This is a genomic window from Actinosynnema sp. ALI-1.44 (assembly GCF_001984155.1).
GTDB lineage: Bacteria > Actinomycetota > Actinomycetes > Mycobacteriales > Pseudonocardiaceae > Kibdelosporangium.
This window is the reverse complement of record NZ_MTQO01000020.1, coordinates 1-57,671: the sequence shown is the minus strand read 5'-3', so window position 1 is coordinate 57,671 and position 57,671 is coordinate 1. Positions and strand designations below refer to the sequence as shown.

Genomic DNA, 57,671 nt, shown 5'->3' with positions numbered 1-57,671 from the left:
TTGGGCCCTGGTCGGCGAGTGGGCGAGCGCGGGGCAGGCGGCTCGCACGCAAGTGCGACCCAGCCCCGCCGAGTTCGCGCGCAAGCACGGGGGGTTTGCGGCCGGGCGCCAGGGCAGAGCAACCCGCAACGGTTCGCGAGCATGCGCTATGCAGGCGGCGTGCGCGCAAGCGCAGGGTTTGCGGCTCGCGCGCAAGCGCAGGGGTGGGCTTCGGGGGTGTCTCCTGCCCGTCGGCCTGGGCGAAGCCAACCACGGGCTGTCAAGAGGTCGGCCTACCCGAAGAGCCCCAGCGACAGCCATACCGATCCTCTTGATAGACCGTGGTTCCCTGGGGCAGGTCGACGGGCAGGAGGCGCCCTCGCCTCGGATACACACAACAGGATCATGGCTTTGGGCAGGGAGTACACCCATCCCATCTCCTGCTTGGAGGTCTGCCACCCGGCGAGGGGCTATCTTTCCCCCGCAGGATCTCCAGTGTTGACCAGGAGTAGGCGTGGTCACCAGACCCGCAATGGAGATCCCGGGTTTGAAAGACGAAAAGACGAAAAGACAAAGACGAAAAGACAAAGACGAAAAGACAAAGACGAAAAGACAAAGACGGGGTCCCTCGCCGGGAGGCAGACCTCTGAGCAGGAGGTCTTCGCGTCGTGTTGCTCCCGGCGCATGCTTTTATGACCCGGGGTTTCAGGGCGCGGGTGTCCCCTGCCCGTCGACCTGCCCCAGGGAACCACGGTCTATCAAGAGGATCGGTACCGCTGTCGCTGGCGCTGGTTGTCGTGGGCCGACCTCTGGACAGACCGTGGTTGGCTTCGCCCAGGCCGACGGGCAGGAGACACCCCCGAAGCACCACTCTGCGCTAGCGCGCAAGCCACAAACTTCTGCGCTGGCGCGCAGGGCCGCAAACCCCCGGCGCTGGCGCGCAGGGCCGCCTGCCCTGCGCTGGCGTGCGAGCCTGGCAGTGGTTGAGTCGCGCTGGCCAATCCTGTCTGCGGTTGCATCCTCGCGGCCCATGCTGGGGGCTTGATCATCGTTCCGGCTATGGCTGCACGCCGGTTCGTTGTGCTGACCTGCGATGTTCTACGTTGGTCGAATGGTCACAGTTGTTGGCATCGGCGCAGAAGGTTGGGACGGTCTCACCGCCGTGGCTCGGCGAGCCTTGAGCCAGGCTGAGGTGGTGCTGGGCGGCAAGCGCCAGCTCGATCTCCTACCCGAGGTGGTCACGGCTGAGCGGGTGGCTTGGCCGTCGCCGATGATGCCTGCTGTTCCCGGTTTGCTGGCGAAGTACCAGGACCGGGTCCTCTGTGTTCTGGCCAGTGGGGATCCGATGTTCTACGGCATCGGCTCCAAGCTCGGTCCGGTCCGTGTCCTGACGCATCCGTCGTCTGTGCAGCTCGCCTGCGCGCGTCTGGGCTGGGCGCAGCAGGATATCGAGGTCATCAGTGTCGTCGGTCGCCCTGTCGAGCTGGTCAACGCCCAGGTGCATCCGGCGAGGCGACTCATCGTCTTGAGTGCCGACGGTGGTACGCCTGGGAAAGTCGCTGCGTTGCTGACCAAGCGGGGTTACGGCGCCAGCGTGATGACTGTGCTCGAAGAGTTGGGTGGCGAGGGGGAGAACCAGGTCACGGGGACCGCTGACCAGTGGCAAGGCCCTTCTCGGCCGTTGAACGTCATCGCCATCGAGTGTCGGGGCGACGAGGTGTTGTCCGCTGTGCCGGGGCTGCCTGATGAGGCCTACGAAAGCGACGGCCAGCTCACCAAGCGTGAGGTCCGTGCGGTCACGTTGTCACGGCTGATGCCTGTTCCCGGGCAGCTGCTGTGGGATGTCGGTGGGGGCGCGGGCAGCATTGCGATCGAGTGGTCACGGGTGCATCCGTCGTGCCGGGCGATCGCCGTCGAGCGTGACCCCACTCGGGCTGGGCGGATTGGGCGTAATGCGCGGGAGCTGGGTGTTCCTGGGGTTGAGGTGGTGGTCGCGCAGGCGCCGGTCGACGGGTTGGCGACGCCGGACGCGGTCTTCATCGGCGGTGGTCTGACAGCCGACGGCATGGTCGAGTGGGCACTCGCTGCGCTGCGCCCCGGCGGGCGGTTGGTGGTGAACGCCGTCACTGTGGAATCCGAGGCCGTCGTGGCACGATGGCACGCCCGGCTCGGCGGCGACCTGGTCCGGATCTCGGTCAGCCGGGGCTCCCCGGTCGGCGGGTTCACCGGCTGGCGCCCGCTGATGCCGGTCACCATCTGGACCGTCAGCAAGGAGATCGACGCGTGACCGTGCACTTCATCGGCGCAGGACCGGGTGCGGCGGACCTGATCACTGTGCGGGGGCAGCGACTGATCGCGTCATCGCCCGTGTGCCTCTACGCGGGCGCGCTCGTGCCGGTCGAGTTGTTGGAGATGTGCCCGGCCGGTGCGAGGCTTGTGGACACCGCCAACCTGAATCTGGACGAGATCACTGCCGAGCTGGTTGACGCGCACGCTGGTGGGCTGGACGTCTCGCGCCTCCACTCGGGTGATCCGTCGGTGTACAGCGCGATGGCCGAACAGATGCGCAGGCTTGATGCCGCCGGTGTTCCCTATGACGTGACGCCTGGTGTCCCCGCTTTCGCCGCCGCGGCGGCGGCCTTGAAGCGTGAGCTGACTGTCCCTGGGCTCGCCCAAACGGTTGTCCTTACACGGACCGCCGCGCGTGCAACGCCGATGCCGCCCGGAGAGGACCTGGCCGCCCTTGGCCGCGCTCGGTCCACAATGGTTCTGCACCTCGCTGTGCAACGGATCGACGAGGTCGTCGCGGACCTCCTGCCCAGCTACGGTCCTGACTGCCCGGTCGCGGTCGTCGCCTACGCCAGCCGCGCGGACGAGGTCATCCTGCGCGGAACACTCACCGACATCGCCGCGCAGGTCCACGACGCGGGGATCAAGCGGACCGCTGTGATCATCGTCGGGCAGGTGCTGTCCGCGACCGAGTTCATCGACAGCCACCTCTACTCCGTCAACCGCACGCGGTGAACGTCCTCATTCTTGGGGGCACGGGCGAAGCGCGCAGCCTGGCGGGCGAACTGCCCGGCCACACAGTCATCTCGTCGTTGGCGGGTCGTGTGCGGTCACCGAAGCTGCCGCAAGGCGCGGTCCGGATCGGTGGTTTCGGTGGCCGACCTGGGCTGCGAAAATGGCTGTCGGACAACGAGATCGACGCTGTCGTCGACGCGACCCACCCATTCGCCGCCACGATGACCGCGTCTGCGGCGGCCGTCACCAGAGACCTAGGCATCCCGTACGTCGTGCTTCGCCGCCCCGGCTGGCGGCAAGGTCCAGCAGATGACTGGCGGTGGGTGGGAAGTGTCGCCGAAGCTGCGGAAAACCTGCCCGCGGAACGGGTGTTCCTCACGACCGGTCGTGAGGAACTCGCCGCCTTCGCCCACCTGGATCACCACTGGTTCCTGGCCCGCTCGGTCGAACCCCCGCGACCGCCCACGCCTCCCAGGCTCACAGTCGTACTCGACCGTGGACCGTTCACAGTGGAGGGTGAACTCGCCCTGATGCGGGAGCATCGGGTCCAGGTTCTCGTCACCAAGGACAGCGGCGGCGAGATGACCGCGGCCAAACTGGCCGCGGCGCGGGAACTGGGGATTCCCGTGGTCGTCGTCTCTCGCCCGCCGCTGCCCGACGGTGTCCACGTGGTGTCCGGTGTGGAGGACGCGGTCAGCTGGGTGCGGGGTATCGCCGGGGAGTGAACACCTTGCCGTTGTCCGTCAGCCGGGTCTGCGACGAGCCGACGAGCAGCAGGCAGCGCATGTCTACTGTGGACGCGTCGAGGTCGGCGAGCCGGACGATCCCGATCGACTCGGTCGGATAGCCGACATCACGGCCGATCACCACCGGTGTGTCCGGGGACCGGTGCTCCAGCACCAGGTCCCGTGCGGCCTCGACCTGCCATGTCCGGGTACGCGACGCCGGGTTGTAGATCGCGAGCACCAGGTCAGCCTTGGCCGCCGCGGACAGCCGCGCCGCGATCGTGCCCCACGGCTTGAGCCTGTCGGACAACGAAAGCACGCAGTAGTCATGGCCAAGCGGCGCCCCGACCCGGCTGGCGACGGCGTTGGCCGCGGTCAGGCCGGGCAGGATCCGCACCGGAACGTCCGCGTACTCCTCGGCGACCTCCAGCACCGCGCTGGCCATCGCGAACACGCCCGGATCGCCGGACGACACGACCGCCACACGCGCCCCGCCACGGGCCAGGTCGAGCGCGAACGCCGCCCGCTCGGCCTCGACGCGGTTGTCCGACAAGTGCCGCCGTTGACGTGGATTCGGTGGCACACGGTCGATGTACGGACCGTAGCCGACCAGATCCGTGGCCGTGGCCAACGCGTCCTGCGCCTCCGGCGTCAGCCACTCGCGCCCCGCCGGGCCGAGACCCACCACCACGACCTCGCCCGAACGTGGCGTCGTCGCCGCCGTGGGAGTGACAGCAGCCGCCCGGCTGGACAGCAAGGCCACCGAGAAGTACGGCACTGTGGACGGATCGACCGCGGCAAGCGGCTCGACGCGCTGTTTGTCGGTGGTCGCGCGTTCGACGTACCAGGCTTCGTCCAGTCGTCCGGCTTCCTGCAACGCCTGACGTACCTTCGGGAAGGTCCGGCCGAGTTTCATGACCACGGCGGAGTCGGTGTTCGCGAGCTTGTCCGCGAGCACCTCGGCGGGCAAAGTCCCCGGCAGGACCGTGAGGATCTCGTCCCGCTCGACAAGCGGCCTGCCCAGTTCCGCCGACGCCGCGCTGACCGACGTCACGCCCGGCACGACCTGGGCCTGATACCGGTGTGCGAGTCGCTTGTGCAGGTGCATGTACGAGCCGTAGAAGAACGGGTCCCCTTCGGCCAGAACGACGACGTCACGCCCGGCGTCCAGGTGTGCGGCCAGCCGGGCCGCGCACTCCTCGTAGAAGTCGTCGAGCGCGCCCTGGTAACCGCCGGGGTGATCCGTGGTCTCGGTGGTGATCGGGTACATCAACGGCTCTTCGATCTGGCCGTCGCGCATGTAGTGCTGGGCGATCGACCGGGCCACGCTGCGGCCGTGCCGAGCGCTGTGGAACGCGATCACCTCGGCGGACTCGATCAGCCGCGCCGCCTTGACGGTGATCAGCTCCGGATCGCCGGGGCCCAGCCCGACACCCCACAACCGGCCTGTTGGCGTGTTCACTCTTCCTCGCTCGCGATCGCGTTCAAGGCCGCCGCGGTGACGGCGCTGCCGCCGCGTCGACCGTGGACAACCAGATACTCCAGTCCCAACCCGTTGTCGGCCAACGCCTGCTTCGACTCGGCCGCGCCGACGAAGCCGACCGGGATGCCCAGCACAGCCGCGGGCATCGGTGCGCCGTCGGCGATCATGTCGAGCAAGTGGAACAGCGCGGTCGGCGCGTTCCCGATCGCCACAACGGAATCACCGAGCCGGTCGCGCAGCAGTTCGAAACCGGCGACGCTGCGCGTGTTGCCCATCCGTGCGGCGAGATCCGGCACGCGGGGGTCACTCAGCATGCACACGACCTCGTTGTCGGCAGGCAGACGTTTGCGCGTCACACCGGCCGCGACCATCTGCGCGTCGCACAGGATCGGTGCGCCTGCCCGCAACGCGGCTCGTGCCTTGGCGATCGCGTTGGGGGAGTGGGCGATGTCGGTGACCAGGTCCACCATGCCGCAGGCATGGATCATCCGGACCGCCACCTTGGCCACGTCCGCGGGCAGTCCGCTCAGGTCTGCCTCGGCGCGGATGGTCGCGAAGGACTGGCGGTAGATCTCCGCGCCGTCCCGCACGTACTCGGTCACTCGCTCCTCCGGTATCCGTCGCCCGTCGCGATCATTTCCACCACTTTCCCCGCGGGTTTCCCACATCGACGCGCACATCCCGACCAGTGCACGGGAATCCTGTCCTTGCGTGTGCCCACCCACGCCGCCGCGTCGGCGCGCACATCGGCCAGGGATTTCGCGCAGCCCGGCCGTCCGGCGCATGCTGTCACGCCGTGCCATGGGGAATCTGGGTCTGTGATGAGGGCGATATCGGTGTCGACAGCGGGGAGCACAACACTGCGCCACGGTGTGAGCCGAATCCACGGGACAAGATCACACAACCGCCGCGCTTGCTCCTCGGACAGGCGGCCCAACGGTACGGCGGCGACGGTCACGTCGCCGATCCGGCCGATCGGCCTGGCGGAGACCGGTCCAACCTGGATGCGTTCCGCACCTGGTGTGCCGAGTGCGGCGGTGATCCGTTCGATTCCCTGCGGCACTTCGGCCAACCGCCACGCGTCGCCCCGGATCGCCTGGAACTCCAGCGCCGCCTTGATGACGGCGTCGACAGGGTCGCTGACCCGCAGCCCGGTGTCGCAACCGCCCAGCAACAGGGCGTTGCCGTGCAGGCCGACGTCACCACCCAGGCCGCTGACGTCGCCGCGGCCGTCGTCCACAGTGATCAGGAAGCGGCCGGGCAACTCGGCGAGCTCCGGCCTCGCGCACAGCGCACGGTCGATCGCTTCGACAAGGTGTTGATCATCACCTAACGGTGACGCGATGATGTTGCGCACACGCTCGTGCGTCTGGGACGGGAGCAGCCCTGCTTCGCGGAGCCGGACCGCCAGGTCGATCTCGGCGCCTTCGGCCAGGGCCCGGATCTGGATGTTGGCGCGTGAGGTGAGCTCCAAGCCGCCGTCACCCAGGTCAGCCGATGCCTCGGCCAATGTCCTGAGCTGGGCGTTCGTCAACGTCCCGCCGGGTACCCGGACCCTGGCCAGACCACCGTCCGCCGCCTGGTGCACGGCGATCGCGCCGGGACATGCGTCCGGTCGCCGGCGGTCTTGAGGGGTGGGCACTCGCCGGATGCTACGCGAGCGAATCAGCCAGGCGTGCCACGTTCCTTGGCGGCCCGGGTCAGGTGGCAGCCTGTGCTGATGCTCAGGGTCGTGTTGGCCGCCGTGCCGAAGAGGAGTTCCGCGCCGTAGTCGTTGCCGAATGTCACTTCGTGGTCGTTCGGCCTGTCGACTACCGCTCCGTGCAGTTCGAAACCTTGCCGCGCCGCTGCCGTCTCCACGATTTTCACCGCGTCCGCCCATTTCGCGTCCGGCAGGTTGCCGGGGGAGTGGCCGGAGCTGTACCTGCGCACGTTTCCGCCGATGTTGGGGAAGTCGCCACATCCTGAGCCGGTGATCGGCTCGTCTTTGGGGATCCAGGGGGCGATGCCGATCCTGGAGACCAGTTCGGTGCGGATGTCCTCGAGCAGTTTCAGGTAGTCCGCTTCGACCTGCTCGATGTCCGGGCGCTTCATCAGCTCCGCGAACTGCTCGTCCTTCGTCATCGAACCGCCTTTCGAGTCACACGCGCCGACGAGCAGCAGGACCGTGCAGAGGAGGAAACCCACGAGTCGCATCAGTACGTCCCCGGGATGGGCCAGGAGAGGATGTCGCCCGCGCCCTTGCCGTCGTCGCGGACGGCTCGTTCCGGCATTCCGCCGACCACCACGCTCAGGTTGTACTGGCTGGTGCTCTTGTCCGCCATGTACGCGCTGTGGCCGGTGGATTCGCTCAGGTGGCGGCCGTCGGGCAGCGTTGTCTCCTTGGCGGACGCGTGGTTCATGCCGTCCATGTGGCTGGGGTCTATTCCGAAGTAGCCGAAGTCGCCGACTGGGTCGTTGCGGGCCTCGATGTAGTAGGAGCCGCCGGTCGGCACGTTGATCTTGTCGACGTTGTTGGTGCCGAGTCCGGGTGAGCCGTAGAACACGGCGTTGTCGACGCCTGTGTTCTGTTGCAGCGCGATTCCTGTGGTGGTTGAGCCGTAGGAGTGCCCAAGTGCGGTCATGTGCGGGTCGGTGGCTCGGGACGCGTCGATTCCGTTGAGGAACGGCGCGAGTTTCTTGGCGCCTTCCTGAGCCGAGTGGTCGTCGAGCACGGTGTTGTCGTCGAACAACACGCCGTGTGCGCTCAGTTGCGGCGCCTGGTACCCGATCCACGTCACCGTGGCGACCTTACCGCCGTCGCCGTAACGCGCCAGTTCCTCCTCGCTGCGGTGCCGCAGGTCGGACATGGACTGGTCGTAGCCTTCCATGCTCCCGTTCACCGTCGAGGTCAGGCCGGGGGTGAACACCGCGACGTGGTCCGCTGTGTCGATGTTGCCGTTGGCGATCGCCGCTTCCGCACGCTCATTCGACATGTTCAGCAGCAGCAACTGCCGTTCGCCCGGTTGGGCGAGGGTGCTCTCGATCTTGTCCAACGACTCCAGCTTCGCCTTCACCTGGTCGAGTTCCGCGTCCGCGTTGGTGAACAGGCCACCGAACCAGTTGTCGTCGAGATCCGCTTCCAGCTCGCGTTTGCGGGCTTCCAGCTTCGCGCGCTCGTCGTCGATGCGGTTGCGGTTCGCCTCGTCGCGGGCCGAACCCGGCACGCCGTCCAGGTTGCCGACCCAGTCCGGGTGGTCGGCGATGATCCGTTTCCGCTCCGCCTCCGACAGCGAGTCCCACCAGCCCGCGTTGTCCCAGGGTGTGCCGTTCTTCGGCGGCTCGATCGTGGACAGGCCGCCCTGCTTCGCGCCCGCTGTCGCCGCGGCCTGGAGGGTGGTCGCGCCCTGGTCGTCGACCTCGCCTTTCTCGGCGCGGCTCAGGATGGCCGCCAGGTCGTTGTCGACGTCCGTTCCCCGGCGGACCGCCTGCTCGACCCGGTCGGCCAGCTCGGTCTGGACCCGTTGGCGTTCACGGAAGTACTCGTCGATGTGCGCGGGGTCATGTGCTGTGTCCGGCGCGTTGTCGACGATGCTGCCGTCGTCTTTGATGACGAAGTGGTTGCGCTGGGCGATGTCCTCGGTCTCCCGGACCGCGTGGCCCAGGGCTTCCACCGCGTCCGCCGCCTCGCCCATCGCCCTGCGGACCGCCGCAACGCCCGCGACCAGGCGTTCCATCCGGTTGTTGAGATCCTCCCGCTTGGTTCTGGCGGCGTCCGCGCCCTTCCCGCTCCAGCCCTGCGGTGTGCCGGACGCCGCGAGCTCGTCGCTCAGGCCCAGCAGCTCGTCACAGCGCTTGTTCAGGTCCCCGACCGTGGTGTCGAGCGGGCCCGACTGCCATTTGCGGATGTCTCCGTACGCGACCACGCCTCACCCCACACCTTGGAAGTCGGCCGCGGCTGCCTCTTCGTTGGCGGCGTAGTGGTCGGCCGCCGTCGACAGGTTCTCGCCGTACGCCTTGGCATCCGTGCTCCACGACTTCACCAGGCCGTCCCACGCCGTCGCGAGCGTCGCCGCTGCCGGGCCGGATCTGCTGCCCGGCATGGCCGGGCCCACGTCGTCGAGGGCGGCGCCCAGCTGCACCTTGCCCGACTGCTCGGCCGCGTCACCCGCCGCGGCGGACGCCTTCCTCAGCGAGTCGATCACGACGTCGTAGCCCACCAGTCGCCTCCCGGTGTTCTCTCGTGTGCGGGCATGAGAGGTTCGCCGCCGGTGTCCGGTTCCGCCGCCGGACGAGGCGTGACCTGTCTGTGATGTGCAGTGACGTTCCGCACGTTCGAACCAGCCGTCCGGGCGTCTTGGCGGGACCCGGTGACCAGGTAGGGTCGGCTCGAACGACGACGTAGTGGGGAAGCCGGTGCGAGTCCGGCGCGGTCCCGCCACTGTCACCGGGCCCGTCTGACGGGCACGGGAGCCAGACACCCCTGCGCCGTCGATACCTGCGTCACGGGGCGAGGACCCCGGGGGAGTGGAGTGAGCCGCGTGATCCTGCTGCTGTCGACGTCCGACACCGACTTGTTGTCCGCACGGGCCAGCGGCGCCGAGTTCCGCCTCGGCAACCCGGCCCGCCTGACTGTCGACGATCTCCCCGCCTTGGTCGACGGCGTCGACCTGGTCGTGGTGCGCATCCTCGGCGGACGCCGGGCGTGGGAGGAAGGCCTGGACGCGTTGCTGGCCGGGCCCCGGCCGGTGGTCGTGCTCGGTGGTGAGCAGGCGCCGGACGCCGAGCTGATGGAGCTCTCCACCGTGCCCGCCGGTGTCTGCGCGGAAGCGCACGCCTACCTGGCCCAGGGCGGCCCCGCCAACCTCACGGAGCTGTTCGGGTTCCTGTCCGACACGATGCTGCTGACCGGAATCGGCTTCGCCCCGCCGGTGGACGCGCCCACTTGGGGGCTGCTGGAGCGCGAGTCGGCCGGGCAGGGCCCGGTCGTGGCCGTCCTGTACTACCGGGCGCACCACATGGCCGGGAACACCGCGTTCGTCCACGCGTTGTGCGACGCCGTCGAAGCCGCGGGTGCGCAGGCGATGCCCGTGTTCTGTTCGTCCCTGCGCACCGCCGAGCCGGAACTGCTGGAGACGCTCGGCAAGGCCGACGCGCTCGTGGTGACGGTGCTCGCGGCCGGTGGGACGAAACCGGCCGCGGCGTCCGCCGGTGGTGACGACGAGGCGTGGGACGTCGGCGCTCTCGCCGCGTTGGACGTGCCGATCCTGCAGGGCCTGTGCCTGACCAGCAGCCGCGCGTCCTGGGACGAGAACGACGACGGGCTGTCCCCGCTCGACACCGCCACCCAGGTGGCGATCCCGGAGTTCGACGGACGGATCATCACAGTCCCGTTCTCCTTCAAGGAGATCGACGAGGACGGCCTGACCGTGTACGTCGCCGACCCGGAGCGAGCCGCGCGTGTCGCGGGCATCGCCGTCCGGCACGCGTCGCTGCGGCACATCCCGCCCGCCGAACGGCGGATCGTCGTGATGCTGTCGGCGTACCCGACCAAGCACTCACGGATCGGCAACGCGGTCGGCCTGGACACCCCGGCGAGCGTGGTACGGCTGCTGGCCGCGTTGAAGGAACGCGGTTACGACGTCGGTGAGCTGCCGGGCGTCGAGGCGCAGGACGGTGACGCGTTGATCCACGCGCTGATCGCGGCGGGCGGCCAGGACGCGGACTGGTTGACCGAGGAGCAGTTGTCCGGCAACCCGATCAGGATCTCGGCCGCTCGTTACCGCGAGTCCTACGCGAAGCTGCCGCAGGACACCAGGGAAGCGATCGAGGAGCACTGGGGCCAGGCGCCCGGTGAGCTGTTCGTCGACCGGTCGGCCGACCCGGACGGCGAGATCGTGCTGGCCGCGTTGCGCGCCAACAACATCGTCGTGATGGTCCAGCCGCCGCGCGGGTTCGGCGAGAACCCGATCGCGATCTACCACGACCCGGACCTGCCGCCGAGCCACCACTACCTGGCCGCGTACCGCTGGCTGGCCGAGGAGTTCGGCGCGCACGCGATGGTGCACGTCGGCAAGCACGGCAACCTGGAGTGGCTGCCCGGCAAGACCGTCGGCATGTCGGCGGGCTGCGGCCCGGACGCGGCGCTGGGCGACATCCCGTTGATCTACCCGTTCCTGGTCAACGACCCGGGTGAGGGAACGCAGGCCAAACGCCGGACGCACGCGACCCTGGTCGACCACCTGGTGCCCCCGATGTCCCGTGCCGACAGCTACGGCGACATCGCCCGTCTGGAGCAACTGCTCGACGAGCACGCGAACATCGCCGCGATGGACCCGGCGAAGCTGCCCGCGATCCGCGCCCAGATCTGGACGCTGATCCAGGCCGCCAAGCTCGACCACGACCTGGGCCTGGACGACCGCCCGCACGACGCGGAGTTCGACGACTTCCTGCTGCACGTCGACGGCTGGTTGTGCGAGGTCAAGGACGTGCAGATCCGCGACGGCCTGCACGTGCTCGGCGTCGCCCCGGAAGGCGAGGCACGGGTCAACCTCGTGCTGGCGATGCTGCAGGCCCGGCAGATGTGGGGTGGCCAGGCGGACGCGTTGCCCGGTCTGCGCGAAGCTCTTGGCCTGTCGGAGAAGGACAACGACCGCACCGCGACCGACACCGTCGAGGCGACAGCCCGTGCCCTGGTGGAGGGCATGGAGAACGCCTCGTGGTCGGCGGACGCGGCGTCGGCTGTCGTGTCCGGGGTGCTCGGCCGCGCGGACGAGACCGTCGAGAAGATCATGACCTTCGCCGCGACCGAGGTCGTCCCGCGGCTGGCACGTACCACCGACGAGCTCGACCACGTCCTGCACGCGCTGGACGGCGGGTACATCCCCGCGGGGCCGAGCGGTTCACCGTTGCGCGGCCTGATCAACGTGCTGCCGACCGGGCGGAACTTCTACTCCGTCGACCCGAAGGCCGTGCCGTCGCGGCTGGCGTGGGAAACCGGCCAGGCGATGGCGGATTCGTTGCTGGCGCGGTACCGCGAGGAGAACGGCGAGTGGCCGCCGTCGGTCGGGTTGTCGGTGTGGGGAACGTCCGCGATGCGCACAGCGGGTGACGACATCGCGGAGGTCCTCGCCCTGTTGGGCGTCCGTCCACAGTGGGACGACCAGTCCCGGCGCGTGTCCGGCATCGAGGTGATCCCGCTCGACGAGCTCGGCAGGCCTCGCATCGACGTGACAGTGCGCATCAGCGGGTTCTTCCGCGACGCGTTCCCCCATGTCGTGGCCCTGCTGGACGACGCGGTGCAACTCGTGGCGTCTCTCGACGAGCCACATGAGCAGAACTTCGTCCGCGCCCACGTGGAAGCCGACCGGGCCGACCACGGCGACTCCCGACGCGCGACAATGCGGATCTTCGGCTCGAAACCAGGCGCGTACGGCGCGGGCATCCTGCCGTTGATCGACAGCCGCAACTGGCGCGACGACGCCGACCTGGCCGAGGTGTACGCGGTCTGGGGAGGTTACGCCTACGGCCGGGGTCTCGACGGAGTCCAGGCACGCCAGGACATGGAGACGTCCTACAAGCGGATCGCCGTGGCAGCGAAGAACATCGACACCCGCGAACACGACATCGCGGACTCGGACGACTACTTCCAGTACCACGGCGGAATGATCGCGACAGTCCGCGCCCTCACCGGCAAGGCACCCGCCGCGTACGTGGGTGACAGCACCCGCCCGGACGCCGTACGCACCCGTACCCTCAACGAGGAAACAACCCGGATCTTCCGCGCCCGAGTGGTGAACCCGCGCTGGCTCGCGGCGATGCGCAGGCATGGCTACAAAGGCGCGTTCGAACTGGCGGCCACAGTGGACTACCTGTTCGGGTACGACGCGACCACGGGAGTCGTGGCGGACTGGATGTACGAGCAGCTGGCGGCGAGCTACGTCCTCGACCCGGAGAACCAGAAGTTCCTCTCCGAAGCCAACCCGTGGGCCCTGCACGGGATCTCGGAGCGCCTTCTGGAGGCAGCGGACCGGGGGATGTGGGAGCATCCTGATCAGGCCACACTGGACGCGTTGCGTGCGGTGTACCTGAGCACGGAAGGCGACCTGGAGGGCAGCTGACGCCCAGCCGGGAACAACGGCGGCGCGAGGAGTGTTGAACAACGACATGCCAGACGAGACCGTAGAGCTGAGCCCGACGGACTGGGTGCAGGGCCAGACGAAGCAGATCCTCGAGACGGGTACGACGGAAGGCATCCTGGTCCTCGGGAAGCCGATCGTGCTGCTGACCCTGCGCGGTGCCAAATCCGGCAAACTGCGCTACACGCCGGTGATGAGGGTGGAGCACGACGGAAAATACGCGGTCGTGGCCTCCAAGGGTGGCGCGCCCGAGCACCCGACGTGGTACTACAACATCAAGGCGCACCCGGAGTTCCCCTTGCAGGACGGGACGGTGACCAAGGACTACACCGCCCGCGAAGTCGACGGGGCAGAGCGGGCGGAGTGGTGGGAGCGCGCCGTCGAGGCGTACCCGGCCTATGCCGAGTACCAGGAGAAGACGGACCGGCAGATCCCGGTGTTCGTACTCGAACCCAAGTAGAAGACACCCGGCCGGGCCTGCGGCTTGACCAAGCACAGGCCCGGCCGGGGGAACTTTCGGGGCGTCTCATGCCGGTAGGGTGGCCTTCACGGCACATCATGGGCGTTTGTGATCGCCGAAGGGCTGGTCCCGTTCTCGGACGGCCTCGCGGAAACCGACCTCGGCAGCCCGGAGCTGGAAAGCGTACCCCTCCCGGGTGTGCCGGGAGATCCCGTCGAACACCGTGCTGATCATGGTCGAGTTCTGCACTCCCTGCGCCAGCAAAGCGGAGTTCAGAGCCAGCTTGACCATCATGAGCTGGTTGACGGGCATGGCGGCGATCTTCCCGACGAGCAGGTCAGCCCGCTGGTCAAGCTCGTCGGCACGGCAGGATTCGACAGCGAGCCCCCACTGCGCGGCCTGGGTCCCGGTCAGGCACTCGCCGGTGAGCAGAAGCCGTTTGGCCCGCTGGTCACCGAGCCGATGAGCCCACATACCAGCGGCCGGAACACCCCAGACCCGCGTCGGTGGGTACCCGATCTTCGCGTCGTCGGCGCAGATGATCTGATCGCAGTACAACGCGATGTCCGTCCCGCCTGCCACGCAGAACCCGTGCACCTTGGCCACGGTCGGCTTGTCGGCGTGCAGCAGTGAGGAGAACCCCCGGTTGAACCGGCTCATCATCGCGTAGTCGATCATCGGATCCCAAGCACCGCCAGGACCCGAGGCGAACGGATCGTGGTTGGCGGCCTGAACGGCCGGGTCGAGCACGGTGCCGTCGCCCTCGGCCCCGGCGAAGTTCTGCTCGGCGGTCTCGAAGAGGTCGTAACCGCCGCAGAAACCCTTGCCGCGGCCCGACAGCAGGATCACGTGCACCCGGGGGTCGAGATCGGCCCGTTCCACCGCCGAAGCGATGTCACCGGGGGTGTCGGCGGTGATCGCGTTGCCCCGCTGCGGCCGGTTGAACGTGATCCGGGCGATGCGGCCGTCGACCTCGTAGGTCAGCGTCGAGTACTCGGCGTCGGATTCCGGCGCCGGACGACCGGCGAACTTCGAGCCCTCGCCTTCGGTCCAGTTCGCACGCCACGCGGCAGGCCTGCTCATGCGCCCTCCTGCTCGCCGAATGAGCCATGACGTCCCGCACCGGCGGCGAACCGGCCCGCACCGGCGACGGTGTCGCTGCTCAACGAAACCAGGCCGTGGCGCCACTCCGACGCGATCGCCTCGTCGATCGGCAGGTCGTGCTGGGCGTAGCTGGACAGCCTGTCCTGCCGCATGCACGTCTGCGGGAACGCCGCCACCTGCCGGGCCAGGTCGATCGCCTCGGTCAGGGCCTTGCCCGGGGCGCTGACCCGGTTGGCCAGACCCATCCGGTACGCCTCCTCGGCGCCGACCGGGCGGCCGGTCAGGATCATGTCCAGCGCGTGGGAGTGGCCGATCAACCTGGGCAGCCGGACTGTGCCGCCGTCGATCAACGGCACGCCCCACCGGCGGCAGAACACACCGAACACCGCACCCGGGTCCGCGACCCGCAGATCCGCCCAGACGGCCAGTTCCAGCCCACCCGCGACGGCGTACCCGTCGACGGCCGCGATCACCGGTTTGCCCAGCAGCAGCCTGGTCGGTCCCATCCCGGCGGGTCCTTCGCCGGGCGCGCCTATGTTCACGTCCCTGCGGGCGACGGCCTTCAGGTCCGCGCCCGCGCAGAACACGCCGCCTCGCCCGTGCAACACGGCGACCGACGCGTCGTCGTCCTTGTCGAACTCCTCGAAGGCCTCGGTCAGCGCGGCCGCGTGCGCGTGGTCCACGGCGTTGCGAGCCTCGGCTCGGTCGATGCTGATGATCGTGACCGGTCCGTCCCGGTCCACAACAACGCTCATGAGCCCTCCGGAAGTGCCCGCTCGAGAATCCCGGTGATGTCGGTTCCTTCCGGAAGGGTGCCGAACGCGTGGCCCCAGTCGCCACCCAGCCTGCTTGCGCAGAACGCGTCCGCGACAGCCGCGGGGGCGTGCCGGACCAGCAACGAGCCCTGCAGCGTCAACGCCATCAGTTCGACCATGCGCCGTGCCTGCCGCTGTGCCCGGTCCGGGTCCGCGGCCAGGGCCGCGAGGTCCGTGCCGAGACGCGTGACCGCCGCGTCCAGCCGGGAGTCGGCGCCGTGCGCGAGTGACAGTTCGGTCATCAGGGCTTGTGCCGTACCGGGTTCCTTGGCCAGCGCGCGCAACACGTCCAGCGCGTTGACGTTGCCGGAGCCCTCCCAGATGGAGTTCAGCGGCGCCTCCCGGTAGAGCCTCGGCATGCCGGATTCCTCGACGTATCCGTTGCCGCCGAGGCATTCCAGCGCTTCGGCGGTGAACGCCGGGGCCCGCTTGGTCACCCAGTACTTGCCGATCGCGGTCGCGATCCGCCGGAACGCCTGCTCGCCTTCATCACCGCGGATGGCCCGGTCGGCCGCGCCCGCCAGCCGCAGGCCCAGCGTGGTCGCGGCCTCCGACTCCACCGCCAGGTCGGCCAGCACGCCGCGCATCAGCGGCTGGTCGATCAGCTTCGCGCCGAACGCGCTGCGGTACCTGACGTGGTGCCCCGCCTCGACCAGCGACTTGCGGATGGTGGCCGACGAACCCGCCACGCAGTCCAGCCGGGTGCAGTTGACCATCTCGATGATCGTCTTGACCCCGCGGCCCTCGGGACCGACCAGCCACGCCACCGTGCCGTCGAACTCGGGTTCCGACGACGCGTTGGACCGGTTGCCCAGCTTGTCCTTCAACCGCGTGATCCGGAACGTGTTGCGGGTGCCGTCCGGCAGGATCCGCGGTACGAGGAAGCACGACAGGCCGCCGGGCGCCTGGGCGAGGACGAGGAAGAGGTCGCACGTCGGCGCCGAGGTGAACCACTTGTGGCCGCGCAGGGTGTAGACGCCGTCCTCGCTGGTCGGTGTCGCGACGGTGGAGTTGGTGCGCACGTCCGAGCCGCCCTGCTTCTCGGTCATGCCCATGCCGGCGAGGATGCCGCGTTTGGTGGTCGGAATCCGCAGGCCTGGGTCGTACACGCGGCTGGTCAGCAGCGGTTCGTACACCGCGGCGAGATCCGGTTGGTGGCGCAGCGCGGGGATCACCGCGTACGTCATCGACAGCGGGCACCCGTGTCCCGCCTCGGTGTGGCCCCAGACCAGGCTGCCCGCGAACCGCGCCACGTGCGCGCCGGGCCGCCCGTCGGCCCACGGGGCCGCAGCGCCGCCTTCGGCGATCGCGACGCGCATGAGGTGGTGCCAGGCGGGGTGGAAATCGACCTCGTCGACGCGGTTGCCGTAGCGGTCGACCGTGCGCAGCACCGGCTCGTTGGTGTTCGCCTGCTCAGCCCACAGTTGCGCTTCCTCGCTGCCCGCGAGTTCGCCGAAGCGGCGGATGTCCTGCTCGGCCCAGCCCGCTTCTTCCCGGCGCAGGCCCTCCAGCAACGCGGCGTCCGCGGACGCGTCGTACGGCGAGTGCGGCGGCGGCTGGTTGGCGACCTCGTGCGTGGCGTACTGCGGCACTGGCTGCTGGGTGGCGGTCATGCTCTGACTGTTACAGAATCTCCACGCTTGCACAAGAGTTGTAATATGGGGCGGTTGCCCCAGCTCATCGGCCTACGGGAGACACTGTGCAGGTGACAGCGGGTGAGCTCGACCTGAAACCGCTGAGCGCCAGGTCGGTGGTGCTCAGCGTGCTGCTCGGCATCCACCCACCGGAACTGGCCGTCCGCTACCTGGTCCGCCTGGCCGCCGAGTTCCGGATCACCGAACCGGCGCTGCGCGTGGCCCTCACCCGGATGACGGCGGCGGGCGACCTGGCCCGCACCGGCAGCACGTATCGCCTCACCGAGCGTCTGCTCACCCGCCAGCGACGCCAGGACGACGCCATCCGCACCAGCACCCGCGACTGGCACGGCGAATGGGAGATCGTCGTCGTGACCGCGCTCGGCAGACCAGCGGGTGACCGCGCGGAACTGCGCGCGTCCCTCGCACAACTGCGACTGGCCGAACTGCGCGAAGGCGTGTGGACCCGTCCGGCCAACCTCGTCCGCCCGCTGCCCACGGATCTGGGCGTGCGGAGCTTCACCGGCCGACCGGACACGGATGCGATCGAGCTCGCCACCACCCTGTGGGACCTGCCGGGCTGGGCGGCTCGCGCGCACACGTTGATGGACCAGTTCCGTGCGACGGACAGCAACGCCACGCGGTTCACGATCGCCGCCGCGATCGTCCGGCACTTGCTGGCCGACCCCGTCCTGCCCGCGCCGCTGCTGCCGCCGGACTGGCCCGCGGACGCGTTGCGCGATCTGTACGCCCGCTACCAAACCGAGTTGATGGCCCTGGCGGACACAGTCACGTCCTCGTGAGTGTTTTGGCGGGTTCTGAACCAACCGGCCAAAACACTCACGAGGATTACCCTGCGCCTTTGCCGCGGGCCAGGACGGCCGGTGTCAGGCGATGGGCCTGTCGGTCGGCGCGATCGGGGCGGGCAGCACAGCGCGGTTCATCAGGTACGCGTCCACTCCGGCCGCCGCGGAACGGCCTTCGGCGATGGCCCAGACGATCAGGGACTGACCGCGGCCCATGTCGCCCGCGACGAACACGCCATCGACGTTGGTGGCGAACGAAGCGTCACGGGCGACATTGCCCCGCGGGTCGTAGACGACCCCCAGATCGTTGAGCAGGCCATCCTGCTGCGGGCCGACGAAGCCCATCGCGAGGGTGACCAGCTGCGCCGGGATCTCCCGTTCGGTGCCGTCGACCGGCACGAACTTCCCGGCGTCCAGTTTGACGTCGACCAGCTTGAGCGACTGGACGTTGCCGCCGGCGTCTCCGATGAACTCCACTGTGGACACCGCGTAGATCCGGTCGCCGCCTTCCTCGTGCGCCGAGGACACCCGGTAGACCATCGGGTACGTCGGCCACGGGTGAGCGTCCGACCGGACCTCCGGCGGCCGCGGCATGATCTCCAGCTGTGTCACCGAAGCCGCGCCCTGGCGGTGTGCCGTGCCCACACAGTCGGCGCCGGTGTCACCGCCGCCGATCACCACGACGTGCTTGCCCTTGGCGCTGATGGGTGAGCTGGCGAGGTCGCCGCGTGCGACCCGGTTGGCGGGCGGCAGGTATTCCATCGCCTGGTGGACACCCTGGAGATCCCGGCCGGGGATCGGCAGGTCACGCCACGCCGTCGCGCCACCGGCCAGCACCACGGCGTCGTAGGACGTCCGCAGTTCGGTCGCCTTGACGTCCACGCCGACGTCCACCCCCGCGCGGAACTCGGTTCCCTCCGCGCGCATCTGGTCGAGCCTGCGGTCCAGCCGCCATTTCTCCATCTTGAACTCGGGGATCCCGTAGCGCAGCAGGCCACCGATCGCGTCGGCCCGTTCCAGCACGGTCACCGAATGCCCCACGCGGGTCAGCTGTTGCGCCGCCGCCAGGCCCGCCGGGCCGGAGCCGACGACCGCGACCTTCTTGCCCGTCAACGCCGTCGGCACCTGCGGGGTGACCCAGCCCTCGTCCCACGCGCGGTCGACGATCGAGATCTCGACCCGCTTGATGGACACGGGATCGCCGTTGATCCCGACCACGCAGGCGGTTTCACACGGCGCCGGGCACAGCGTCCCGGTGAACTCAGGGAAGTTGTTGGTCGCGTGCAGCCGTTCGGCCGCGGCCAGCCAGTCCGACTTCCAGACCAGGTTGTTCCACTCCGGGATCAGGTTGCCCAGCGGACAACCCTGGTGGCAGAACGGGATCCCGCAGTCCATGCAGCGCCCGGCCTGACGCTGGGTGCGCTCGGTTGCGAAGTCCTCGTAGACCTCGCGCCAGTCCTGCAACCGCAGGAACACCGGCCGGGTGGCCGGGTTCTCCCGGGGTGTGGTGATGAAACCCTTCGGGTCAGCCATGCGCGGCCTCCATGATCGCCTCGTTCACGTCACGGCCGTCCCGTTCGGCACGGGCCCGCGCGGCCAGCACGCGCTTGTAGTCCTTCGGCATCACCTTCGTGAAGCGTTCAGGGGACCAATCCACCAACAGGTCGTGCGCGACGGCGGAATCCGTCTCCGCCAGGTGTTTCTCGACGGTTTCCCGCAGGAACTCGCGGTCCGCGTCGTCCAGCGGGTCGAGGTCGACCATCTCGTGGTTCACCCGCTGCCTGGCGATGTCGAGCACGTACGCGACGCCGCCGGACATGCCTGCCGCGAAGTTGCGGCCGGTCTGCCCGAGCACGACCACACGGCCACCGGTCATGTACTCGCAGCCGTGGTCGCCGATGCCTTCCACGACAGCCAAAGCACCGGAGTTGCGCACGCAGAACCGCTCGCCGACCTTGCCGCGGATGAAGATCTCACCGCTCGTGGCGCCGTAGCAGATCACGTTGCCCGCGATGATGTTCTCCTCGGCCACGAACGGCGCCGACGGGTCGGGCCGGACCGTGACCCGCCCGCCGGACAGGCCCTTGGCGACGTAGTCGTTCGCGTCGCCGACCAGCCGCAGCGTGACCCCGTTGGGGATGAACGCGCCGAACGACTGCCCGGCCGTGCCGGTGAACGTGATGTCGATGGTGTTGTCAGGAAGCCCGGCACCACCCCAGATCCTGGTCACCTCCGAGCCGAGCATCGTGCCCACGGTCCGGTTCACGTTGCGCACCGGCAGTTCCAGGCGCACCCGGTCGCCCGAGGACAACGCACCCTCGGCCAACTGGATCAACGTGTTGTCCAGGGCCTTCTCCAGGCCGTGGTCCTGCGTGACGACCTGGTGGCGGGACGCGCGCGGCGGCAGGTCCGGCACGTGGAAGATCGGCGTCAGGTCGAGGCCCGCCGCCTTCCAGTGGTCGACCGCCTTGCGGGTGTCCAGCAGCTCGGCGTGCCCGACCGCCTCTTCCAGGGACCGGAAACCCAGCTGTGCCAGATATTCACGGACCTCCTGGGCGACGAACTCGAAGAAGTTCACCACGTACTCGGCCTTGCCGCTGAACTTCTCCCGCAGCACCGGGTTCTGCGTGGCCACACCGACCGGGCACGTGTCCAGGTGGCAGACGCGCATCATGATGCAACCGGACACCACCAGGGGAGCCGTGGCGAACCCGAACTCCTCCGCGCCCAGCAAAGCCGCGATGATCACGTCGCGGCCGGTCTTGAGCTGGCCGTCGGTCTGCACCACGATCCGGTCGCGCAACCGGTTGGCCAGCAACGTCTGCTGGGTCTCGGCCAGGCCGAGCTCCCACGGGCCACCGGCGTGCTTGATCGACGACAGGGGAGACGCGCCCGTGCCGCCGTCGTGCCCGGAGATCAGCACGACGTCCGCGTGCGCCTTGGACACACCCGCCGCGACCGTGCCGACCCCGACCTCGGACACCAGTTTGACGTGGATCCGCGCCTTCGGGTTGGCGTTCTTCAGATCGTGGATCAGCTGCGCCAGGTCCTCGATCGAGTAGATGTCGTGGTGCGGCGGCGGCGAGATCAGCCCGACACCCGGCGTGGAGTGCCGGGTCCGCGCGATCCACGGGTACACCTTCGCACCGGGCAGCTGCCCGCCTTCGCCGGGCTTCGCGCCCTGCGCCATCTTGATCTGGATGTCGTCGGCGTTGACCAGGTACTCGCTGGTGACGCCGAACCGTCCACTCGCGACCTGCTTGATCGCCGAGCGGCGCAGGTCGCCGTTGGCGTCGCGGGTGAACCGGTCCGGGTCCTCGCCGCCCTCCCCGGTGTTCGACTTGCCGCCGATCCGGTTCATCGCGATCGCCAGTACCTCGTGCATCTCACTGGAGATCGAGCCGTACGAGATCGCGCCGGTGGCGAACCGCTTGACGATGTCGGAGACCGGTTCCACCTCCTCGATCGGCACCGGCTCCCGGTCGGAGGAGAACTCGAACAGGCCACGCAACGTCATCAGTCGCGCGGACTGCTCGTCGACGCCGCGCGTGTACTCCTTGAAGATCTCGTAACGGCCGCTGCGCGTGGAGTGCTGGAGCTTGAACACCGTCTGCGGGTTGAACAGGTGCGCCTCGCCTTCGCGGCGCCACTGGTAGTCACCGCCGGTCTCCAGTTCGCGGTGGCTCGGGCGGACGCCGTCCGGCGGGAACGCCTTGCGGTGCCGCTGCGCCACCTCCTCGGCCAGCACGTCGAAGCCGACGCCACCGAGCCGTGAGGTCGTACCCGTGAAGCAGCTGTCGATCACCTCGGCGCCGAGACCGATCGCCTCGAAGATCTGCGCACCGGTGTAGGACGCCACAGTGGACACGCCCATCTTGGACATGGTCTTGCGGACACCCTTGCCCAGCGCCTTGATCAGGTTGCGGGTGGCCTGCTCGGCCGTCTCCGGCAGCGCCATCTCCTCGACACTGGCCATCGCGAGGTACGGGTTCACCGCTGCGGCGCCGTACCCGACGAGCAGCGCGATGTGGTGCACCTCGCGGGCGTCACCGGCCTCCACGAGCAGCCCGACCTGGGTCCGGGTCTTCTCGCGGATCAGGTGGTGGTGCACGGCACCGGTCAGCAGCAGCGACGGGATCGGCGCGTGCGCCTCGTCCACGCCCCTGTCCGACAGCACGATGAGCCTGGCACCCTCCGCGATCGCGTCGGAGACCTCGGAGCGGATCTCGTCGAGGCGCCGTTTCAGCGCTTCGCCGCCACCGTTCACTTCGTACAGACCGCGCACGGTGAACGTCTGGAAGCCGGGCAGATCGCCGTCGTCGTTGATGTGCACGATCTTGGCCAGCTCGTCGTTGTCCAGCACGGGGAAGGTCAGCGAGATCCGGCGGCACGCGCTGGCAGGCGTCGACAGCAGGTTCGGCTCGGCACCGACAGACGTGTGCAGCGAGGTGACCAGTTCCTCCCTGATGGCGTCCAACGGCGGGTTGGTCACCTGTGCGAACAGCTGCGTGAAGTAGTCGAACAGCTGCCGTGGCCGCTCCGACAGCGGCGCGAGCGGCGAGTCGTTGCCCATCGACCCGATCGGCTCGGCACCGTTGGCGGCCATCGGGCGCAGCAGGATGTTGAGTTCCTCCTCGGTGTAGCCGAAGGCCTGCTGGCGGCGCACCAGCGAGGCGTGCGTCGGCACCTCACGTTCGCGCCGCGGCAGTTCCGCCAACTGGATCACACCGGCATGCAGCCATTCGTCGTACGGGTGCGCCGCGGCGAGCTCACCCTTGATCTCGTCGTCGTCGATGATCCGGCCCGCCACGGTGTCCACGAGGAACATCCGGCCAGGCTCCAGCCTGCCCTTGCGGATCACGCTCGCCGGGTCGATCTCCAGCACGCCTGCCTCACTGCCGAGCACGACCAGACCGTCCTCGGTGACCCAGTACCGGGCCGGACGCAGACCATTGCGGTCGAGCACGGCACCGATCAGCGAGCCGTCGGTGAACGAGACCAGCGCCGGTCCGTCCCACGGCTCCATCAGGTTCGAGTGGTACTGGTAGAAGGCGCGCCGCGCCGGATCCATCTCCTCGTGGTTCTCCCACGCCTCCGGGATCATCATCAGCACCGCGTGCGGCAGGCTGCGGCCACCGAGGTGCAGCAGCTCCAGCACCTCGTCGAAGCTCGCCGAATCGCTGGCGCCCCGCGTGATCACCGGCAGGACGCGCTCGATGTCGCCGGGGATCAGATCGCTGGACAGCATCGACTCGCGGGCGTCCATCCAGTTGCGGTTGCCGCGCAGCGTGTTGATCTCACCGTTGTGTGCCACGTACCGGTACGGGTGCGCCAGCGGCCACGACGGAAACGTGTTGGTGGAGAACCGGGAGTGCACCAGGCCGATCGAGCTCGTCACGCGCTCGTCGGTCAGGTCGGGGAAGAACCGCTCGACCTGGGGTTCGGTCAGCATGCCCTTGTAGACGATGGTGCGCGCGGACAGGCTCGGGAAGTACACGTCGACCGCGTGCTCGGCTCGTTTGCGCACGACGAAAGCCAGGCGCTCCAACGCCAGGCCTGTGACGCCGTCCGCGGCCAGGAACAGCTGGCCGAAGTACGGCATGGTGGTCGCGGCCGTCGGGCCGACGTGCTCGGTGTCGACGGGCAGCTCGCGCCAGCCGAGCACCCGCATGCCCTCCTCGGCGGCGATCGCTTCGACCGCGCCGACGACGTCGGCTCTGGTCGGCGCGTCGACCGGCAGGAAGGCCGTGCCGACAACGTATTCGCCCGCGGGCGGCAGGTCGAAGTCGACGACGGCGGCGAAGAACTCGTGGGGCACCTGGATCAGCAGCCCGGCGCCGTCGCCGGTCTCGGGTTCGGCGCCGCGGGCACCTCGATGCTCCAGATTCCGCAGTGCGATCAGGGCTTTGGCCACGATGTCGTGGTTCTTGCGGCCGGCGAGATCCGCGACGAACGAGACGCCACAGGCGTCGTGCTCGAACTGTTCGTCGTACAGGCCCTCGGTCTTGTGGCGGGTCACAGCAGCGGCCCTCCCAGGGGAACTATGGGGGCTGGTGCCGCACGTCGTTGTGCGAAGAAGGGTCGCCTGATTCCCGGATGGCGGGACGACAGGCTGCGCAGGACAGAGTGCCCGGGGTCTTCCGGGGTTCTCGTGACAGTAATGTGAACACACGGTTATGCCTGATGTCACGTGGGAAATCCCACGCGGCAGTTGACAGTTACCGTGTGTCGGTGCTCAACTGGGGCATTCCACGATGTGGACAGCTCTGCCCTGCGGTGTCCGATTCACTGATCCGCCTTTCCCAAACGTGGCCTGCGCGACACCGATGCTCTAGCATCTGAATCCATTCCCACGCTCAACGGGAATGCTGCTCGATGCATGATTGAAACGTTTCAAACCCCTGTGGCTTCACCGGAGAAGGGTGCAGCGATGGACATGAACCGCCGTGTGTTCCTGCGGAGTTCGGCCGTGGGCGCGGGGGCGTTCGCGCTGCCGCGCGGGGCCGGGCAGGCTGATCAGGTGAGCGAATTCGGTCAACGGTCGGCCGTGTCGGTCGAACGGACCACTGTGGAGTACGCCGAGACGTTGCTGGGGACCGATGTGGCCACCCCACGGCTGTCGTGGGTACTCGCTTCGGATCTGCCCGGTGCCCGCCAAACGGCCTATCAGGTCCGGGTGCGTGGAATCTGGGATTCCGGCAAGGTTTCCTCGGACAAGTCGGTCGGTGTCCCCTACGGCGGACCGCCGTTGCGGCCGCGGACCCGTTACGAATGGCAAGTTCGCGTATGGGACGCCGACGACCGGGTATCGGACTGGTCACCGGTGCGGTGGTGGGAGACGGGACTGCTCGGCTCGTCGTGGGTCGCGCGCTGGATCGGTGCGGCCGCACCGGAAGCGCCGCCCGCCTTGGACGGCGCGGCCTGGATCTGGTCGGCGACAGCCCCCACCGAGCCCCGCTGGTTCCGGACGTCCTTCGACATCACGGGAACCATCACCCGCGCGAGGATCGTCGCGACAGCCGACGACGACTTCACCCTCTACGTCGGCGGAACCCAGGCACTGCACGCTGCCCAGGCCACCGACAGCTGGAAGACGGCCTTGACCGCGGACGTGACCACGCTCGTGCGCGGCGGACGCAACGTCATCGCGGCTGTGGCGACGAACCGTGGCACGCCGGGTTCGACGAATCCGGCCGGGTTGCTGGTGCGGATGGTCATCGACACCACAGCCGGTCACCAGACCGTGATCACGGGACCGGGCTGGAAGGTCGCTGAGACGGAGCAAAGCGGGTGGCAGCAGCCGGGATTCGATGACAGCGGGTGGTCGGCGGCGACGGTCCTCGCGTCCTACGGCCAAGGCGTCTGGGGGACAGACGTTTCCGTCGCCGCCCCGGAGGCGCCGGCGCCCCTGCTGCGCAAGGAGTTCACGCTGAGCAAGCGTGTGGTGAAGGCGCGGCTGTACGTCAGCGGCATGGCCTACTACGAGGCGACCGTCAACGGCTCGCGCGTCGGTGCCCAAGTGCTCGACCCGGGGTTCACCGACTACGACGAGACCGTGCTCTACGCGACACACGACGTGACGCATCTGCTCAAGCAAGGCGGCAACGCGGTGGAAGTCCTGCTCGGCCGCGGGTTCTACGGCATGGTCACGCCGAACGTGTGGAACTGGCACAGGGCGAGCTGGCACGGCGAGCCGAGACTGCTGGCACAGCTGGAGATCGAGCACCCCGGCGGCGCCAGGACGACCATCGCGTCCGGCCCCGACTGGAAACTCGCCGAGAGCCGCACGATCACCAACTCGCAGTACGCGGGGGAGACCTACGACGCTGGCAAGGCCATCGTGTGGCGTCAGGCCACGGTCATGGATGCTCCACACGGGACAGTCCGGGCCCAGCAGCACGAACCGATCGGCGTCGTCGAAACCGTCATCCCCACCGTGCGCGAGCTCCGGCCGGGCGTCCACATCGCCGACATGGGCCGCACGATGTCCGGCTGGACCGAGCTCACCGTGCGCGCTCCGGCGGGGACCCTGGTCCGCCTGCAGCACGGCGAACGGCTCAAGGCCGACGGCTCGGTGCAATGGGAGAACGGCCACGTGCCGGGGCGGCACCAGACCGACGAGTACATCTGCGCGGGCACAGGCGTGGAAACCTGGGAACCGAAGTTCTCCTACAAGGGGTTCCGCTACGTCCAGGTGACCGGTGCGCGCCCGGAAGCACTGCGCGGCAAGGTGGTGCAGTCGACAGTCCCCGACACCGGGACGTTCCGGTGCTCCGAGCCGTTCTTCGAACAACTCGACCGCGCGATGCGGCGCACGTTGCGCAACAACCTGCACGGCATCCCCACCGACACGCCGATGTACGAGAAGAACGGCTGGACCGGGGACGCCCAACTCGGCGCACCCGTGATGACGTACGCGTTCGGGATGGCCCGGTTCCTGACAAAGTGGATCAACGACCTCGGCGACAGCCAGAACGACGCGGGGCAGTTGCCGGTGATCGTGCCGAGCGGGGGATGGGGCTACGCGGAACTCGCGCCGTCGCCGGAGTGGACGACGGTGTACCCGTTCGTGGTCAGGGAGATGTACCGGATCTACGGCGACACCGCCGTCGCGGCCACGCACTGGCCCACCCTGACCCGGTACCTGGACTGGGAGATCGGCCGCCTGCGGGACAACCTCGCGATCACCGCGCTCGGCGACTACCTCCCACCGGGATACGGCGGCAACCCGCCCGAGGACACGAGGCTGACCGCGACGGCGTACCTGTACCGCGCGCTGATCGGGACGGCGGAACTCGGCGAGCTGTTGGGGCACAGCGACACCGCTGCCAGGTATCGCTCGGTCGCCGAGACGTGCCGTACCGCGTTCAACGCGACTTTCCTCGCGGACGGCCGTTATCGCACCGCGAAGGACCCGGACTACCGGCAGACGTCCAACGCCATCCCGCTGATGTTCGGCATGGTGCCGCCGGGCTCGGTCAGCCAGGTGGTCGCCACCCTCGTCGCCGACATCAAGGCACGGGGCAACCATTTGAACACCGGGGCGCTCGGTACGAGCGTCTTGTTGCGCGCGCTGAGCGAGTACGGCCATCCCGATGTCGCACACGCCGTGGCGACGCAACGGAGCTATCCGAGTTGGGGATACTGGTTCGACAACGGCGCCGACACGATGTGGGAGATGTGGCACCTCGACTCGCGGTCACGTGACCACTACTTCCAAGGGACAGTCGTGCAGTGGTTGTACGAGAACGTCGCCGGGCTGCGTCCCGGTGATGACGGTTATCGTCGGTTCACTGTCAAACCGGACGCGCGTGTCGGCGTGAACTGGGCGCAGACCTCGGTCCGGACCGTGCGGGGGCTGGCCTCGGTGGCGTGGACACGCGTGGGCTCTTCGGTGCGGTTGACCGTCGGTGTGCCAGTTGGCTCCACGGCGGATGTTTTTGTCCCGGGAATGGCACGTCGACGGCCGCCGGGGGTGGAGTTGCTGCGCGAAGAGGCGGGGCACCAGGTCTTCCGGGTCCCGTCCGGCCGCTGGACGTTCACCGGTGACGTGGATCACCCTTAGAAGTCCCCTAAATCGGGCGGCACGGAATGGTTCCGGGGTCGGCACGCGTTGTAATAGTCGTCGAGAGTTGTCGCTGAGGATTTTGGTCGCGTGCTTGGAGGCTTGTGGTGCTGGAGCCGGAGAACCTGTACGAGGTCGACTCGGACGTGCCGGACCTGACCGGTGCGGTGATGCTGCACCACTTCGACGGCTTCATGGACGCGGGATCGGCGGGTGCGGCGCTCGTGGAGCAGCTGCTGGCGGCGTACGAGAACAGGGTGATCGCCCGGTTCGACGTCGACGGCCTGCTCGACTACCGCGCCAGGCGGCCCCCGATGACGTTCGTGCAGGACCACTGGGAGGACTACCAGCGGCCGGAGCTGGTCGTGCGGCTGCTGCACGACCAGGTCGGCACCCCGTTCCTGCTGCTGACCGGGCCGGAACCGGACTTCCGCTGGGAGGCGTTCGTCGAGGCGGTTCGCCAGCTCGTCGACCGGTGGGGCGTGCGGCTGACGATCGGGGTGCACGGGATCCCGATGGGTGTCCCGCACACCCGCCCGCTCGGCCTGACCGCGCACGCCTCCCGCCCCGAGCTGGTGTCGGACTACCGCCCGATGTTCAGCAGGGTGCAGGTCCCCGGCAACGTCTCGGGCCTGCTGGAGCTGCGGCTGGGCGAATCCGGCCACGACGCGATCGGGTTCGCCGCGCACGTCCCGCACTACCTGGTGCAGTCGACGTACCCGGCGGCGGCGCTGGTGCTGCTCGAAGCGGTGAACCAGGCGACCGGCCTCGTCCTGCCGCCCGGCGGGCTGACGGAGAGCTCACGCCGGGCGGACGCGGAGATCGCCCGCCAGGTCGCCGAGTCCGACCAGGTCGCCGAGGTCGTCGCGGCGTTGGAGCAGCAGTACGACGCGTTCACCTCCGCCAAGGAGGAGGACAACCTGCTGCTCGACCCCGACAACATCCCGAGCGCCGACGAACTCGGCGCCGAGCTGGAGCGCTTCCTGGCCGAGCAACAAGGCAAATCCGACTAACCACACGCCCCGCCCCCGCGTGCAACCAATGTGGCATTGGTTGCTCGGGGTGCAACGAATGTGGCTTTGGTTGCTCGGGGTGCAACGAATGTGGCATTGGTTGCTCGGGGTGCAACCAATGTGGCATTGGTTGCACGCTCCGTCAGGCTCGCATCACGGTGGCGATGGGGATCCTGGCCGCGCGGATCGCCGGGATCAGCCCGCCGAGCAGCCCGGCGACCAGGCCCGCGATCACCCCGGCGACCCCCGCTTGCCACGGGAACACGATGTCCTGCACGGAGGGGAACCGGCCGCTGAACATCGACGCCCCGACCTTGATCCCGGCCGCGCCCACACCGATCGCGGCCGCGGCTGTCATCAAGCCGGTCAGCAGCGTCTCGGCGAGCACGATCCCGGCCAGCAGGATCCGCGGCGTGCCCACCGCTCGTCTCAGCGCGAACTCCTCGACGCGTTCACCGACCGTGGCCAGGCCGACGTTGAGGATGCCGGCCGTGCCGATCAGCAGCACCAGTGCCGCCATGCCAAGGAAGATCATGCGCATCAACGACAGCTGGTCCTGAATGCGCTCCTTGGACTTGACTGTGGTGACGTAGATCTGGTCGGCCTTCACGCCCACACCGACCAGGCGCGACCGCAGCGTCTGCTCCAGGTCGCCCGCGGTCGGCGACATCAGGATCTGCAGCTGGATGTTCTGGCTGTTCAACGCGTTCGGCTGCAACCAGTTCAGCAGCTCGTCGAACCGGACGTACGCGACCGGGCCGTAGCTCTCGCCGTCGTTGACCACGCCGGTGATCTGCGGGGTCGAGTCGGCTTTCGCGCCGTCGACGTGCATCTGGGCGGGCACCCGGTAGCGCTCGAAGCCCTTGGCCGCTTCCTTGTTCAGCACGATCCTCGGCGCCAGCGAGGGTGCCGTGCCGAAGTCGAGCCACTGGCCGGACTCCACCCGGAACGCCCGGAACTGCCGGATGTCGCCGGTCAACGCGACCAGCCTGAGCTCGATCGCCTTGCCCGGCGGCGCCGACGTCTGGCTCCTGTCCGTGCAGTTGCCGCGGTTGTCGCAGGTGTAGAAGCCTCTGCCGCCGCCGCGTGACTGGTCGAACGGCGAACCGCCTGGGTTCACCGGCGCCACGTTCGGCTCGCCGATGACAGCGCGGTTCTCCAGCATCGCCACCGCGTCCGGCCGTCCGCCGATCGTGTCGACCACGACCGGATTGGCTCTCTCGTTGGGCGGCAGGTAGATCTGCAGCGTGCCGTCCTTGGCCATGTTCAGCTCGGAGTCGGCGAGCAGCTGTTTCTGCGCGAACTCGGAACCGGTCTGCACCACGACGACCGCGAGCACACCGAGGAACAGGCTCAGCATGGACAGCAGCGTGCGCAGCTTGCGGGCCCGGATGCCCTGACCGCCGATGATGAGCGCGGACCGCAACCGGCCGGACATCCCGATCACACGACCACCTGTTCTTGCGCGAGAGCGAGTTTGCCGTCGGTCAGCCGCAGCACACGGCCCATCTTGTTGGCGTGCGCGTGGTCGTGCGTGACCAGGATCAGCCCGCAGCCGCGCTGGGTGGCCGAGTGCAACGCCTCGATCACGAGGTTGCCCGTTTCGGTGTCCAGTGCGCCGGTCGGTTCGTCGGCCAGCAGGATCTTCGGTTCACGGACCAGCGCGCGGGCGATGGCCACCCGCTGCTGCTCACCGCCGGACAGCCGGGGCGGCTTGTTCTTGGCCAGGTGCGCGATGCCCACCTGCTCCAGCGCCTCCATCACGCGGGCGCGGCGCTTGCGCCGTGCCGTCCAACCCTGGCCGTTGACCAGCGCCATCGCCACGTTCTGCGCCGCGGTCAGGCTCTTGAGCAGGAAGAACCGCTGGAACACGAAGCCGAACCGGGCACTGCGCAACGCCGCCGCCCTGCGTTCGGCCACCCGGGAGATGTCGGTTCCCTCGAGCAGGTACTGGCCGCCGTCCGGCCGGTCGAACAGGCCGATCAGGCTCAGCAGCGTCGACTTGCCCGAGCCGGACCGGCCGAGGATGGCCACGCTCTCACCACTGTGGACGGCCAGGTCCACGCCGTCGAGGATGGTCCGGGGCTGCTGCTGCCCCTTGAGCGTCTTGGTGATCCCGCTCAACTGGATCAGCGCCGGTGCCGCGGGCTGGGAATGTGGCTGGGGCGGGATCGGCTGGGTCATGTCCAGTGTCACTTGCCCGGACCTCCGGGCGTGTTCGCGTCCGGTGCCGCCGGGATGTTCGGGCCGGGCACGGCCACCGTCTCGTCGCCGACGAGCCCGGACTTGATCTGCACGACCTTGCCGTCGGTCAGGCCGAGCACGACGTCCTTGGTCACCCGCTGGCCGTTCGCGCCGAGCACGTCCACCTTGCCCTTGCCCTGACCACCGGCGACCGCCTCGACCGGCAGCACCATCACGCCGACGGCCTTCTCGGTGATCACTTCCATGGTCGCCTCGGCGCCGTTGATCAGCTTCAGGTCCGACGGTGCCGTGCACACGAGCCGCATCCCGGTCGCCTCGGACGGGTTCGGCTTGTTCTCCTCCGGCTTGCCGCTGTTGCCGGGCGGGGGAGCGGCGTTGGTGGCCGGGCCGCCGCTCGGTGGTGGCGTCGCGGGGTTCTCGGCGGGCGGCGGCGGGTCCGGGATCGTGCCTGCGGGCAGTGCGGCGATGGTGCCGAGCACCGCGCACGGGAACGGGCCGGGACCGTTCTTGATCTGCGCCTGCACCGAGGCCAACGCGTCGGAGAGCTGGTACGCCTGCTCGCCCTTGATCTCGGCGACGAGTCCGTAACCGACGTGCTTGGCCGACACGATCGGCTGACCCGCGGTCACGGTGGCCTTGTCGTCGGCCAGCCGTCCGCTGAACATCGCGCCTGCCGGGACGTCCACGGCACTCGGCCTGCCGTTGGCGAAGACGTTGGCGACCTTGGTCGGCTTGGTCGGCGTCTTGTCCGGCGCCTTCACGTCCAGATACCTGACCTGGCCAGCGACCGGGGACACCAGCCCGAAGACCGGGTTGATCACGACCTTGCCGCTCAGGCTGACCTTGCTGGTCAGGTCCTGGCGGGACGGCTTCGCCGTGGTCATCTGCGTACCGCGCGGTGCTAACTCGGGGTTGGGCTTCTCCGAGGCGGGCGTACTGCACCCGGCCACTACGAAGAGCGCCACGACGAGCGCGGAGAGTGTGCGCACCAGTTGACCCCCAAGGTCTGTTTCATGGTGATTCGTTCACAATGACGCCCACGGGCCGCAGAAGGTTGCGTCGAGCGTCACGGCCCGACACCGTGTTCGATCTTGCACTGTTCCCCAGGCTGAGTCAGGCTAGCGGGGAGGACTGGCGCGCTGGAGGAGGGGGACACTGAGCGATCAGAGCGTCACTGCGGGAGACGACCTCAACACCCAGGTAGACCGACTGCCCACCACCATCGCGCCGTCCGAGCACGCGGAGTACCGCGCCCTCGCGCGCAGGTGGCTGGACTCGGCCGGTCGGGGTTCCGCAGTGGCACACAGGATCACGGTGGCACGGGGCTATCTCAAGCTGCTCGCCGCCGGAGTATGGGGTGTCGACGCCGGGTGGCGCGGCGAGGTGCGCGACCTGGTGCACGCGCTGCGACCGAGCGAGGAGGATCAGGCGGGCACGCCCGGCGAACAGCTGGACGAGCTCTACGCGCTGATCGCGATCGGCCTGGCGTTGTTGTTGCAGGAAGCCAATCTGCACGGGAGCGCGGGCGCGGACCTGACGGCCAAGTCCGCATGGGACGCCACGCAGGAATGGGCCGCGTTCGCCGACGAGTCGGTGGTCGACCGGTTCCTGGTGCACTCGACCCAGCTGCACGCGCGTGTGGCCACCGAGTCGCAGGTGCAGGGCGTTGTCGAGTTGGCGATGGCCGCGGCGGACGACCCGAACGCGGAACTGGTCGCGGCGCTGGAGGCCGAAGGCCTGCACGCCGAGTTGATGGACGCGGTGTGGGTGGTCGAAGGCGATTTCCGAACACCGCTGCGTGCCGCCGCACGCGCTGCCACGATCATCGGCAGCCCGTGCGTCGTGCTTGCCCGTAACACCAAGAAGTCCACGGTGTTGCTGTGGCGGGACTCGGTGCTGGCGATGGCGGACTCGGCGGTGCCGAGGTGGCGGGTCTACCGGATCGTCCCGCCGACCACGCCGCAGTCGAAGTTTGGCGGCGGTGAGGGATTGCCCTCCACCAGGGACATCTTCCCGCTCGCACCGGCGCCCGAGCAGGTCCGCGCGCTCGCCGACCAGGCGGGAGTGCAGTTGCCGATGCTGCTGGCGGCCCTGCGCTGAGTGTCGTGATCAGCCCGGCTACGATGCGTGGCCAGGGCTGATCACGATCGGGTGGGGGTAAGCCGTGAGAGTGGTGGCAGGCAGATACGCCATTCTGGACGAGCTCGGCCGCGGTGGCATGGGCGTCGTGTGGCGCGCCGACGACCAGGTGATCGGGCGTCAGGTGGCGTTGAAGGAACTGCCGCCCCCGCAGGGACTCTCCGGCGACGGCAAGTCGGTCTACCTGGAACGCGTGCTCCGCGAGGCGCGGACAGCCGGGCGCCTCAACGACCCCGCGGTGGTCACGGTGTTCGACGTGGTGAGCGAGAACGGCACCACGTTCATCGTGATGGAGCTGGTCGAGGCCCCGACGCTGGCGGACATCATCGCCGCCGAGGGACCGATGGACCCGCGGCGCGTGGCGTCGATCGGCCTGCAGGTGCTCGGCGCGCTCGAGACGGCCCACGCCGCCGGGATCGTCCACCGCGACGTGAAGCCGAGCAACATCATGGTCTCGGCCGGTGACAGGGCGAAACTGGCCGACTTCGGCATCGCCAGGGCGATGGACGACCCGAACCTGACCATGACCGGCGGGATCATGGGCTCGCCGGGGTACATGGCGCCGGAGCTGTTCTCCGGTTCGCAGCCCGCGCCGCCGTCGGACCTGTGGGCCCTGGGCGCGACCCTGTTCCACGCGGTGGAGGGGCGCTCGCCGTTCAGCCGTGAGACGACAGCGGCCACCATGCACGCGATCATGTACGACGACCCCCGGCTGAGCAGAGTCCAGGGCCCGTTGGCACAGCTGATCATGGGCCTGCTCGCCCAACCGGCCGAGACCCGCCTGACCGCCGCGGCGGCCAGGGAGCTGTTGGGCCGCCCGATTTCCGACCAGACCCAGGTCGTCGACAACTCGACCCAGGTCGTCGACGCCCCCACGGTCCAGGTCCACGCGGTCCCTCGGGACACCCGTCCGCGCGAGCCGTGGCAGGAGCAGTACCCGCCGGAAGCGCCGCTGGCGGCGCCCGCCCCGGCCTGGACGGCGGACGACCAGTGGGACACCGGGCAGTCGAAGAAGAACGCCAACCGCACCAGGGTCATGATGTGGACGGGCGCGGCGGTCGTGGTGGCAGGCGCGTTGGTCGCGGTGTTCCTGATCTCTCCGGGGTCCAAAGAGGACCCCGCGGTCGCCGGCAAGGCCAACGTGGCCAACGTCGACGACGGCATCCAGAACGGCAGCACGATCCCGATGGCGCCGACCCTGGCGCCGTCGACCGTGTCGTCCACGCCGTCGGTACCGCCGCCGAGCACGGTCACGGTGACCAAACCCGCCGGAACGCCGTCCAAGCAGCCCAAGCCGCCGCCGGGCCAGCAGCCGGTGGGCGAGTTGCCCCCGCCTCCGCCGGACAAGCCGCAACGCACCGGAATCCAGATCACCAGGTACAACCACCCGGCCGGGCCGCACTTCACCGCCACCCCCGGTGTGCCCGCTCCCGCGGGCTTCAACCGCGAGTTCCCGATGGGCTGGCTGGTCAAGGACTCCGAGCCGGGCACGAAGCGGCTGTACGCGTGCCAGCTCAAGGGATCCGAGGACCGGATGACCTCGGTGGACCCGGGGTGCGAGGGGCACAACCAGGTCGGCGCGCTCGGGTTCATCTTCACGAGCAAACCGGCAGGCGTGAACAGCCGGGAGTACTTCCGCTGCACCTATTCGGGCGGTCACTACGACTCGACCGACCCGAAGTGCGAGGGCTACAAGACCGAGTTCCGCTTCGGGTGGATCATCGTGTGACCAGGGCGTCGACCTCGGCCCGGCTGGGCGCGGTGGCGGGCCCGAACCGGGTCACGGCGATGGCGGCGGCCGCGTTGGCCCGGCGCGCGGCGGTGACCAAGTCGTTGCCCCGCAGCAGTTCCGCCGCGAACACCCCGCAGTGCGCGTCCCCGGCGCCGTTGGTGTCCACGGCCGTCACGGGGATTCCGGGAACGTGCACACTCGTCCCGTCGCGCCACACGACCCGGCAGCCCTCGGCGCCCTCCCGCAGCACCCGCACCGCGACGTCCACACCGGACAGTGCTTTCGACTCGGACGCGTTGCTGCTCAGTATGTCCACATAGGGCAGAACCCCGTCCCAGGTCTCGGCGGCGATGTCCCCGACCAGCGGACCGGGATCGAGCAGTACCGTCCCCTGCACTGCGGGAAGCCACTCCGACAGAGCGTCGGCGTTGTGCCGGTCGGTCAAGCTGTACCCGGTCACGTAGACGACGTCATCCGGCCCCGCGTCCACGACCCGGAATCGCCCGACGGCGTCCGGGCTCGTCACGAATGTCCGCTCGCCATCGCTATCCACCAGGGCGATCGCCACCCCGGAATCCGGTTCGTCGACGGGGTGGGCGACCCGAATCCCTTCGCGGGCCAGGGCGTCGCGGATCACGTCGCCGTAGGGCCCATGTCCGTGGCTGCCCGCGTACACGACCTCCGCACCGGCCCGCCGGGCCGCCGCCATGACGTTGAACCCGCCACCGGCGGTCTGCTGGAAGTGCGTGGCGATCACGTCCCCGCCCCGCGGCGGCAACTGGTCGATCCGCAGCACGAGGTCGACGACGACCTGTCCGGTGTGGATCAACCGGCCGGTCATCGCAGGGTCAGCAGACCGTCGACGAGAGGGTCGAGATCGAGGCCGTTCACCTCGCGGACCTTGCCGACGAGGTCGGCAGGCAGCCCGGCGACGCCGTGCTGCGCACCGAGGATCGCGCCCAGGATCGCCGCGATGGTGTCGGTGTCCCCGCCGATCTGCGCGGCGAGGAGCAAGGAGTCGAGTGGGTCGTCCGCGGACACCTCGGCCAACGCGATCGCCGCGACCACGGACTCCTGCGCGGCCACGGACGTGCCGACCACCTCGGCGACCGCGTCGGCCAGCGCACCACGGCTCATGCCACGCACCCACTCACGCGCCCAGCGTATCCGCGGCGCGACTTCGCCACCCGGCACCCAGTTGCTCCGCCGCGCGCCGCTGTGCGCGGCGTGTTCCGCCTCGTCCAGCGCCGTGCTCAGGTCCGCGCCGTCGATGGAGGCGGAGACCGCGGCCGCGATGGCGGAGGCGGCCGCGATCCCCAGACTGGTGTTGTGGGTGACCACGCTGGCCGAGATGACCGCATCGAGCAGGCGGTCGCCCACAGGGTTGGCGATGGCGACGGGCGTCACCCGCATCGCCGCGCCGTTGGTCGTTCCGGTGACGCCGGCCTGCTGGGGGGTCAGGCCGGCGTCGAGGTGCTCGAGCGCGCGCTTCGTCGACGGGCCGAGCAGGTCGCGGGAGCCGCGGGAGGTCATGTCGGCTTCCCATGCCCGCAACGCGTCAGCGAACGTGTACGGGTCGATCCTGCCGTTGCCGTCGATCAGCAGCTTCGCAACGAGCACGGCCTGTTCGGTGTCATCCGTGACCGACCCGGCGGGCATCCCGGGTGCGATCGGCTGGTCGGGGGACGCGTCGACCAGCGTGGTGATCGAGCCGTAACGGTCCTTGATCCGGGTACGGGACATCGACTGCGTCGGCATCCCGAGGGCGTCACCCAGTGCAAGGCCGTAGAACGCACCCAGCGCCCTGGCTCGCACCTGTTCAGGCATGTTCAATATGTACCGCAGCGGGGGACGCCCGGCAACCTTGTGCAACCAATGTGGCCTTCGTTGCGTTTCGAGCAACGAAGGCCACATTGGTTGCACGAAGCTAGAGGCGCGTCGGCGCCTTGATGCCGAGCAGGTCCAGGCCCAGCGTGAGCACCTTCGACGTCAACGCGCACAGCGCCAGCCGGGAAGCCCGGATCTCCGGCTCGGCCTTCAACACCGGGCACTTCTCGAAGAACGACGTGAAAGCCGAAGCGGTCTCGTACAGGTACGTGGTCAGCTTGTGCGGCGTGTAGCCGTCGATCGCGGCCTGCACCGCGGCGGGCAACTGGATCAGCTGCAGCGCCAGGTCCCGCTCGGCCTTCTCGGCCAGCGTCACCTTCGCGCCCGGCCGCACGGTCTCGCCGGACTTGCGGATGATCGAGAGGGTACGGGCGTTCGCGTACTGCAGGTACGTCGCCGTGTTGCCGTCCGTGGCCAGCATCTTCTCCCACGAGAAGACGTAGTCCTTCTCGCGGTCGCTGGACAGGTCCGCGTACTTCACCGCGCCGATGCCGACGGCGTGGGCGATCGACGCCCGCTCCTCGGCAGTCAGGTCCTCGCGTTCGCCGACCACCGCTGCCGCGCGGTCGATGGCTTCGGTGAGCAGGTCGATCAGCTTCACCGTGTCGCCCGACCGGGTGCGGAACATCTTGCCGTCCTCGCCGAGGATCGAGCCGAAGTTCACGTGCACCGTGTTCTGTTCCGGCGTCAGCCAGCCCGCGTCACGGGAGGCCACGAAGACCATCGCGAAGTGCTGGGCCTGCGGCGTGCCGACGACGTAGAGCAGGTCTGTCGCGGCGCGCTCGACACCCCAGTAGCGGGCCGTGGCGAGGTCCGTGCTCATGTAGCCGTAACCGCCGTCGCTCTTGCGGACGATCAACGGCAGCGGATCGCCTTCACGGTTGAAGAAGCCCTTGGGGAACACGCACAGCGCGCCGTCGCTGATCTCGGTCAGGCCCTTCTGCTCGAGCTCCGCGACGGTGTCGGCCAGGTACTGGTTGTAGAAGCTCTCGCCGTAGTTGTCCTCGGGCGTCAGGCCGATGCCGAGCATCTTGTAGGCCTTCATGAAGTGCCGCATGGACTCGTCCACGAGCTGCTGCCACAGCTCCAGCGTCTGCTCGTCGCCGCTCTGCAGCTTCACCACGCGCAGCCGGGCCCGCTCGGCGAAGTCCGGGTCGGAGTCGAACTTCTTGCGGGCTTCCTGGTAGAAGACGTTCAGGTCGCTGACCGAGTGGTCCGCGTCGACGCCCTCGTCGACCAGGTGCTCGATCAGCATCCCGAACGGGGTGCCCCAGTCGCCGAGGTGGTTGTGCGGGATGACCTCGTCGCCGTGGAAGCGCAGCATGCGGACGAGCGCGTCGCCGATGACCGTCGAACGGATGTGGCCGACGTGCATCTCCTTGGCCACGTTCGGGCTGGAGTAGTCGATCGCGATCCGGCGTGGCCTTTCGGTCACGGGCACACCCAGCCGTTCTTCGCCGAGCAACTGCTCGATGTGCGTCGTGAGCCAGGTGTCCGTCAGCGTCAGGTTGATGAACCCGGGACCCGCGATCTCCGGTTCGACGACCAGGTCGGTGCCGTCCAGTGCGCCGACGATCGCCGCGGCGACCTCTCTCGGCGGCCTGCCGACGCGCTTGCCCAGGCCCATGGCGGCGTTGCACTGGTAGTCGGCACCTGGTCGGTTCGACGGGCGGATCAACGCCTCGGCCGGGGTGATGTCCAGGTCAAGCGACGACTTCACGGCCGCGACGACCCGTGCGGCCAATTCCAGTCCAACGTCTCCTTGTAGCACCTGTCCAGTATTCCAAATGCCCGCGACCCGGTTTTAGTCGAGCTTGTCCCAGTGCTCCTGCGCGGCCGGGCGCCATTCCTGGTGCTTGCGGTGGAACAGTTGCGCGGCGTGCGAGCCGCGCCAGTTGGCAGGCAGCAGATCGGTCGGCAGCCGGGGGTCGAGGAACGGGAACCGGCGCCACTCGTGCACCAGCATGGTCTGCGCGTGCAGGGTCGCCGGGCCGTCGTCCGGGCTGGCACCCGCGAACTCCTCGATGAACTCCTCGTACCGGCGCTCCACCTCGGACAGGTCCCACGCGCGGGCGACCATCGCGCCGACCTCGCCGATCGTGCCGTACTCGGCGACGAACGACATGGCGCCACGCGTGAGCTCAAGCGAGCTGAGGATCTCGTCGGCCTCGTCCTGCCTGCTGGCGTCCGGGCAGATCCACACGCCCGCCTCCGGCGAGCCGAACCCGGCCCACGTCAACCGGGTGCGCAGCCGGTGCCGCAGGTCCCGTTTGGACTCGGGGACGGACACGAGCAGCACGAGCCAGCGGTTGTCCCACTGCCGTTCGACGCTGCCGAACTCGTAGATCCGCCGCGCGCCCTCGGTGAGCAGTTTGCGGCCGGGCGGGGTGAGCGACCAGCGGACCCGGCGACCGACGCGGTCGGAGGTCAGCCAGCCCTCCGCCGCGGTGCGGGCGAGCGCCTGGCGCGCCGACTTCTCCTCGATGTCGAATGTCGCCAGCGTGTTGACGAGGACGGAAGTCCAGACAGGGCCCTCGCGCGGCAGAACGTACTCACCGAGTAGGGTCATCAGCAGTGAACGCGCACTGGTGTGGCTGACTTCCCTGCGCCGGGTCACCATCGGTCGGCTCATTCCCGACATAATACATGAATAGGACGTCGCGTCATCTTTTTGTAGAACTTGACTTGTATCTTTCTTGTAAGTGGCCAGTCGACACTCGCGCCGTGCATCCAGCGAAGGGACCGGCGATGAGAGTCAGACGGTTGATCAGCCTCGGAGTCGCGCTGATCGCGGGAGTGGGATTCATTGTGTTCGCGCCGAGCGCGGGCGCGGCCGGGCCAAGGCCGGCCTTCCAGTTGCCTTTCCCGTGCGGTCAGTCGTGGACCGGCAACTCGAGCAATTCCAGTGCGCACAGGTCGTGGGAGATCGACTTCAACAGGGGTGGCACGCCGGACGCCGACCTCGGCGACACCGTCGTCGCCGCGGCCGCGGGCAAGGTCGTCATCTCGGCGCACCAGGGCTCGACCAACGGTTACGGCAACCTGGTCAAGATCGACCACGGCGGCGGCTGGTCGACCTACTACGCGCACCTGCGCGTCCGGTCGGTCGCGGTGAACGCACAGGTCGCCCGTGGCCAGAAGATCGGCGAGGTCGGCAACACCAGCAAACCGGGCAACAACATCTCGCCGCACCTGCACTACGAGGTGCGCACCACCGACGCCTCCTATCCGGCGAACATCCAGAAAGCGGTGTTCAACGGTGTCACGTTCGGCTATCCGAACCAGACGGTGACCTCGCGCAATTGTGGCGGCGGTGCGAACCCCTATGACGCGACCGAGGTCTGCGGCAGTGGGTTCAACGAGGTCGACTCGGCCGCTGTCGGTTCGGCGGCAACGGTTCATTTGTTGTGGAACAACGGGACATCGCAGAACTGCGTGGTGACGATCAAGGGCACTTCGGTGGGTACGGCTTCCGCCGTGTCCGCCTATTTGGAAGTGCAAGGCGCCAACCGGGTGACAGATTCCGGCAATTTCGAGTACTACGCCGGACCGGTCCGGGCCGCCGCGCCGGGCAAATGCGTCAAGTGGGGCGGATCGGCGGGCTCAGCCCGTTACGACAGCCCGTTCGAGCACTGCGGGTCGTGAACCGGCTGTCCTGATCAGCGCGAGGGCCGCCACAGCCGCGACTTCGGTGATGAGCAGCCCTCGCTCGACCGCGCCGAGCGGAATGGCGATCCACCAGTACACGCCGGTGAACGGTTGCAGCACGACGGCGCCGACGATCAACCCGAACCAGGCCAGCGACAGCACGCCGAGCCACACCGGCCACGCGGCCTTCGCCGCGCGGCCGACGACGATCGCGGCGATCGGCAGGCAGATGAACGCGACCACGCTGGCGTAGCGGTGGACCATGCCGCCGACGCTGGGGCCGATCGCCCAGTTGTTCTTGGGGAACACCACGACGGCGAGCAGGCACAGGCTCCACAGCGTGATCAGGACCGAAGCGGCCGAGAACGGCCTGATCACCTGCCGGACGGCCAACGCGGCCATCACCGCGAGCGACCCCAACGCCAGGGCGACGACTCCGAGGTTGAACACCCACGCGTCCTCGAGCAGCCCGTACTCGCTGATGGTCCGGCGCACGACACTCACCTCGGATGACGGCGGCAGCACGTGCAGCAGGCCGATCAGCAGGACCGAGGCCGCGGTACCGACCAGGCCGAGCAGGCCGAGCGCCCCCGCCGCCCGTGGCCATTTCGTGATCGCGGCCATTGAGAGTACCTCCCGTGGGTGAGCGGCTCGGACGAACGGACCAACTTCGAAGAAATCCGCCAGGTTCCCGCCGACAGCGGTTTGACAGCCGTTTGGCCTGGGTATTCCCGCCGCATGGTGACGGGCGTCGAGGAACGCATGCTTGGCCCGCTGGTCTGGGTGCATCTGGTGATGTACCGCCCCGTCCTGCTGCCGGACCGGGCCGTCACGGACGTCGTCACGGATGTCGAGGAACTGGCCGGGCACATGGCCGACCTGCTCACCGTCGACAGCCACCAGACGCCGGAGTCGATGGCCGCCGCCAACCGCGTGCTGGACGTGTGCTGCGAGTTCGTCGAACGCTGGACGCTCGGCCCACAGCGGCCCGGCACGTTCCGCGGTGACGTGCTGCGGCTGCGGATGCGTCTCGACTCCATCGCCAACCGGATCGTCCCGGACAGCGAGCTGGAGGTAGCGCAAAAGGCGTCGTGATCCGCCGCCGTTCGTCGTAGCGTGTGCGCATGGATCTCGACGAGGTGTTCGCGGACGTGCCGCGCGTGGGTGCGGTGGAGGGCTGCACATCTTGCTACGCCCAGTCCGACCTCGAGCTGCTCGGTGGCGATCCCGCACGGGTGCCGGACGACCTGGTCTGGTCGTTCGCCTACGAGGTCACCGACCACTGGTCCGAGCAGCAGTACGGGCTGATCTGGCGCGGGCTCGCGCCGCGCATCCTCGACGCGTTGGCCAAACGCCCCGACGAGCGGCTGCTGCACGGACTGACCTTCGCCGGTTTCGAGACCTGGCCGGAAGCGGAGCGGACCGCGCTGCGCGGGGCCGTGTGCGACATGGTGACGCGTGCCGTCACCGGGGGCGTGAACCCGTACACCGTCGAGACCCTCATCTGCGCCGCCGCGCACATCGACCGGGACCTGAGGCCGTGGCTGACGTACCTCGACACGCTGACCGGCGCCGATGCGGACACCGGGATCACGGCGCTGGCGCAGCACTGGGCCGAACAGATCGCGCGGGACAGCGCGCCGCTGTTGTGGTGGTCCCCGCAGGACCCGGCGGCGCCGATCCGCGAATGGCTCTACTCGGACGTCCTGCACGAGCGGTTGTCGCGCGTCGAAGCCCGGGACGCGCAGATCGCCATCGCGTACATGTGATCGGGCTGCTGTTGAACGGGCTACTGCGCCGTGCACACTACGTCCGGCTTCACGGGACCGGCGCCCCTCGTGGCCGCGATGAAACCGAACGACGTCGTGGAGTCCACAGCGGTGTTCCACTGAGCCGGTGCCACGCGCACGTTCGCGCCGTCCAGCGAGAGCGTTCCGTTCCACAGGTTGTTGATGCTCTGCCCGCCGGGCAGCATCCACGTCACGGTCCAGCCGTTGAGCCGCGCCGCCGTGCCGCTGCGGATGGTCACGAGCACCTCGTAGCCGTCCTGCCACGAGTTCGTGATCTGGTAATCGGCCTGACAGGACGACAACGGCGTGTGACTGGTGGTCGTGGCGGCGGGAAGCGACTGGAGGGGGAGCGCCGCCGGTCCGCCGTCACGGTTGATCGCCAGCCCGACGACGATTCCCAACGCGACGAGTGCCGCGGCCGCCGCGGTGAGGAGCAAACTCCGCCTGCGCGGTTTCCGTGGCGGCAACGCCATAGTCGCCGTGCGCGGCTGTGCCTCCGGCGGCAGCTTGCCGGACACCAGGTACTCCTGCGCCTCGCGCATGCTCGGGCGTTCGCTCGGGTCCGCGCGCAGCAGCCACAGCAGCAACGGCCCGAGCACGCCGGACTGGCGCGGGGCGGCGATCTCGCCGGTGGCGACCCGTCGCACCAGGACGATCGGGTTCTCGTCGAAGCCGTACGGGGGAGCGCCTTCCGTTGCGGTGTAAAGAGTCGAGCCGAGTGAATAGACGTCCGACGGGAACCCGGCCTTGCCGCCGGTGGCGACCTCGGGCGCGAGGTAGGCCGGTGTACCGGCGATGACACCGTTGCCGGTCGCGGTCCCGGCGCCGTCGCCGATCAGCCGGGAGATGCCGAAGTCGGTGATCTTCACCGTGCCGTCCGGCGCGATCAACACGTTGTCCGGCTTGATGTCCCGGTGAACGATACCGGCGTCGTGCGCGGCCGTCAGCGCTCCGGCGATCTGCGCGCCGATTGCGGCCACCTCGTCGGCGGGCAGCGCGCCGCGGTCGGTGAGCACCGCGGACAGGCTGCTCGACGGCAGGTACTCCATCACCAGGCAGGGGCGGCCGTCGTGGTCGACCACGTCGTGCACCTGGATCGCGTTGGGGTGCTGGATCCTGGCCGCCAGGCGGGCCTCGCGGAACACGTTGTCGTCCGCCGTGGCGTCGAACGACAGGAGTTTCACCGCGACGGTGCGGTCGAGGCGCTCGTCGTGCGCGCGCCAGACCACACCCATCGCGCCGCGGCCGATCCGGCCGACCAGCCGGTACCGACCGGCGACCAGGTCGCCCTTGTCCGTCACCCGGCCGATTCTACTTGCGTGCCTGCCATTCCGAGGCCAGAACCGACCAGACCTGCGCGTCCTGGCGGACGCCGTCGAGCGGGTACTCCGAACGCAGCACACCTTCCAGCGTCATGCCAAGTCGTTGTGCCACAGCGGCACTGCGTTCGTTCGCCGGGCTGCAGCGCCACTCGATCCTGGACATTCCGCGAACGCATACCGCCCAGTCGATCATGTGCCCGCAGGCCTGCGTGATCAGGCCGCCGCCGGTGGCGGCGGGATCCAGCCACACACCGAGCTCGCAGATGCCGTTCGCCGCGTCGAACGTCCGGAACAGTGTGCCGCCCACGAGTTCGCCGTCGATCCAGATGCCGTAGATCCGGCCGCTGTCGGCTGCCAGCTTGTTCGCGTAGTTCCGCAGGACCTTGTGGCCGCTCGTGGTGTCGGTGACCACGTGCGCCATCCCGACCCACGGTCCGATGTAGTCGCGGATGCGATCGATGTTCCGGGCGAATTCCTCGGCGTTCCACGGTTCCAGCGCGCGCAGTTCGGCGTTGTCGTTCAGCCGCACGCCGATCGCGCCCTGCCCGGCGGTCCACTCGGACGCCAGCACCGACCACATCTCCGCGTCGTACCGGCCACGATCCGACGCCGACCGCAGCACGCCTTCCTTGGTCATGCCGAGTCGTTGTGCCACAGCGGTGCTGCGCTCGTTGTCCGGCCGGGTCTGCCACTGCACCCTGGACATGCCGCGGTCGCGGATCGCCCAGTCGATCATGTGCCTGGCGGCCTCGGTGATCAGGCCTTGGCCTGCCGCCGCCGGATCGAGCCAGACGCCGAGCTCGCACATCCCGTTCGCGGGCTCGAAGATCCGGAACCCGGTGCCGCCGACCAGCTTCCCGCCTGCCCAGATGCCGTAGAGGCGGCCGTCGTCCGCTGCCTGCCTGTCGGCGTAGTTCTGCAGGAACCGCCGTCCGGCGTCGACGTCGGTGATCGTGTCGACCCATGGGATCCACGGCCCGACGTAGTCGCGCGTGTGCGTGATGTGCGCGGTGAACTCCTCGGCGTTCCACGGCTCCAACGGACGCAGTTCGGCGTCGTCGGCCAGTGCAAAAGCGAGCATCCCCAGTACCTCCGTACCAAACGTTTGTTATGTACCATCATGCCATGCCCCCAGCTCCCGGCGATCATGACGCCCGTAGGCGTGACGTGTCCGAGGCGGTGTGGCGTGTGCTGGCCGAGCGGGGATTCGGGCAGCTCACGCTGCGTGCGGTCGCCGCGGCGATGGGGGCGTCGACCGGGATGCTGACGCACTACTTCCCGGCCAAGCGCGACCTCGTCCGGTACGCCCACTCCGTCGCGGAGGAACGGACGCTGGCCACGCTCTACCGGGACATCGACGTGACCGGGCTGGCCGCGTTGCGCGCGTACCTGCTGGACGTGTTGGCGCTGACGCCGGAGGCCGTCGCGATGAACCGGGTGTGGGTGAGTTTCTGGGACGCGGCCATCGGCGATCCGGAGCTCGCGGCGACCGAGACCGCGCGCTACGAACGCTGGCGCGCCAAGCTGCGGCCCCATGTCGTCGCCGCGTTCGACAAGGGCGAGATCCCACCGGGCAGGAACGTGGACGACGTGGTCGCGTCCGCGGCGGCGCTCACCCACGGCCTGGTCGTGCAGGCCCTGTTCGACCCGGACCGGTTCCCGCCGGACCGGCAGATCCAGCTGATCGACGACTACCTGAGGACGCTGACATGCCCATCCACGACCGAATCGCCGACGTAGCGGGCAACGCGCCCGGCAACGGGTACGCCCACGCCGTGACGGCGTCCGGCACGCTCGCGTTCATCTCCGGCCAGGTCGCCATCGACGAGAGTGGCGGGCTGGTCGGCCCGGGTGACCTGGCCGCGCAGACCAGGCAGTGCCTGCGCAACCTGGAGAACGTGCTGAAAGCCAGTGGCGCGGGCTGGGCCGACGTGGTGCGCTTCAACTGGTACGTGACCGACGTGACCGAGATCCAGGTGGTCAGGGACGTCCGTGACGAGTTCGTCCGCCCGGTGCTCGGCGACCGGCCCAACCCGGCCAGTTCGCTGATCAAGGTCGCGGGCCTGTTCAAGCCCGAGTTCCTGATCGAAGTGGACGCTGTCGCAGTCATCCCCTAATGGCTCTGTTATTCCGCAGTTCCGGCAGGTAGCACGGAAAGCATGCGAGCTGTCTGGCGTGGGTCCATGGCGATCGGCCTGGTGACGATCGGGGTGCGGGCGTACGCGGCCACGAAGGACCACGACTTCCGGTTCCACCACGTGCACCGGGCCGACGCCGGGCGGATCCGTTACCGCCGCGAGTGTGAGGCGTGCGGCGACGAGATCGACTTCGCCGACGTGACAAGGGGATACGAGCTGCCGGACGGCCGGATCGTGCTGATGGAACAATCCGACTTCGACACGTTGCCGAGTCCGTCCGACCGGACCATGCAGGTGATGCGGTTCGTTCCGGTCGGCGACGTCCCTCCGCTGTACTTCCAACGGGGTTACTACCTCGAACCGGACGACAACGCTGTGCAGCCGTACACCTTGCTGCGGCTGGCGATGGAACGCACGCGACGGCTCGCGATCGTGAAGATCAGCATGCGCCGCCGGGAGACGCTCGCCGCCGTGCAGCCGAGGGGTGATGTGCTGGTGCTGCACACGATGCAGTGGCCGGACGAGATCCTGCCGGTGGATTTCCCTTTCCTGGGAAGGGAGGTGACCGTTCGTCCACAGGAGTTGGCCGCGGCGACGGCGCTGGTGACCAGTATGGCTGCGGATTTCCGGCCGGGGGAGTTCACCGACGACTACCAGCGAGCCCTCGGGGAGCTGATCGACGCCAAGGCCGACGCCGCGCAGGAGCCGCCGATCCCCGTGCAGCGAGACGGCGAAACGGCTCTTGATCTGCTCGAGGCGTTGCGGCTCAGCGTAGAGCGCGCGCGACTCGACGATCTCTAGCCACCACACAGCAGGCGAGCAGGCGCAGGGACAGACCGTCGAGGGATGTCCACACGACCGGGGGTTCCCATCCCGTGGCGACGGCTTCCTGGTGGATCTCCTCGGCGTAGATGGCCAGCAGGACCAGCGGCGGCGCCGGGACGATCCCGGCCCGGATCCGGGCGTCGCGGTCCACCTGGGCACGCACCAGGTGGGCGTGGCGGTCCAGGGCCGCGGCGATCACCGGATCATGCCGGGCCGCGGTGTGGCCAGGTTGCAGCCGGGCGTCCAGCCTGCGCAGCCAGCGCCGGGCGGACCACCGGGCAGCACGGTCCCAAATGCTCACGTGTCGGGATTCTGTTAGTCGGGCAACGAGTCGGCGGCCGCACAAACCTACCCGGCCACGGCGCTGCGCCGCCGCCGAATCGTCACACCGGCTGGGGAACCTTTTCCCGCCGCTCCTGCTGCCCGATGTGGCGGGCGAGCGTCTCGCCTTCCACGTCCACGTTCGGGGTAATCCGGTCGAGTGGCTTGGGGTACCACCACGCGGCCTTGCCGAACAGCGTCATCAACGCCGGGACCAGCGTCATCCGGATCAGGAACGCGTCGACCATGACGCCGAACGCCAGCGCGAAGCCCATCGACTTGATCACCGTGTCGTGCGAGAACACGAAGCCGGCGAACACCGCCGTCATGATCAGCGCGGCCGCGGTGACCACGCGGGCGCTGTGGCCGAGTCCTTCGACGACCGCGTCCTTCGGCGTGTCGCCGTGGACGTACGCCTCCCGCATGCCGGAGACCAGGAACACCTCGTAGTCCATGGCCAGGCCGAACAGGATGCCGGTCATCAGGATCGGCAGGAAGCTGATGATCGGTGAGCCGTGCGAGATGCCGAGCAGGTCACCGAGCCAGCCCCACTGGAAGATCGCCACGACGGCGCCGATCGACGCGGCCACGGTGAGCAGGAAGCCCGCAGTGGCCTTGATCGGCACCAGGATCGACCGGAACATGATCGCCAGCAGGATCAGCGACAGCCCGACGATGACGATCAGGTAGGTCGGCAGCGCGTCGGACAGCTTCTGCGAGACGTCGATGTTCAACGCGGTCTGCCCGGTCACGCCGATGGTCGAGCCGGTCTGCGCCTTGACCTCGCCGGTCATCTCACGCAGCCGGGAGACCAGGTCCTTCGTTGCCTCGGTCGACGGCCCGCTGCCGGGGATCACCTGCAGCACGGCGGCCGTCTTGTCCGGGTTGAGACCCGCCGGGACGACCCGGATGACGTCCGGGACCGAGCTGAGCTTGCCTGCCAGGGCGCCCAGCGCCTGCTCGGGGCCGACGCCGGACGGCAGGTCGGCCACGACCACGAGCGGACCGCTGAAGCCGGGCCCGAACGCCTGCGTGACCAGCGCGTTGGCGCGCTGCTGCGGGCTGCCTTCCTGCGCGGTCGAGTCGTCCGGCAGGCCCATCTCCAGCGAGAACGCCGGGATCGCGATGGCGCCGAGCGAAACGACGATCAGCACGAGCGCGGTGATCGGGCGGCGGGACACCGCACGGCCCCAGCGGTAGCCGAAGGCCTCCTTCTTGCCGGGCGTCTCGGCCTTGGCGCGTGCCTTGTCCGACACGATCCTGTCGCCGACATACCCGAGGATCGCAGGCAGCAGCGTCAACGCGATCAGCACGGCGACCGCGACGGTCGCGGCGGCGGCCAGGCCCATCACCGACAGGAACGGGATGCCGACGACCGTGAGCCCGGCCAGGGCGATGATCACGGTCAGACCGGCGAAGAACACGGCGCTGCCCGCGGTACCGATCGCGCGGGCGATCGATTCGTCGACCTCCATACCGCCGAGCACCTGTTTGCGGTGCCGGTGCACGATGAACAGCGCGTAGTCGATGCCGACCGCGAGGCCCAACATCAGCGCGAGCACCGGCGCGGTGGAGGACATGTCGATCACGCTGGTCAGCGCGTACAGACCGGCCATGCCGATGCCCACGCCGATCAACGCGGTCAGCAGCGGCAACCCGGCGGCGACGAGTGAACCGAACGTCAGCACGAGCACGAGCGCCGCGATCACCACACCGAGGCCCTCGGTGGCGCCGATCGCGACCATCTCACCGGCGATCTCCTGGCTGTAGGCGACCTCGAGCCCGGCCGACTTGCCGACCGCCTCGACGGTGTTCTTGATGGCCTCCTTGGTCTCCTCCTTCACCTCCGGCGGGGAGACCGAGAACTGCACCTGGGCGAGGCCGATCCGGCCGCCGTCACCGACGGCCTTGGTGACGAACGGGCTGAAAGCGTCCGCGACCTGGTCGGTATCGCCGATCGTGGCGATGGCACCTTCGATGGCCTGCTTCGACTCGTCGAGGGTCCTGCCCTGCGGCGCCGCGAAGACGATCCGGCCGGACGCGCCCGCGGCCTGCGGCAGCCTGTCCTTGAGGTGGTCGAGCGCCCGCTGGGACTCGGTGCCGGGGATGGAGAACTGGTTCGTGGTCTGCCCCGCGAAACCCAGGGCGCCGATGCCCGCGATGGCCAGGACAAGCAGCCAGATGCCGAGGACGAGTCCCCGGCGCCGTCGTGCGGCGTGCGCGAGTCGGTACAGCAGCTTAGCCACCGCGTGCTCCTTCGAAGTGTTGCGACCGATCCGCGTTGATCAGCTCTTGGTGGTCTGGAATCCGGCGCGCAGGTAGTCGAAGGCCTCGTCGATGAGGTCGGTGACCTGGTCTCCCGGGTGGTCGGCGGCGTGCACGATCACGGCCTGGATGACGCCGAACGCGGCGTGGACCAGCGCGAGGGGGTAGAACGACGGGCAGCCGGGCGGCATCCGTTCGACCAGTGCCTCGTGCGCGCCCAGCACCATCCGTTCCCTGACCGCCAGCTCGTAGGGCACAAGCTCGTGGAAGTCGGTGGCGATCGTCGACAGCCGGTTGAGCAGTTCGAGGTTCTCCGGGCTGACGACCAGCCCGGCGACCACGCGCAGCGAGTCGAACAGCGGCTCGTCGGCCGGGCGCTGGTACAGCGCGGTCATGGCGTCGTCGAACACGAACCCGCAGACCGAGACAACGGCTTCTTCCTTGCGGTTGAAGTAGTTGAAGAAGGTCCGCCGGGACACGCCCGCTCGCGTGGTGACGTCCTCGACGACGAAGCCCTGCAGACCTCGCTCGGTGGCGAGGTCGAAGGCGGCGAAGCCGAGCGCTCGTCGCGTCTCGTGCTTCTTCGTCTCCCGGATCCCCGATTTGGGCGTCACTCGATCAGGCTACCGAGTAATCTTGCCCGGCGTGCAACTTTGCCCGGAGTGCAGGAATGTGATGTTGCTCATGGATTAGCTTTGTTCTGTGTCGAATGTGTTCGATCCACGGGTGTTCGCACAGGGCCTGCCGCACGCCGAGTTCCGGCGGCTGCGGGACACGGAACCGGTCAGCTGGCAGGACGAGCACGCCGTGCTCGACTGGCCCGCCGGGCCCGGCTACTGGGCCGTGACGAGGTACGAGGACGTCAGGCACGTGCTGCGGACGCCGGAGGTGTTCTCGTCCTGGCTCGGCGCGACCCAGATCCGCGATCCGGAACCGGACGACCTCGCGTTCATCCGCCGGATGATCCTGAACATGGACCCGCCCGAGCATCAGCGGCTGCGCAAGATCGTCGCAGCCGTGTTCACCCGGCGCAGGCTCGAACAGTCGGCCGCCGAGATCACCACGCGCGCCTCGGCGCTGCTCGCCGCGGTGCGGGCCGCGGGGGAGTGCGACCTGCCGGTCGACGTGACCGACGACTTCCCGTTGCTCAACCTGGCGGACCTGCTCGGCGTGCCCGCGTCGGACCGGAACCTGTTGCTGCGCTGGACGAACCGGGTGATCGGCTACCAGGACCCCGAACACGCCGACGAGGTCGTGCGGGACGCGTCCGGCAAACCGGTCAACCCGCGGTCACCGGCCATGCTCGCCGACATGTTCGGCTACGCCGGTGAACTCGCCGCGTACAAACGGGAAAACCCAGGCATGGACCTGATGTCCGCGTTGGTCACCGCCACGGTGGACGGCCGGGCGTTGGACGAGGCCGAGTTGCAGATGTTCTTCTTCCTCGTGGTGATCGCGGGCAACGACACCGTCCGCAGCGCGTTGCCAGGCGGGGTGCTCGCCCTCGTCGAGCACCCCGACGAGTACCGCAGGCTGCGGTCGAATCCAGACCTGCTGGACACAGCGGTCGAGGAGATGCTGCGCTGGCATCCGCCCGTGCTGAGCTTCCGGCGGACAGCCACCCAGGACGTCGTGCTTGCCGGGCAACAGATCCGCGCGGGCGACAAGGTCGTCGTGTACCACGCGTCCGCGCACTACGACGAACGCCGGTTCCCCGACCCGTTCCGCTTCGACATCACGCGAACGCCCAACGACCACATCGCGTTCGGCCAAGGCCCACACCTGTGCCTCGGTGCGCACTTCGGCCGGTTGCAGCTGCGGATCTTCTTCCGTGAATTCCTGAAACTGCCGGAGGTTCAGCTCGCGGCGGCGCCGACACGCCTGACGTCGAACTTCATCAACGGCATCACGCACCTGCCTCTTCGAGGACCGCGTCGCTGAGGACGGGCCACACCTCGGCGGCCCACTCGCCGAAAGCCCGGTCGGTCAACGCGATCGTGGCGATCCCGGCGCGGGGATCGACCCAGAGGAACGTACCGCTCTGTCCGAAGTGCCCGAACGTGTCGGGCGAGTTCCGCTGCCCGGTCCAATGTGGACTCTTGTGGTCCCTGATGGAGAACCCGAGGCCCCAGTCGTTGGGCTTCTGGTGACCGAAGCCGGGCAGGACACCGTTGAGCCCGGGGAAGACCACGGTCGTGGCCTCGCCGAACAACTGCCCGGACACGAGCGTGGGCGCCAGCAGTTCCGCGGCGAACCGGCTCAGGTCGGCGCACGTGGACACCCCGGCATGCGCGGGACTGCCCTTCAACGTCGTGTCGTTCATGCCGAGCGGCGCGAAGACCGCCTCGGCGAGGTAGGCGTTGAACGGAATCCCCGACGCCTGCTGCACGTGCTCGGCCAGCGCCTCGAAGCCCTTGTTGGAGTAGATCCGCTTGGTGCCGGGCTGAGCCTGGACCTTGTCCTCCGACATGGCGAGCCCGGACGCGTGCGCGAGCAGATGTCGGACCGTGGCACCCTCCGGTCCGGCGGGTTCGTCGAGTTCGACCGCGCCCTCCTCGACAGCGATGAGCACGGCGTACGAGGTCAGCAGCTTGGTCACCGACGCCAGCGGGAACAGCTGCGCCTGATCACCCCGGGAGCCCAGAACCCGGCCGTCGCGCCCGACCACCGTCGTAGCCACGGTGTCGACCGGCCACCCGTCCACCAACGCCAGACTCTGCATGAGCCTCAAGTTACATGCCGCCCTGGTAGCGGCTCAGGAACACCTCGACGCCCTCGGTGATCACGCGGTCGGCCAGGTCGGCGGGGAGAGCGGCGCCTATGGAGCCGACGATCAGGTGGGGGTAGATCGTCAGGCTGAAGAAGTGGATCACCGCCACTTCGATGTCGGTGATCCGCAGCTGGCCGCGGTCGCACAGGTCGCCGAACAGCTGGCCCAGGGCGCGGGCGGAGTGGGCCGGGCCCTGTTGCTGGTAGGTCTTGCCGAGGTCGGGGAACCGGCGCAGTTCGGCGGTGACGAGGTTGCGCAGGGCCATTCGCGCCGGATCGGTGGCCGCTTCCACCAGTGCGCGTGCGGTCCGCAGCAGTGCTTCCCGGATGTCGCCGGTGTCGGCGAGGCGCGCGCGGACCTCGGCCATCGTCGTGTGCGCTTCACCCATCGCCTGGCCGACGACCTCGGTGAACAGCTCTTCCTTGCTGGTGAAGTGGTTGTACACCGTCACCTTGGACACGGCGGCCGACGCCGCGATCTGGTCCATGCCCGCGTCGAATCCGTCGCGGATGAACAGATCGCGCGCCGCGGCGACGATGGCCTGTCTGTTGCGCTCGGCGCGCTTGCCCGTTGGCGTCACGGTTCGATCCTAACTGAACGCTTGAGTACAGCTTAACTGTCCTGTACGGTTCAGTTCAGTTATCACTTCGCCTGAGGGGCAGCCGTGCACGAGATCTGGACCGTGGTCCACGCCGAACGCGACGCGTTGATCCACGACCTGGAAAACATTCCCGCCGAGCGCTGGGCCACGCCGTCGCTGTGTCCCGGCTGGGACGTCCACGACGTCCTCGCCCACCTGGTCGACGACGCCAAGACCACGTACTTCGGCTTCGTACGGCAGTTCGCCGCCGCTCGCTTCGACTTCGACCGGTACAACAACAACGCGGTCGCGCGGGAGCGGACCGGCGATCCACAGCGCACGCTCGACGCGTTCCGCGCGGTCAGCCACCGCACGACCAGCGCCCCGGTACCGAAGGCCACGCGGCTGGTCGAGACGTTCGTGCACGGCGAGGACATTCGCCGACCACTGGGGATCGACCGGGACTATCCCGTCGAGCACGTAGTCGCCGCGTTGCGTTTCCAGCTCAGAACAGGCGTCTCGACCGGCGGCGGAAAGGAGCGCGCACAAGGGCTGCGCTTGGTCGCTACAGATGCCGGTATCGATTCCGGCGACGGACCGGAGGTGCGTGGCACGGCGTTGGCGCTGTTGCTGGCTGTATCGGGACGGCCCATCGACTCGGGCGAACTGGCGGGACCGGGCGTCTCACAGATCACGAAAGGCGGAGAAATCCGCCGTGACTGAGCAGGGTGTGCCGTGAAGGCCACGTCACCGGCATGCGACGCCCGAAACGCGGCCCTCACGAATTGCCGTGAGCTCCGGCTGTGGCAGGTCAGGCGTCAGCTCACGTTCTCCTCGACGTCCAGGTGCTTGGCGATCAGCCTGAGCAGCCGGTTGTTGTTCACCGGTTTGGTCACGTAGTCGTCCGCGCCCGCCGCCAGGGTCCGCTCACGGTCCTCCGGCATGGCTTTCGCTGTCACCGCGATCACCGGCAGGTCCTGGTGCGACGACATCTCCCGGATCGCCGCGATGGTCGAGTTCCCGTCCAGCTCCGGCATCATCACGTCCATCAGGACCAACGCGATGTCCTTGTACTGCTCCAAAGCGCGGACCCCGGCGACGCCGTTGTCGGCGTACACCGCGTCCAGTCCGTGCTGCTCCAGCATCGCCGTCAGTGCGAAGACGTTGCGCAGGTCGTCGTCGACGATCAGGATCTTCTCGCCGTGGAACCGGATCGCCAGCGTGACGCTGGGGTCTTCCTCGTCGTCCGCCAGCGGTGAGCTGTCCACCACCTGCGACTGGTGGGTGGCCGCGGCTTTCTCCGGCTGGGACACCGCCAGGTACAGCGTGAAGATGCTGCCGGAGCCGGGTTCGCTGGTCACGTGCAGTTCGCCGCCGAGCAGCTGGGTCAGCTGGCGGGAGATCGACAGGCCGAGACCCGTCCCGCCGTACTTCCGGCTGGTCGTTCCGTCCGCCTGCTGGAACGCCTCGAAGATCACGGCCAGCTTGTCCTGCGGGATACCGATTCCGGTGTCCTCCACCGCGAACGCGATCACCGCGTCCGCCGAACGCATCCGCGCTGTCTTCATCATCGCCGGGTCGACCATGGTGATCCGCAGTTCCACGCGGCCCTCGTGGGTGAACTTCACCGCGTTGGACAACAGGTTGCGCAGGATCTGCTGGAGCCGGTGCTCGTCGGTGTGCAGCGTCGACGGCACCGAAGGCTCCACGATCACCGAGAAGTCCAGGCCTTTCTCCCCGGTCAGCGGGCGGCACAGCGCTTCGACGTAACTCACCAGCTCCGGCAGCGCGAACTCGTTGACCTGCAACTCCAAGTGCCCGGCCTCGACCTTCGTCAGGTCGAGGATGTCGTCGATCAGCTGCTGCAGGTCGCTGCCCGCCGAGTAGATCGTCTTGGCGAACTCGCGCTGCCGCGCCGTCAGGTTGCCTTCCAGGTTGTCGCTCAACAGTTTCGCCAGGATCAACGCGCTGTTGAGCGGCGTCCGCAGTTCGTGCGACATGTTCGCCATGAACTCGGACTTGTACTTCGACGCCGTCGCCAGCTGCCGCGCCCGGTCCTCCAGTTCCTGCCGGGCCTGCTCGATCTCGGAGTTCTTGACCTCGATGTCCCTGTTCTGCCTTGCCAGCAGCGCCGCCTTCTCGGCGAGCTCGGTGTTGGAGCTCTGCAGCTCGTCCTGCTGGGCCTGCAACTGCTCCGACCGCGCCCGCAGCTCGCGCGTCAGCCGCTGCGACTCGGCCAGCAGCGCTTCCGTGCGCGAGTTGGCCAGCAGGGTGTTCATGTTGACGCCGATGGTTTCCTTGAGCTGCTCGAGCAGGTCGTGGTGGACGCGGCTGAACTCGTTCACCGACGCCAGCTCGATCACGCCGAGCACCTGGCCCTCGAACAGCACCGGCAGGTCGATCACGTTCTTCGGCGACGTCGACCCGAGACCGGACGAGACCTTGATGTAGTCGGCGGGCGCGCCCGTCATCACGATGGTCCGCTTGTCCACCGCGGCCTGGCCGACGAGCGACTCGCCGAACTCGAACTTCACCGGGCCGTCCGATTCGGACCGGCCGTACGCGGCGATCCGCCGCAGCCACGCCCCGTTGTCGCCTCTCTCGGCCAGGAAGACCGCGCCGTACTGGGCGCGGACCAGGGGAGCGAGTTCGCTCAGGATCAGCGACGCCACCGCGCCCAGGTCCCGGTGACCCTGCATCAGTCCGGAAACCCTGGCCAGGTTGGTCTTCAGCCAGTCCTGGTCCTCGTTGATCCTGGTCGTCTCCTTGAGGGTGACGATCATCTGGTTGATGTTGTTCTTCAGGTCCTCGAGCTCACCGGACGCGTCCACCGAGATCTGCCTGGTCAGGTCGCCCGCGGTCACCGCCGTCGCGACCGCGCCGATGGCGCGCACCTGCGTGGTCAGGTTCCCGGCGAGCTGGTTGACGTTCTCGGTCAGCCGTTGCCAGGTTCCGGACACGTCCACCACGTTCGCCTGACCACCGAGTTTGCCCTCGGTGCCCACCTCACGGGCGACACGCGTGACCTCCTGGGCGAACGACGACAGTCGGTCCACCATGCTGTTGAGGGTCGTCTTCAGTTCCAGGATCTCACCACGGGCGTTGACGTCCATTTTCTTGGACAGGTCACCGTTGGCCACGGCTGTGGTCACCTGGGCGATGTTGCGGACCTGGGTGGTCAGGTTCTCGGCCATGACGTTGACGTTGTCGGTCAGCTCCTTCCACGTCCCCGCCACGTTCGGCACACGCGCCTGTCCGCCCAGCGTGCCTTCGGTGCCGACCTCGCGAGCCACGCGGGTGACCTCGTCACCGAATGCGCGGAGCGTGTCGACCATGCCGTTCATGGTCTCGGCCAGGTCGGCGATCTCACCGCTGGCCTCGACCGAGATCTTCTTGCCCAGGTCGCCGTTGGCGACCGCGTTGGCGACGGTCGCGATGCTGCGGACCTGGGTGGTCAGGTTCTCGGCCATGACGTTGACGTTGTCGGTCAGGTCCTTCCACGTCCCCGCCACGCCCCGGACCTGCGCCTGACCGCCGAGCTGACCCTCGGTACCCACCTCGCGGGCCACGCGGGTGACTTCGTCGGCGAAGGCGGAGAGTTGGTCGACCATGGTGTTGAGGGTGTTCTTGAGTTCGAGGATTTCGCCTCGGGCGTCGACGTTCATCTTCTGGGTGAGGTCACCCCTGGCCACCGCGGTGGTCACGGTGGCGATGTTGCGGACCTGCTCGGTCAGGTTCGACGCCATGAAGTTCACGGAGTTGGTCAGCTCACGCCACGTGCCGGCGACACCCGGCACCTGCGCTTGACCACCCAGCCGCCCGTCGCTGCCGACCTCGCGGGCCACGCGGGTGACTTCGTCGGCGAAGGCGGAGAGTTGGTCGACCATGGTGTTGAGGGTGTTCTTGAGTTCGAGGATCTCGCCTCGGGCGTCGACGTCGATCTTCTGGGTGAGGTCACCCCTGGCCACCGCCGTCGCCACGGTCGCGATCTTGCGGACCTGGTCGGTCAGGTTGCCCGCCATCAGGTTCACCGAGTCGGTGAGGTCCCGCCACGTCCCCCCGACGCCAGGCACCTGCGCCTGGCCACCCAGTTTGCCGTCGGTGCCGACCTCTCGCGAGACGCGGGTGACTTCGTCGGCGAAGGCGGAGAGTTGGTCGACCATGGTGTTGAGGGTGTTCTTGAGCTCGAGGATCTCGCCACGGGCACCGACCGCGATCTTCTGCGTCAGGTCACCCCGCGCCACCGCCGTCGCCACCCGCGCGATGTCACGCACCTGGTCTGTCAGGTTGCCCGACATCAGGTTCACCGACTCGGTCAGGTCACGCCAGATCCCGACGCCGCCGGGGACCTGGGCGCGGCCGCCGAGGATGCCCTCGGTGCCGATCTCCCGGCCGACCCTGGTCACCTCGGTCGCGAACAGCGAGAGCTGGTCGACCATCCGGTTCACCGTCTGCGCGAGCTCCAGCACGTCCCCGTTGAGCGACCGGCCGTCGAACTCCAGGGGCATCCGCTGGGTCAGGTCACCCTCCGCGACCGACTTCAGCACGTGGTTGATCTCGACGGTCGGCTTGGTCAGGTGGTCCATCAGCTCGTTGACCACGTCCGTGGCGACACCCCAGCCGCCTGAACCGCCTACCGTGCGTAGCCGCTCGTGCAGCCCGCCGTCGGTCGCGACGCTGTCCCGGACCCGCAGCAGCTCGTTGACCAGCAGCTGGTTGCGCTCCGCGATCTCGTTGAACGCCGCGGCCAGCTTGGCCGAGCGGCCGTCGCCACCGGCGACGATCCGACGCCGGAAGTTGCCTTCACGCAGGTCCTCCATCGCGGCGAGTACCCGGTCGAGCGTCGCGTCCTCGCCATCCTGGCTGACTGAGCTGGCTGACTCCTGGTTGATGTGCGTAGTCACGGGTACTGCTCCTCGGATCGAGGCGACGTTCAGTGTCTAACCTTGCCATGTCCGGTCAGCGTCCGTGGCGCCAGCCGCTACGGTTTACGGTGAAGACGTTGTTGCCGAAGCGTCAGCGAGGTGCGGGATGACCGATGCAGCGGCATCGGCCCGTTCGGTCGTTGCCCAGCAGGGTGGCGCGATTTTTCTCGCCGAGGCAGGCGGCAGACTCTGCGGCAGTATGGACGTCGGCGCGACGGCCACCACCGTCGCCGAGCTCGCCAGCCCGGTGCTGGCCGAGCGCGCCGTCGTGGTGCTGCCCGCGTCCCGTGGCCGGTGGGAGTGGTGGTGCCACGTCCTGGACGGCCGCCCGAGCCACGGCAAGGTCCGGCGGCTGACCCCGTCGGTCGCTCCGGTGCTGGCCAGAGCCATGTTCGCGAC

At 68.6% G+C, this 57,671-nt stretch carries 45 protein-coding genes, 1 pseudogene and 1 riboswitch; of the genes and pseudogenes, 19 read left to right on the top strand and 27 right to left on the bottom strand.

What is annotated here, in order from left to right; all coding sequences use genetic code 11:
- Nucleotides 1-1,090 precede the first annotated feature (1,090 nt).
- Genes cbiE through ALI144C_RS01195 form a run of 3 tightly spaced genes read left to right on the top strand, consistent with a single transcriptional unit; the run spans nucleotide 1,091 to nucleotide 3,728 of the window.
- Nucleotides 1,091-2,266, top strand: a complete 1,176-nt coding sequence (gene cbiE, locus ALI144C_RS01205) for a precorrin-6y C5,15-methyltransferase (decarboxylating) subunit CbiE (protein WP_237773898.1) — start codon at nucleotides 1,091-1,093, stop codon at nucleotides 2,264-2,266.
- Nucleotides 2,263-3,003, top strand: coding sequence for a precorrin-4 C(11)-methyltransferase (gene cobM, locus ALI144C_RS01200; protein ID WP_076985105.1), 741 nt, complete (start codon nucleotides 2,263-2,265; stop codon nucleotides 3,001-3,003). The genes cbiE and cobM overlap by 4 nt, the downstream gene beginning before the upstream one ends.
- The gene (locus ALI144C_RS01195) at nucleotides 3,000-3,728 is read left to right on the top strand and encodes a cobalt-precorrin-6A reductase (protein ID WP_076985104.1); all 729 of its coding nucleotides are present in this window, start codon (nucleotides 3,000-3,002) and stop codon (nucleotides 3,726-3,728) included. The genes cobM and ALI144C_RS01195 overlap by 4 nt, the downstream gene beginning before the upstream one ends.
- Here ALI144C_RS01195 and ALI144C_RS01190 read toward each other — a convergent pair.
- The 6 genes from ALI144C_RS01190 to ALI144C_RS01165 are packed head-to-tail and all read right to left on the bottom strand — an operon-like array spanning nucleotide 3,697 to nucleotide 9,410.
- The gene (locus ALI144C_RS01190; RefSeq protein WP_076985103.1) at nucleotides 3,697-5,190 is read right to left on the bottom strand and encodes a precorrin-2 C(20)-methyltransferase; all 1,494 of its coding nucleotides are present in this window, start codon (nucleotides 5,188-5,190) and stop codon (nucleotides 3,697-3,699) included. The two genes, ALI144C_RS01195 and ALI144C_RS01190, sit on opposite strands and share 32 nt — an antisense overlap.
- A complete protein-coding gene (locus tag ALI144C_RS01185; protein WP_076985102.1) occupies nucleotides 5,187-5,813 on the bottom strand; it encodes a precorrin-8X methylmutase in 627 nt (208 codons plus the stop codon). Before ALI144C_RS01185 ends, ALI144C_RS01190 begins: the two co-directional genes overlap by 4 nt.
- Nucleotides 5,810-6,853 carry a hypothetical protein gene (locus tag ALI144C_RS01180; RefSeq protein ID WP_076985101.1) on the bottom strand — a complete coding sequence of 348 codons (1,044 nt, stop codon included), beginning with the start codon at nucleotides 6,851-6,853 and terminating at the stop codon, nucleotides 5,810-5,812. The genes ALI144C_RS01185 and ALI144C_RS01180 overlap by 4 nt, the downstream gene beginning before the upstream one ends.
- A gap of 23 nt (nucleotides 6,854-6,876) precedes the next feature.
- Complete coding sequence (locus ALI144C_RS01175; RefSeq protein WP_083752602.1) at nucleotides 6,877-7,407, bottom strand: LppA family lipoprotein; 531 nt, start codon at nucleotides 7,405-7,407, stop codon at nucleotides 6,877-6,879.
- Entirely contained in the window at nucleotides 7,407-9,116 is a 1,710-nt protein-coding gene (locus tag ALI144C_RS01170) for an alpha/beta hydrolase (protein ID WP_076985100.1), read from the bottom strand. Before ALI144C_RS01170 ends, ALI144C_RS01175 begins: the two co-directional genes overlap by 1 nt.
- A 3-nt stretch (nucleotides 9,117-9,119) precedes the next feature.
- Nucleotides 9,120-9,410: a hypothetical protein gene (locus tag ALI144C_RS01165; RefSeq protein WP_083752601.1), complete on the bottom strand. Its 291-nt coding sequence runs from the start codon at nucleotides 9,408-9,410 to the stop codon at nucleotides 9,120-9,122.
- A 143-nt stretch (nucleotides 9,411-9,553) separates the two neighbouring features.
- Nucleotides 9,554-9,691: riboswitch (cobalamin riboswitch) on the top strand.
- 40 nt (nucleotides 9,692-9,731) lie between these two features.
- Between ALI144C_RS01165 and cobN the strand changes: the two genes are divergently transcribed.
- Together cobN and ALI144C_RS01155 are read left to right on the top strand one after the other, a co-directional pair.
- On the top strand, nucleotides 9,732-13,310 hold the full coding sequence (cobN, locus tag ALI144C_RS01160; RefSeq protein ID WP_076985113.1) for a cobaltochelatase subunit CobN: 3,579 nt from the start codon (nucleotides 9,732-9,734) through the stop codon (nucleotides 13,308-13,310).
- Nucleotides 13,311-13,356: 46 nt separating this feature from the next.
- Nucleotides 13,357-13,788 (top strand): nitroreductase family deazaflavin-dependent oxidoreductase, encoded by a 432-nt coding sequence (locus ALI144C_RS01155; protein WP_076985112.1) that lies wholly within the window; start codon nucleotides 13,357-13,359, stop codon nucleotides 13,786-13,788.
- A 96-nt stretch (nucleotides 13,789-13,884) separates the two neighbouring features.
- On the opposite strand, the gene ALI144C_RS01150 is transcribed toward ALI144C_RS01155, so the two are convergent.
- From ALI144C_RS01150 to ALI144C_RS01140, 3 genes are read right to left on the bottom strand one after another with little or no spacing between them, the layout of a single operon-like run.
- A complete protein-coding gene (locus tag ALI144C_RS01150) occupies nucleotides 13,885-14,871 on the bottom strand; it encodes a crotonase/enoyl-CoA hydratase family protein (protein WP_076985099.1) in 987 nt (328 codons plus the stop codon).
- The gene (locus ALI144C_RS01145) at nucleotides 14,868-15,647 is read right to left on the bottom strand and encodes a crotonase/enoyl-CoA hydratase family protein (RefSeq protein WP_076985098.1); all 780 of its coding nucleotides are present in this window, start codon (nucleotides 15,645-15,647) and stop codon (nucleotides 14,868-14,870) included. Before ALI144C_RS01145 ends, ALI144C_RS01150 begins: the two co-directional genes overlap by 4 nt.
- Nucleotides 15,644-17,320, bottom strand: coding sequence for an acyl-CoA dehydrogenase family protein (locus ALI144C_RS01140; protein ID WP_076985097.1), 1,677 nt, complete (start codon nucleotides 17,318-17,320; stop codon nucleotides 15,644-15,646). Before ALI144C_RS01140 ends, ALI144C_RS01145 begins: the two co-directional genes overlap by 4 nt.
- Nucleotides 17,321-17,412: 92 nt before the next feature.
- Between ALI144C_RS01140 and ALI144C_RS01135 the strand changes: the two genes are divergently transcribed.
- Nucleotides 17,413-18,144, top strand: coding sequence for a PaaX family transcriptional regulator C-terminal domain-containing protein (locus ALI144C_RS01135; RefSeq protein ID WP_237773897.1), 732 nt, complete (start codon nucleotides 17,413-17,415; stop codon nucleotides 18,142-18,144).
- Nucleotides 18,145-18,228: 84 nt separating this feature from the next.
- On the opposite strand, the gene ALI144C_RS01130 is transcribed toward ALI144C_RS01135, so the two are convergent.
- Together ALI144C_RS01130 and gltB are read right to left on the bottom strand one after the other, a co-directional pair.
- On the bottom strand, nucleotides 18,229-19,680 hold the full coding sequence (locus ALI144C_RS01130; protein ID WP_076985095.1) for a glutamate synthase subunit beta: 1,452 nt from the start codon (nucleotides 19,678-19,680) through the stop codon (nucleotides 18,229-18,231).
- The gene (gltB, locus tag ALI144C_RS01125) at nucleotides 19,673-24,166 is read right to left on the bottom strand and encodes a glutamate synthase large subunit (protein WP_076985094.1); all 4,494 of its coding nucleotides are present in this window, start codon (nucleotides 24,164-24,166) and stop codon (nucleotides 19,673-19,675) included. The genes ALI144C_RS01130 and gltB overlap by 8 nt, the downstream gene beginning before the upstream one ends.
- A 417-nt stretch (nucleotides 24,167-24,583) precedes the next feature.
- Between gltB and ALI144C_RS01120 the strand changes: the two genes are divergently transcribed.
- On the top strand, nucleotides 24,584-27,712 hold the full coding sequence (locus ALI144C_RS01120; protein ID WP_237773896.1) for an alpha-L-rhamnosidase: 3,129 nt from the start codon (nucleotides 24,584-24,586) through the stop codon (nucleotides 27,710-27,712).
- A 104-nt stretch (nucleotides 27,713-27,816) separates the two neighbouring features.
- Entirely contained in the window at nucleotides 27,817-28,725 is a 909-nt protein-coding gene (locus ALI144C_RS01115) for a proteasome assembly chaperone family protein (RefSeq protein WP_076985092.1), read from the top strand.
- 142 nt (nucleotides 28,726-28,867) lie between these two features.
- Here the strand turns inward: ALI144C_RS01115 and ALI144C_RS01110 are convergent, their stop codons facing one another.
- Genes ALI144C_RS01110 through ALI144C_RS01100 form a run of 3 tightly spaced genes read right to left on the bottom strand, consistent with a single transcriptional unit; the run spans nucleotide 28,868 to nucleotide 31,814 of the window.
- Nucleotides 28,868-30,163: an ABC transporter permease gene (locus tag ALI144C_RS01110; RefSeq protein ID WP_076985111.1), complete on the bottom strand. Its 1,296-nt coding sequence runs from the start codon at nucleotides 30,161-30,163 to the stop codon at nucleotides 28,868-28,870.
- A 5-nt stretch (nucleotides 30,164-30,168) separates the two neighbouring features.
- The gene (locus tag ALI144C_RS01105) at nucleotides 30,169-30,921 is read right to left on the bottom strand and encodes an ABC transporter ATP-binding protein (RefSeq protein WP_237773895.1); all 753 of its coding nucleotides are present in this window, start codon (nucleotides 30,919-30,921) and stop codon (nucleotides 30,169-30,171) included.
- Entirely contained in the window at nucleotides 30,918-31,814 is an 897-nt protein-coding gene (locus ALI144C_RS01100; RefSeq protein WP_237773894.1) for an efflux RND transporter periplasmic adaptor subunit, read from the bottom strand. Before ALI144C_RS01100 ends, ALI144C_RS01105 begins: the two co-directional genes overlap by 4 nt.
- A gap of 412 nt (nucleotides 31,815-32,226) precedes the next feature.
- On the opposite strand from ALI144C_RS01100, the gene ALI144C_RS01095 reads away from it, so the two are divergent.
- Nucleotides 32,227-33,030 carry a hypothetical protein gene (locus ALI144C_RS01095; protein ID WP_076985090.1) on the top strand — a complete coding sequence of 268 codons (804 nt, stop codon included), beginning with the start codon at nucleotides 32,227-32,229 and terminating at the stop codon, nucleotides 33,028-33,030.
- A 64-nt stretch (nucleotides 33,031-33,094) separates the two neighbouring features.
- Nucleotides 33,095-34,798, top strand: a complete 1,704-nt coding sequence (locus ALI144C_RS01090; protein ID WP_083752600.1) for a serine/threonine-protein kinase — start codon at nucleotides 33,095-33,097, stop codon at nucleotides 34,796-34,798.
- Here ALI144C_RS01090 and ALI144C_RS01085 read toward each other — a convergent pair.
- The 4 genes from ALI144C_RS01085 to ALI144C_RS01070 all read right to left on the bottom strand — a co-directional run bounded on the left by ALI144C_RS01085 (nucleotide 34,788) and on the right by ALI144C_RS01070 (nucleotide 39,308).
- Nucleotides 34,788-35,642 carry a PfkB family carbohydrate kinase gene (locus tag ALI144C_RS01085; RefSeq protein ID WP_076985089.1) on the bottom strand — a complete coding sequence of 285 codons (855 nt, stop codon included), beginning with the start codon at nucleotides 35,640-35,642 and terminating at the stop codon, nucleotides 34,788-34,790. The genes ALI144C_RS01090 and ALI144C_RS01085 overlap by 11 nt on opposite strands.
- Nucleotides 35,639-36,628, bottom strand: coding sequence for an ADP-ribosylglycohydrolase family protein (locus tag ALI144C_RS01080; protein ID WP_076985088.1), 990 nt, complete (start codon nucleotides 36,626-36,628; stop codon nucleotides 35,639-35,641). The genes ALI144C_RS01085 and ALI144C_RS01080 overlap by 4 nt, the downstream gene beginning before the upstream one ends.
- Nucleotides 36,629-36,728: 100 nt before the next feature.
- The gene (gene argS, locus ALI144C_RS01075) at nucleotides 36,729-38,459 is read right to left on the bottom strand and encodes an arginine--tRNA ligase (RefSeq protein ID WP_076985087.1); all 1,731 of its coding nucleotides are present in this window, start codon (nucleotides 38,457-38,459) and stop codon (nucleotides 36,729-36,731) included.
- 33 nt (nucleotides 38,460-38,492) lie between these two features.
- Nucleotides 38,493-39,308 (bottom strand): PaaX family transcriptional regulator, encoded by an 816-nt coding sequence (locus tag ALI144C_RS01070; RefSeq protein WP_076985086.1) that lies wholly within the window; start codon nucleotides 39,306-39,308, stop codon nucleotides 38,493-38,495.
- 128 nt (nucleotides 39,309-39,436) lie between these two features.
- On the opposite strand from ALI144C_RS01070, the gene ALI144C_RS01065 reads away from it, so the two are divergent.
- Nucleotides 39,437-40,333, top strand: coding sequence for a M23 family metallopeptidase (locus tag ALI144C_RS01065; protein ID WP_076985085.1), 897 nt, complete (start codon nucleotides 39,437-39,439; stop codon nucleotides 40,331-40,333).
- Here the strand turns inward: ALI144C_RS01065 and ALI144C_RS01060 are convergent.
- Nucleotides 40,292-40,960 carry a DUF998 domain-containing protein gene (locus ALI144C_RS01060; RefSeq protein WP_076985084.1) on the bottom strand — a complete coding sequence of 223 codons (669 nt, stop codon included), beginning with the start codon at nucleotides 40,958-40,960 and terminating at the stop codon, nucleotides 40,292-40,294. The two genes, ALI144C_RS01065 and ALI144C_RS01060, sit on opposite strands and share 42 nt — an antisense overlap.
- Nucleotides 40,961-41,074: 114 nt before the next feature.
- Between ALI144C_RS01060 and ALI144C_RS01055 the strand changes: the two genes are divergently transcribed.
- On the top strand, nucleotides 41,075-41,431 hold the full coding sequence (locus ALI144C_RS01055; protein ID WP_143230314.1) for a hypothetical protein: 357 nt from the start codon (nucleotides 41,075-41,077) through the stop codon (nucleotides 41,429-41,431).
- Nucleotides 41,432-41,460: 29 nt separating this feature from the next.
- The gene (locus ALI144C_RS01050; RefSeq protein WP_076985082.1) at nucleotides 41,461-42,105 is read left to right on the top strand and encodes a hypothetical protein; all 645 of its coding nucleotides are present in this window, start codon (nucleotides 41,461-41,463) and stop codon (nucleotides 42,103-42,105) included.
- A 20-nt stretch (nucleotides 42,106-42,125) separates the two neighbouring features.
- Here ALI144C_RS01050 and ALI144C_RS01045 read toward each other — a convergent pair whose 3' ends face one another.
- Both ALI144C_RS01045 and ALI144C_RS57130 read right to left on the bottom strand, forming a co-directional pair.
- Nucleotides 42,126-43,427, bottom strand: a complete 1,302-nt coding sequence (locus ALI144C_RS01045) for a serine/threonine-protein kinase (RefSeq protein WP_076985081.1) — start codon at nucleotides 43,425-43,427, stop codon at nucleotides 42,126-42,128.
- 10 nt (nucleotides 43,428-43,437) lie between these two features.
- A complete protein-coding gene (locus ALI144C_RS57130; RefSeq protein ID WP_076985080.1) occupies nucleotides 43,438-44,529 on the bottom strand; it encodes a GNAT family N-acetyltransferase in 1,092 nt (363 codons plus the stop codon).
- 44 nt (nucleotides 44,530-44,573) lie between these two features.
- Between ALI144C_RS57130 and ALI144C_RS01035 the strand changes: the two genes are divergently transcribed.
- From ALI144C_RS01035 to ku, 3 genes are read left to right on the top strand one after another with little or no spacing between them, the layout of a single operon-like run.
- Complete coding sequence (locus ALI144C_RS01035; RefSeq protein WP_076985079.1) at nucleotides 44,574-45,188, top strand: TetR/AcrR family transcriptional regulator; 615 nt, start codon at nucleotides 44,574-44,576, stop codon at nucleotides 45,186-45,188.
- Nucleotides 45,158-45,565, top strand: a complete 408-nt coding sequence (locus ALI144C_RS01030) for a RidA family protein (RefSeq protein WP_076985078.1) — start codon at nucleotides 45,158-45,160, stop codon at nucleotides 45,563-45,565. Before ALI144C_RS01035 ends, ALI144C_RS01030 begins: the two co-directional genes overlap by 31 nt.
- A 42-nt stretch (nucleotides 45,566-45,607) precedes the next feature.
- Nucleotides 45,608-46,387 (top strand): non-homologous end joining protein Ku, encoded by a 780-nt coding sequence (gene ku / locus ALI144C_RS01025; RefSeq protein ID WP_076985077.1) that lies wholly within the window; start codon nucleotides 45,608-45,610, stop codon nucleotides 46,385-46,387.
- On the opposite strand, the gene ALI144C_RS57125 is transcribed toward ku, so the two are convergent.
- From ALI144C_RS57125 to ALI144C_RS01010, 3 genes are all read right to left on the bottom strand, one after another.
- Nucleotides 46,353-46,712 (bottom strand): DUF6401 family natural product biosynthesis protein, encoded by a 360-nt coding sequence (locus tag ALI144C_RS57125; protein WP_076985076.1) that lies wholly within the window; start codon nucleotides 46,710-46,712, stop codon nucleotides 46,353-46,355. The genes ku and ALI144C_RS57125 overlap by 35 nt on opposite strands.
- Nucleotides 46,713-46,794: 82 nt before the next feature.
- Entirely contained in the window at nucleotides 46,795-48,978 is a 2,184-nt protein-coding gene (locus tag ALI144C_RS01015) for an MMPL family transporter (RefSeq protein WP_076985075.1), read from the bottom strand.
- A gap of 39 nt (nucleotides 48,979-49,017) precedes the next feature.
- Entirely contained in the window at nucleotides 49,018-49,611 is a 594-nt protein-coding gene (locus ALI144C_RS01010; protein ID WP_076985074.1) for a TetR/AcrR family transcriptional regulator, read from the bottom strand.
- Nucleotides 49,612-49,699: 88 nt separating this feature from the next.
- Here ALI144C_RS01010 and ALI144C_RS01005 point away from each other — a divergent pair, with 88 nt between their 5' ends.
- On the top strand, nucleotides 49,700-50,938 hold the full coding sequence (locus ALI144C_RS01005) for a cytochrome P450 (RefSeq protein ID WP_202818812.1): 1,239 nt from the start codon (nucleotides 49,700-49,702) through the stop codon (nucleotides 50,936-50,938).
- Here the strand turns inward: ALI144C_RS01005 and ALI144C_RS01000 are convergent.
- Together ALI144C_RS01000 and ALI144C_RS00995 are read right to left on the bottom strand one after the other, a co-directional pair.
- The gene (locus tag ALI144C_RS01000) at nucleotides 50,904-51,719 is read right to left on the bottom strand and encodes a serine hydrolase domain-containing protein (RefSeq protein WP_076985108.1); all 816 of its coding nucleotides are present in this window, start codon (nucleotides 51,717-51,719) and stop codon (nucleotides 50,904-50,906) included. The two genes, ALI144C_RS01005 and ALI144C_RS01000, sit on opposite strands and share 35 nt — an antisense overlap.
- A gap of 10 nt (nucleotides 51,720-51,729) precedes the next feature.
- The gene (locus ALI144C_RS00995) at nucleotides 51,730-52,347 is read right to left on the bottom strand and encodes a TetR/AcrR family transcriptional regulator (RefSeq protein ID WP_076985072.1); all 618 of its coding nucleotides are present in this window, start codon (nucleotides 52,345-52,347) and stop codon (nucleotides 51,730-51,732) included.
- 84 nt (nucleotides 52,348-52,431) lie between these two features.
- Between ALI144C_RS00995 and ALI144C_RS00990 the strand changes: the two genes are divergently transcribed.
- On the top strand, nucleotides 52,432-53,070 hold the full coding sequence (locus ALI144C_RS00990; RefSeq protein ID WP_076985071.1) for a maleylpyruvate isomerase family mycothiol-dependent enzyme: 639 nt from the start codon (nucleotides 52,432-52,434) through the stop codon (nucleotides 53,068-53,070).
- A 95-nt stretch (nucleotides 53,071-53,165) separates the two neighbouring features.
- Here ALI144C_RS00990 and ALI144C_RS00985 read toward each other — a convergent pair whose 3' ends face one another.
- Nucleotides 53,166-57,167 (bottom strand): HAMP domain-containing protein, encoded by a 4,002-nt coding sequence (locus ALI144C_RS00985; protein ID WP_076985107.1) that lies wholly within the window; start codon nucleotides 57,165-57,167, stop codon nucleotides 53,166-53,168.
- Between the two features lie 211 nt (nucleotides 57,168-57,378).
- Here ALI144C_RS00985 and ALI144C_RS00980 point away from each other — a divergent pair.
- Nucleotides 57,379-57,671, top strand: a pseudogene (locus ALI144C_RS00980) (hypothetical protein); the annotation flags it as partial.

What these genes read in the sequence shown, in the direction of transcription:
- ALI144C_RS01110 (WP_076985111.1), bottom strand. Translation starts at nt 30,163, where the DNA reads ATGTCCGGCCGGTTGCGGTCCGCGCTCATCATCGGCGGTCAGGGCATC.
- ALI144C_RS01120 (WP_237773896.1), top strand. Translation starts at nt 24,584, where the DNA reads ATGAACCGCCGTGTGTTCCTGCGGAGTTCGGCCGTGGGCGCGGGGGCG.
- ALI144C_RS01145 (WP_076985098.1), bottom strand. Translation starts at nt 15,647, where the DNA reads ATGAGCGTTGTTGTGGACCGGGACGGACCGGTCACGATCATCAGCATC.
- ALI144C_RS01070 (WP_076985086.1), bottom strand. Translation starts at nt 39,308, where the DNA reads ATGGTGACCCGGCGCAGGGAAGTCAGCCACACCAGTGCGCGTTCACTG.
- ALI144C_RS01100 (WP_237773894.1), bottom strand. Translation starts at nt 31,814, where the DNA reads ATGACCACGGCGAAGCCGTCCCGCCAGGACCTGACCAGCAAGGTCAGC.
- ALI144C_RS00985 (WP_076985107.1), bottom strand. Translation starts at nt 57,167, where the DNA reads ATGGAGGACCTGCGTGAAGGCAACTTCCGGCGTCGGATCGTCGCCGGT.
- ku (WP_076985077.1), top strand. Translation starts at nt 45,608, where the DNA reads ATGCGAGCTGTCTGGCGTGGGTCCATGGCGATCGGCCTGGTGACGATC.
- ALI144C_RS01000 (WP_076985108.1), bottom strand. Translation starts at nt 51,719, where the DNA reads ATGCAGAGTCTGGCGTTGGTGGACGGGTGGCCGGTCGACACCGTGGCT.
- ALI144C_RS01030 (WP_076985078.1), top strand. Translation starts at nt 45,158, where the DNA reads ATGCCCATCCACGACCGAATCGCCGACGTAGCGGGCAACGCGCCCGGC.
- ALI144C_RS01060 (WP_076985084.1), bottom strand. Translation starts at nt 40,960, where the DNA reads ATGGCCGCGATCACGAAATGGCCACGGGCGGCGGGGGCGCTCGGCCTG.
- ALI144C_RS01155 (WP_076985112.1), top strand. Translation starts at nt 13,357, where the DNA reads ATGCCAGACGAGACCGTAGAGCTGAGCCCGACGGACTGGGTGCAGGGC.
- ALI144C_RS01175 (WP_083752602.1), bottom strand. Translation starts at nt 7,407, where the DNA reads ATGCGACTCGTGGGTTTCCTCCTCTGCACGGTCCTGCTGCTCGTCGGC.
- cbiE (WP_237773898.1), top strand. Translation starts at nt 1,091, where the DNA reads ATGGTCACAGTTGTTGGCATCGGCGCAGAAGGTTGGGACGGTCTCACC.
- ALI144C_RS01050 (WP_076985082.1), top strand. Translation starts at nt 41,461, where the DNA reads ATGGATCTCGACGAGGTGTTCGCGGACGTGCCGCGCGTGGGTGCGGTG.
- ALI144C_RS01065 (WP_076985085.1), top strand. Translation starts at nt 39,437, where the DNA reads ATGAGAGTCAGACGGTTGATCAGCCTCGGAGTCGCGCTGATCGCGGGA.
- ALI144C_RS01085 (WP_076985089.1), bottom strand. Translation starts at nt 35,642, where the DNA reads ATGACCGGCCGGTTGATCCACACCGGACAGGTCGTCGTCGACCTCGTG.
- ALI144C_RS01130 (WP_076985095.1), bottom strand. Translation starts at nt 19,680, where the DNA reads ATGGCTGACCCGAAGGGTTTCATCACCACACCCCGGGAGAACCCGGCC.
- ALI144C_RS01055 (WP_143230314.1), top strand. Translation starts at nt 41,075, where the DNA reads ATGGTGACGGGCGTCGAGGAACGCATGCTTGGCCCGCTGGTCTGGGTG.
- ALI144C_RS01035 (WP_076985079.1), top strand. Translation starts at nt 44,574, where the DNA reads ATGCCCCCAGCTCCCGGCGATCATGACGCCCGTAGGCGTGACGTGTCC.
- ALI144C_RS01150 (WP_076985099.1), bottom strand. Translation starts at nt 14,871, where the DNA reads ATGAGCAGGCCTGCCGCGTGGCGTGCGAACTGGACCGAAGGCGAGGGC.
- ALI144C_RS01080 (WP_076985088.1), bottom strand. Translation starts at nt 36,628, where the DNA reads ATGCCTGAACAGGTGCGAGCCAGGGCGCTGGGTGCGTTCTACGGCCTT.
- ALI144C_RS57130 (WP_076985080.1), bottom strand. Translation starts at nt 44,529, where the DNA reads ATGCTCGCTTTTGCACTGGCCGACGACGCCGAACTGCGTCCGTTGGAG.
- ALI144C_RS01140 (WP_076985097.1), bottom strand. Translation starts at nt 17,320, where the DNA reads ATGACCGCCACCCAGCAGCCAGTGCCGCAGTACGCCACGCACGAGGTC.